This is a genomic window from Rhizobium sp. P1_B8, from assembly GCF_056406515.1.
Window position 1 is genome coordinate 112,655 of sequence record NZ_JBFTZZ010000016.1, and the last position, 57,671, is coordinate 170,325.

General features: G+C 62.0%; 47 protein-coding genes, 1 tRNA gene and 1 pseudogene (2 of these 49 running past the window's edge). 22 read left to right on the top strand and 27 right to left on the bottom strand.

Annotated features, from left to right (window positions below; translation table 11 throughout):
- The 3 genes in view from AC1D2N_RS19915 to AC1D2N_RS19925 are tightly spaced (at most 6 nt apart) and all read left to right on the top strand, a layout consistent with a single transcriptional unit that may run on beyond the window.
- Positions 1-958, top strand: partial view of a Re/Si-specific NAD(P)(+) transhydrogenase subunit alpha gene (locus AC1D2N_RS19915; protein WP_130759022.1) — the 3' portion only. It extends 191 nt beyond the left edge of the window; 958 of the gene's 1,149 nt are visible here — the last part of the coding sequence; the start codon falls outside the window, past its left edge; the stop codon is at positions 956-958.
- A complete protein-coding gene (locus AC1D2N_RS19920) occupies positions 958-1,356 on the top strand; it encodes a proton-translocating transhydrogenase family protein (RefSeq protein WP_003542949.1) in 399 nt (132 codons plus the stop codon). The genes AC1D2N_RS19915 and AC1D2N_RS19920 overlap by 1 nt, the downstream gene beginning before the upstream one ends.
- A gap of 6 nt (positions 1,357-1,362) precedes the next feature.
- On the top strand, positions 1,363-2,757 hold the full coding sequence (locus AC1D2N_RS19925; protein ID WP_018243584.1) for an NAD(P)(+) transhydrogenase (Re/Si-specific) subunit beta: 1,395 nt from the start codon (positions 1,363-1,365) through the stop codon (positions 2,755-2,757).
- An 88-nt stretch (positions 2,758-2,845) separates the two neighbouring features.
- Here the strand turns inward: AC1D2N_RS19925 and AC1D2N_RS19930 are convergent, their stop codons facing one another.
- The 5 genes from AC1D2N_RS19930 to AC1D2N_RS19950 all read right to left on the bottom strand — a co-directional run bounded on the left by AC1D2N_RS19930 (position 2,846) and on the right by AC1D2N_RS19950 (position 8,527).
- Complete coding sequence (locus tag AC1D2N_RS19930; protein WP_018243583.1) at positions 2,846-3,328, bottom strand: DUF992 domain-containing protein; 483 nt, start codon at positions 3,326-3,328, stop codon at positions 2,846-2,848.
- Between the two features lie 100 nt (positions 3,329-3,428).
- Positions 3,429-5,084, bottom strand: a complete 1,656-nt coding sequence (locus AC1D2N_RS19935) for a sensor histidine kinase (protein WP_018243582.1) — start codon at positions 5,082-5,084, stop codon at positions 3,429-3,431.
- 447 nt (positions 5,085-5,531) lie between these two features.
- Positions 5,532-6,401, bottom strand: a complete 870-nt coding sequence (locus tag AC1D2N_RS19940; RefSeq protein WP_018446048.1) for a tetratricopeptide repeat protein — start codon at positions 6,399-6,401, stop codon at positions 5,532-5,534.
- A 134-nt stretch (positions 6,402-6,535) separates the two neighbouring features.
- Positions 6,536-6,748 carry a 30S ribosomal protein S21 gene (gene rpsU, locus AC1D2N_RS19945; RefSeq protein WP_003585885.1) on the bottom strand — a complete coding sequence of 71 codons (213 nt, stop codon included), beginning with the start codon at positions 6,746-6,748 and terminating at the stop codon, positions 6,536-6,538.
- A 177-nt stretch (positions 6,749-6,925) separates the two neighbouring features.
- Positions 6,926-8,527 (bottom strand): adenylate/guanylate cyclase domain-containing protein, encoded by a 1,602-nt coding sequence (locus AC1D2N_RS19950; RefSeq protein ID WP_018243580.1) that lies wholly within the window; start codon positions 8,525-8,527, stop codon positions 6,926-6,928.
- Positions 8,528-8,802: 275 nt separating this feature from the next.
- Between AC1D2N_RS19950 and AC1D2N_RS19955 the strand changes: the two genes are divergently transcribed.
- Entirely contained in the window at positions 8,803-10,980 is a 2,178-nt protein-coding gene (locus AC1D2N_RS19955) for a CHASE2 domain-containing protein (protein ID WP_130759021.1), read from the top strand.
- Between the two features lie 5 nt (positions 10,981-10,985).
- Here the strand turns inward: AC1D2N_RS19955 and AC1D2N_RS19960 are convergent, their stop codons facing one another.
- Positions 10,986-12,011, bottom strand: a complete 1,026-nt coding sequence (locus tag AC1D2N_RS19960) for a FecR family protein (protein WP_130759020.1) — start codon at positions 12,009-12,011, stop codon at positions 10,986-10,988.
- Positions 12,012-12,263: 252 nt separating this feature from the next.
- Here AC1D2N_RS19960 and AC1D2N_RS19965 point away from each other — a divergent pair, with 252 nt between their 5' ends.
- Genes AC1D2N_RS19965 through AC1D2N_RS19990 form a run of 6 tightly spaced genes read left to right on the top strand, consistent with a single transcriptional unit; the run spans position 12,264 to position 18,246 of the window.
- Entirely contained in the window at positions 12,264-13,517 is a 1,254-nt protein-coding gene (locus tag AC1D2N_RS19965) for a sarcosine oxidase subunit beta family protein (RefSeq protein WP_018243577.1), read from the top strand.
- Positions 13,517-13,918 (top strand): hypothetical protein, encoded by a 402-nt coding sequence (locus tag AC1D2N_RS19970; RefSeq protein WP_018243576.1) that lies wholly within the window; start codon positions 13,517-13,519, stop codon positions 13,916-13,918. The genes AC1D2N_RS19965 and AC1D2N_RS19970 overlap by 1 nt, the downstream gene beginning before the upstream one ends.
- A 12-nt stretch (positions 13,919-13,930) precedes the next feature.
- Positions 13,931-14,272, top strand: a complete 342-nt coding sequence (locus AC1D2N_RS19975; RefSeq protein ID WP_018446052.1) for a sarcosine oxidase subunit delta — start codon at positions 13,931-13,933, stop codon at positions 14,270-14,272.
- The gene (locus AC1D2N_RS19980) at positions 14,269-17,262 is read left to right on the top strand and encodes a sarcosine oxidase subunit alpha (protein WP_130759019.1); all 2,994 of its coding nucleotides are present in this window, start codon (positions 14,269-14,271) and stop codon (positions 17,260-17,262) included. The genes AC1D2N_RS19975 and AC1D2N_RS19980 overlap by 4 nt, the downstream gene beginning before the upstream one ends.
- A complete protein-coding gene (locus tag AC1D2N_RS19985; protein ID WP_130759018.1) occupies positions 17,255-17,803 on the top strand; it encodes a sarcosine oxidase subunit gamma in 549 nt (182 codons plus the stop codon). The genes AC1D2N_RS19980 and AC1D2N_RS19985 overlap by 8 nt, the downstream gene beginning before the upstream one ends.
- Positions 17,804-17,847: 44 nt before the next feature.
- Positions 17,848-18,246, top strand: a complete 399-nt coding sequence (locus AC1D2N_RS19990) for a VOC family protein (protein WP_028733969.1) — start codon at positions 17,848-17,850, stop codon at positions 18,244-18,246.
- 15 nt (positions 18,247-18,261) lie between these two features.
- On the opposite strand, the gene AC1D2N_RS19995 is transcribed toward AC1D2N_RS19990, so the two are convergent.
- From AC1D2N_RS19995 to AC1D2N_RS20060, 14 genes are all read right to left on the bottom strand, one after another.
- Positions 18,262-18,750, bottom strand: coding sequence for a MaoC family dehydratase (locus AC1D2N_RS19995; RefSeq protein WP_018446055.1), 489 nt, complete (start codon positions 18,748-18,750; stop codon positions 18,262-18,264).
- Between the two features lie 90 nt (positions 18,751-18,840).
- Positions 18,841-20,820 carry a glycogen debranching protein GlgX gene (gene glgX, locus AC1D2N_RS20000; protein ID WP_028733970.1) on the bottom strand — a complete coding sequence of 660 codons (1,980 nt, stop codon included), beginning with the start codon at positions 20,818-20,820 and terminating at the stop codon, positions 18,841-18,843.
- A gap of 12 nt (positions 20,821-20,832) precedes the next feature.
- Positions 20,833-22,464, bottom strand: a complete 1,632-nt coding sequence (locus AC1D2N_RS20005) for an alpha-D-glucose phosphate-specific phosphoglucomutase (RefSeq protein ID WP_130759017.1) — start codon at positions 22,462-22,464, stop codon at positions 20,833-20,835.
- 6 nt (positions 22,465-22,470) lie between these two features.
- The gene (glgA, locus tag AC1D2N_RS20010) at positions 22,471-23,913 is read right to left on the bottom strand and encodes a glycogen synthase GlgA (protein WP_130759016.1); all 1,443 of its coding nucleotides are present in this window, start codon (positions 23,911-23,913) and stop codon (positions 22,471-22,473) included.
- A gap of 3 nt (positions 23,914-23,916) precedes the next feature.
- On the bottom strand, positions 23,917-25,179 hold the full coding sequence (gene glgC / locus AC1D2N_RS20015) for a glucose-1-phosphate adenylyltransferase (RefSeq protein WP_018497547.1): 1,263 nt from the start codon (positions 25,177-25,179) through the stop codon (positions 23,917-23,919).
- Between the two features lie 19 nt (positions 25,180-25,198).
- Positions 25,199-27,406: a 1,4-alpha-glucan branching protein GlgB gene (glgB, locus tag AC1D2N_RS20020; RefSeq protein ID WP_446975285.1), complete on the bottom strand. Its 2,208-nt coding sequence runs from the start codon at positions 27,404-27,406 to the stop codon at positions 25,199-25,201.
- Positions 27,403-29,865 carry a glycogen/starch/alpha-glucan phosphorylase gene (locus AC1D2N_RS20025; protein ID WP_018446060.1) on the bottom strand — a complete coding sequence of 821 codons (2,463 nt, stop codon included), beginning with the start codon at positions 29,863-29,865 and terminating at the stop codon, positions 27,403-27,405. The genes glgB and AC1D2N_RS20025 overlap by 4 nt, the downstream gene beginning before the upstream one ends.
- A gap of 277 nt (positions 29,866-30,142) precedes the next feature.
- Positions 30,143-31,369 (bottom strand): TadE/TadG family type IV pilus assembly protein, encoded by a 1,227-nt coding sequence (locus AC1D2N_RS20030; RefSeq protein WP_047622436.1) that lies wholly within the window; start codon positions 31,367-31,369, stop codon positions 30,143-30,145.
- Positions 31,370-31,484: 115 nt separating this feature from the next.
- Positions 31,485-32,363, bottom strand: a complete 879-nt coding sequence (locus tag AC1D2N_RS20035) for a transglutaminase family protein (RefSeq protein WP_047622437.1) — start codon at positions 32,361-32,363, stop codon at positions 31,485-31,487.
- Between the two features lie 5 nt (positions 32,364-32,368).
- Complete coding sequence (locus AC1D2N_RS20040) at positions 32,369-34,786, bottom strand: circularly permuted type 2 ATP-grasp protein (protein WP_047622417.1); 2,418 nt, start codon at positions 34,784-34,786, stop codon at positions 32,369-32,371.
- A 37-nt stretch (positions 34,787-34,823) separates the two neighbouring features.
- Positions 34,824-38,150, bottom strand: a complete 3,327-nt coding sequence (locus AC1D2N_RS20045; RefSeq protein WP_130759014.1) for a transglutaminase family protein — start codon at positions 38,148-38,150, stop codon at positions 34,824-34,826.
- A 103-nt stretch (positions 38,151-38,253) separates the two neighbouring features.
- On the bottom strand, positions 38,254-39,636 hold the full coding sequence (locus AC1D2N_RS20050; protein WP_065278067.1) for a sensor histidine kinase: 1,383 nt from the start codon (positions 39,634-39,636) through the stop codon (positions 38,254-38,256).
- Complete coding sequence (locus AC1D2N_RS20055) at positions 39,633-40,310, bottom strand: response regulator (RefSeq protein WP_003542898.1); 678 nt, start codon at positions 40,308-40,310, stop codon at positions 39,633-39,635. Before AC1D2N_RS20055 ends, AC1D2N_RS20050 begins: the two co-directional genes overlap by 4 nt.
- A gap of 96 nt (positions 40,311-40,406) precedes the next feature.
- Entirely contained in the window at positions 40,407-42,275 is a 1,869-nt protein-coding gene (locus AC1D2N_RS20060) for an adenylate/guanylate cyclase domain-containing protein (RefSeq protein ID WP_018243560.1), read from the bottom strand.
- Between the two features lie 338 nt (positions 42,276-42,613).
- Here AC1D2N_RS20060 and AC1D2N_RS20065 point away from each other — a divergent pair, with 338 nt between their 5' ends.
- The 9 genes and pseudogenes from AC1D2N_RS20065 (at position 42,614) to AC1D2N_RS20105 (ending at position 50,879) form a co-directional block, all read left to right on the top strand.
- Positions 42,614-43,693 (top strand): MerR family transcriptional regulator, encoded by a 1,080-nt coding sequence (locus tag AC1D2N_RS20065; RefSeq protein WP_477981833.1) that lies wholly within the window; start codon positions 42,614-42,616, stop codon positions 43,691-43,693.
- 49 nt (positions 43,694-43,742) lie between these two features.
- The gene (locus tag AC1D2N_RS20070; protein ID WP_130759012.1) at positions 43,743-44,612 is read left to right on the top strand and encodes an ornithine carbamoyltransferase; all 870 of its coding nucleotides are present in this window, start codon (positions 43,743-43,745) and stop codon (positions 44,610-44,612) included.
- Between the two features lie 434 nt (positions 44,613-45,046).
- On the top strand, positions 45,047-45,532 hold the full coding sequence (locus AC1D2N_RS20075; RefSeq protein WP_028733977.1) for a hypothetical protein: 486 nt from the start codon (positions 45,047-45,049) through the stop codon (positions 45,530-45,532).
- 212 nt (positions 45,533-45,744) lie between these two features.
- Positions 45,745-45,969, top strand: a pseudogene (locus AC1D2N_RS20080) (hypothetical protein); the annotation flags it as partial.
- A 14-nt stretch (positions 45,970-45,983) separates the two neighbouring features.
- Positions 45,984-47,030: an ABC transporter substrate-binding protein gene (locus AC1D2N_RS20085; protein WP_047622423.1), complete on the top strand. Its 1,047-nt coding sequence runs from the start codon at positions 45,984-45,986 to the stop codon at positions 47,028-47,030.
- A 379-nt stretch (positions 47,031-47,409) separates the two neighbouring features.
- Entirely contained in the window at positions 47,410-48,354 is a 945-nt protein-coding gene (locus AC1D2N_RS20090; RefSeq protein WP_018243556.1) for a Bug family tripartite tricarboxylate transporter substrate binding protein, read from the top strand.
- Entirely contained in the window at positions 48,351-48,842 is a 492-nt protein-coding gene (locus AC1D2N_RS20095; RefSeq protein WP_018243555.1) for a tripartite tricarboxylate transporter TctB family protein, read from the top strand. Before AC1D2N_RS20090 ends, AC1D2N_RS20095 begins: the two co-directional genes overlap by 4 nt.
- Positions 48,843-48,930: 88 nt before the next feature.
- Positions 48,931-50,448, top strand: a complete 1,518-nt coding sequence (locus tag AC1D2N_RS20100; RefSeq protein ID WP_018243554.1) for a tripartite tricarboxylate transporter permease — start codon at positions 48,931-48,933, stop codon at positions 50,446-50,448.
- 260 nt (positions 50,449-50,708) lie between these two features.
- Positions 50,709-50,879, top strand: a complete 171-nt coding sequence (locus tag AC1D2N_RS20105; protein WP_018243553.1) for a hypothetical protein — start codon at positions 50,709-50,711, stop codon at positions 50,877-50,879.
- A 94-nt stretch (positions 50,880-50,973) separates the two neighbouring features.
- Here AC1D2N_RS20105 and AC1D2N_RS20110 read toward each other — a convergent pair whose 3' ends face one another.
- On the bottom strand, positions 50,974-52,065 hold the full coding sequence (locus AC1D2N_RS20110; RefSeq protein ID WP_018243552.1) for a DUF475 domain-containing protein: 1,092 nt from the start codon (positions 52,063-52,065) through the stop codon (positions 50,974-50,976).
- A gap of 354 nt (positions 52,066-52,419) precedes the next feature.
- Between AC1D2N_RS20110 and AC1D2N_RS20115 the strand changes: the two genes are divergently transcribed.
- Both AC1D2N_RS20115 and AC1D2N_RS20120 read left to right on the top strand, forming a co-directional pair.
- Entirely contained in the window at positions 52,420-52,650 is a 231-nt protein-coding gene (locus AC1D2N_RS20115; RefSeq protein WP_018243551.1) for a hypothetical protein, read from the top strand.
- Positions 52,651-52,709: 59 nt separating this feature from the next.
- On the top strand, positions 52,710-52,892 hold the full coding sequence (locus tag AC1D2N_RS20120; protein ID WP_018243550.1) for a hypothetical protein: 183 nt from the start codon (positions 52,710-52,712) through the stop codon (positions 52,890-52,892).
- A gap of 56 nt (positions 52,893-52,948) precedes the next feature.
- Here AC1D2N_RS20120 and AC1D2N_RS20125 read toward each other — a convergent pair whose 3' ends face one another.
- Complete coding sequence (locus tag AC1D2N_RS20125; RefSeq protein WP_018243549.1) at positions 52,949-53,461, bottom strand: MgtC/SapB family protein; 513 nt, start codon at positions 53,459-53,461, stop codon at positions 52,949-52,951.
- A gap of 234 nt (positions 53,462-53,695) precedes the next feature.
- On the opposite strand from AC1D2N_RS20125, the gene AC1D2N_RS20130 reads away from it, so the two are divergent.
- Positions 53,696-54,421: a hypothetical protein gene (locus tag AC1D2N_RS20130; protein ID WP_026188526.1), complete on the top strand. Its 726-nt coding sequence runs from the start codon at positions 53,696-53,698 to the stop codon at positions 54,419-54,421.
- Between the two features lie 156 nt (positions 54,422-54,577).
- On the opposite strand, the gene AC1D2N_RS20135 is transcribed toward AC1D2N_RS20130, so the two are convergent.
- The 5 genes from AC1D2N_RS20135 to cpdR1 form a co-directional block, all read right to left on the bottom strand.
- Positions 54,578-55,072, bottom strand: coding sequence for a hypothetical protein (locus AC1D2N_RS20135; protein WP_026230610.1), 495 nt, complete (start codon positions 55,070-55,072; stop codon positions 54,578-54,580).
- Positions 55,073-55,515: 443 nt separating this feature from the next.
- Positions 55,516-56,559: a porin gene (locus tag AC1D2N_RS20140; RefSeq protein WP_028733981.1), complete on the bottom strand. Its 1,044-nt coding sequence runs from the start codon at positions 56,557-56,559 to the stop codon at positions 55,516-55,518.
- Between the two features lie 554 nt (positions 56,560-57,113).
- Positions 57,114-57,308, bottom strand: a complete 195-nt coding sequence (locus AC1D2N_RS20145) for a hypothetical protein (RefSeq protein WP_018446075.1) — start codon at positions 57,306-57,308, stop codon at positions 57,114-57,116.
- Between the two features lie 183 nt (positions 57,309-57,491).
- Positions 57,492-57,566, bottom strand: a tRNA-Val gene (locus AC1D2N_RS20150).
- A gap of 84 nt (positions 57,567-57,650) precedes the next feature.
- Positions 57,651-57,671, bottom strand: the 3' end of a protein-coding gene (cpdR1, locus tag AC1D2N_RS20155) for a response regulator CpdR1 (protein ID WP_003542883.1). It continues 342 nt past the right edge of the window; the window shows 21 of its 363 coding nt (coding positions 343-363); the start codon falls outside the window, past its right edge; the stop codon is at positions 57,651-57,653.

Consider the following 57,671-nt stretch of genomic DNA (forward strand, 5'->3'; position numbering starts at 1 on the left):
TGCAGCCTCCGCCGACGTGGTCTTGAAGGTGCGCCGGCCCAGCGGATCGGAAATCTCCGGCTATAAAAGCGGCGCGGTCATCATCGCCATCATGGATCCCTACGGCAATGACGAAGCGATCGCGGCTTTGGCAAGCGCGGGGCTTTCGGCTTTCGCGATGGAACTGATGCCGCGCATTACCCGCGCCCAGTCTATGGATGTGCTTTCGTCCCAGGCCAATCTCGCCGGTTACCAGGCTGTCATCGAGGCGGCGGCGGTTTATGACCGCGCCATGCCGATGATGATGACGGCGGCCGGCACCGTGCCGGCCGCCAAGGTCTTCGTCATGGGCGCCGGCGTCGCGGGTCTTCAGGCGATCGCGACCGCGCGCCGCCTCGGCGCGGCGGTCTCGGCCACTGACGTTCGGCCCGCCGCCAAGGAGCAGGTCGCCTCGCTCGGCGCCAAGTTCATCGCCGTCGAGGACGAGGAGTTCAAGGCGGCGGAAACGGCCGGCGGCTATGCCAAGGAAATGTCCGCCGACTATCAGGCGAAGCAGGCGGCTCTGGTTGCCGAACACATCGCCAAGCAGGATATCGTCATCACCACCGCGCTGATCCCCGGTCGTGCGGCGCCGCGGCTCGTTTCGCACACTATGCTCGCCTCGATGAAATCAGGTGCGGTCGCCGTCGACCTTGCGGTCGAGCGCGGCGGCAATATCGAGGGTGTCGTCCCCGGCGAGATCGCCGATATCGAAGGCGTCAGGGTGATCGGTTTCGCCAACATGCCGGGCCGGGTTGCGGCCAGCGCCTCGGCGCTCTACGCCAAGAACCTCGTCACCTTCCTCGAGACGATGGTCAACAAGGAAACCCGGAGCGTCGTCGTCAATCTCGACGACGAGCTGGTCAAGGCGACGATGCTGACCTATGCCGGCGACGTGGTTCATCCCGCCTTCGGCGGCGCGAAGAAGGGAGACATCTGATGGCCAGTGAAGCAATGGACAGAGCGCTGGAGCAGCTCGACCAGGCGGTGACCGCCGTCATCACGGCGGCGGCCCAGGCACCGGAAGCGGCAAGTGCTGCGACCGGCGGGGCGATCGATCCCTTCGTCTTCCAGCTCGCCATCTTCGTATTGTCGATCTTCGTCGGCTATTACGTCGTGTGGTCGGTGACGCCGGCGCTGCATACGCCGCTGATGGCCGTCACCAATGCGATCTCCTCCGTCATCGTCGTCGGCGCGCTCCTGGCGGTCGGCATCTCGACCAGCGGGCTTGCGACCGGTTTCGGCTTCGTGGCTCTCGTGCTCGTCTCGGTGAACATCTTCGGCGGCTTCCTCGTCACGCAGCGGATGCTTTCGATGTACCGCAAGAAGGACCGGTGAGGACTGATGACCAATATCGCAGCCTTCCTCTACCTCGTCTCCGGCGTGCTCTTCATCCTGGCGCTGCGCGGCCTGTCGCATCCGGCCACCAGCCGCAAGGGCAATCTCTACGGCATGATCGGCATGGGGATCGCGATCCTGACGACGCTGGTGCTGGCGACCCCGAATTTCGGCGGCTTCGTGCTGATCATCCTTGGCCTTGCCATCGGCGGCAGCGTCGGCGCCTATGTCGCCCGCACCATCCCCATGACCTCGATGCCGCAGCTCGTCGCGGGTTTCCATTCGCTGGTCGGCCTTGCCGCCGTGCTGGTCGCGGCCTCCGCGCTCTACACGCCTGCTTCCTTCGGCATCGGCGAGATCGGCCACATCCACACCGAGGCGCGCATCGAGATGGCGCTCGGCGTGGCAATCGGAGCGCTGACCTTCACCGGCTCGATCATCGCCTTCCTGAAGCTTGACGGACGCATGTCCGGCAAGCCGATCCTGCTGCCCTATCGGCATGTGATCAATGCCAGCCTGCTGGTGCTGATCGTGCTCTTCATCATCGGGCTTGCCGTCACTGAAAGCCATTTCGACTTCTGGGCCGTCGTGGCGCTGTCGCTGGCGCTCGGCGTTCTGCTGATCGTGCCGATCGGCGGGGCCGATATGCCGGTCGTCGTCTCGATGCTGAATTCCTATTCGGGCTGGGCCGCGGCCGGCATCGGCTTCACGCTCGGCAATCTGGCGCTGATCATCACGGGCGCGCTCGTCGGTTCTTCCGGCGCGATCCTCTCCTACATCATGTGCAAGGGTATGAACCGTTCCTTCGTCTCCGTCATCCTCGGCGGTTTCGGCGGCGAGACGGCGTCTGGCGGACCTGACACATCAGACAGGACGGTCAAGCTCGGCTCGGCCGAGGATGCGGCTTATCTGATGGCAAACGCATCGAAGGTCATCATCGTGCCGGGATATGGCATGGCGGTCGCCCAGGCCCAGCATGCGCTGCGCGAGCTCGCCGACAATCTCAAGAAGAACGGCGTCGAGGTGAAATATGCGATCCACCCCGTGGCGGGCCGTATGCCCGGCCACATGAACGTGTTGCTCGCCGAAGCGAATGTTCCCTATGACGAGGTTTTCGAGCTCGAGGACATCAACTCGGAATTCGCCCAGGCCGACGTCGCCTATGTCATCGGTGCCAACGACGTCACCAATCCGGCGGCGCGCGACGACAAGACCTCGCCGATCTACGGCATGCCGATCCTCGACGTCGACCGGGCAAAGACCTGCCTCTTCGTCAAGCGCTCGCTCGGCTCGGGTTATGCCGGCATCGACAATACGCTGTTCTACAAGGACGGTACGATGATGCTGCTCGGTGACGCGAAGAAGATGACCGAGGATATCAACAAGGCGATCGCGCACTGATCGACGCAGATACAGCCGCCCTTCGGGCGGCTGTTTGATTCATGCGGCAGGCCACGGCAGTCTGCCTTGGCCGGGCCGGCCGCTTTCGTCAGGTCTCTCCCGGCACGAGTGTCATCTTTTCGACGCCGATCGCCAGGTTCAGGCCTTCCTGAGCCTGGACGTTCAACGGCTGCAGCATGAAGGCCTTGTTGTTGCCGCCGGCGATGACCTTGGCGCCGGCCCCTGCACCGATGCTCGCATCGGCACCGATCCCGTAATATTCGCCGGCAAGGGCGAATTGCGGAATATCCGTCCCGGTCTTTGCCAGCACCTGCCAGATCATGACGCTCTTGCCGGTCTGACCGATATCGAGGCCGAATTTCTCGATTTTGCCGGCATAGACCGCCTTGGCGCCGCCGGCCGCCGGCGTATAGGTGCAGATGAGGTTCTTCTGCGAGGTGACGATCAGACCCTGGCCGCCATCCGATCCGCAGACAAGACGGCCAAGCGTGACATAGTTTTCTGCGCCCGCCGGGCTCCCCCAGGCAGCGGCCGTCAGTGCCGCGGCTGCGATCATCGTTTGCTTGAACATGGTCTTTCTCCTTTGGAACGACCTGTCCGAAACGGGTGGAGGTAGCGAATGTTCCGGGCGCGGATTCAAACTTAGTGCGTCTGAAGAGACGCGCGGCGCTCTATTCCCGCTCCAGCGTGGCGCGCTGCGCCGTCAGCACCCATAACAGGCCTTCGGGCCGGAAATCGATCTCAACCGTGCCGCGAAAGGCGGAGGCGGCATGGGCTTTGATAACGGTCGTGCCGAAGCCCGAGCGCGATGGCTGCTCCGTGACCGGCGGGCCGCCTTGCTCTTCCCAGGTGAAGCGGAGCAGGGCATCCGGCTTGTCTTCCTCCTTGAGGTCGCGCCATGCGAAGCGGACCCGGCCTTGCGGTACGGAGAGCGCGCCGTATTTTACCGAATTGGTGGCGAGTTCATGCAAGGCGAGGCCGAGATTCTGCACGGCATCCGGCTTCAGCACGAAGTCTTTGCCGCTGATGTCGATCTGCTCGCGCGATTGCGGGAAGGCCTGCAGATGGATGTCGACGACCCGCCGCAGCGACACGCCTCCCCATTGTTCGCTGGTCAGGAGCTCGATCGAACGCACCAAACCCTCGAGCCGGTCGGCGACGGCGGCGCGGAAGGACTCGACGCTGTCGGACTGCTTGGCGAGCTGGCGCATCATTGCCTGGGCAAGCGTCAGAAGATTCTTGGTGCGGTGGACGAGCTCGTGCATGACGAAACGCAGCCGGTCCTCGGTCTGGCTACGATCGAAAGAGGCATTCGAAAGGGCAATCGCCACCTGGTTCGCCTCGATGACGCTGGTCTCGACTGGCGAGACGATATGGCCTTCGCCCATGCGGTTCGCCATGTCGGCGATATCGCGGATGGTGGTGCGCACCTGTCTTGCGACGGCATAAGCGCCTAGCACGGCGACGAGCACCAGTGCCACGCCGCCGATGATGAGGAAACGCCAGGTGCTGAGGATCGATGCCTGGGCGATCGGTCCCCAGATCACCGTCTTCCACGACCAACCGGGAATTTGGGCATAACCGAGGAGCATGTGCGGCAGGATTGTCTCGTCTTGGAAGACGCCGCGGGACACGGTGAGCGCCGGCAGAATGCGCGGGTCGAAGGGCGTGCCAGGTTCGAGGTTGGCAGGGCCGGTGGCCGCGACGACGTGGCCGCTCTCATCTATGACGGCGGCCGACCAGCCGGGCGCAAGGCCCTCGGTGGTCACGAGCTTGCCCAGATCCTTGGCGTCCTGCGTGATGATAAGGGCCGCGACCGGATCATTCTTCCGTGGCAGGGTGACGTTATAGACCCATTCGCCGCTGGTCCGGCCGCGAAAGACGTCTGATGCCTCGATGCGACCAGAAGCCATGACCGCTTCGAGGGCTGTCATGTTCGCCGTCTTGCCAAGCGGCGTGCCGAACGCCCGACGCGTGTTCAACAGCTGCTGGCCGGTGCGGTCGACGGCAATGACGAAAAGCGTGTTGTCTCTGAGGGCCGTTTCCGTGCGCTCGTGGAAGGAGGCGAGATTGCCGTTTTCAAGCTCGGGCGAACTCGAAAGCAGCCGCAGGGTCGTCGCCATGTCCTGAAGCTGGCGGTCGATGATGCGTGAAAGGGCAAGCGCATCCTGGGCCGTCTCGCGCTTCAGCGTCGAACGCTGGTTGTCCTCCAGCTGTAGCAGAAGCAGCGCAACGAAGGCGAAGATCGGCAGTGCGATCGCCACCGCCATGGCGACGAGGTAGGTTCCGATCGAGGCTTTCGGAAAGAACAGCGCGACGATCTTCATCTGTCGCAATTCAAAATGTTACAGCGCCCTTTGCGCCTCTGAAAAGACTCGCGGCGCTGTAATGCGCGTGGCCCGCAACGGTTTTCGCTTGCGGCCAGGACAGCAAAGATCCGCATCTCTCGCAAATCGCCCCCAACACGTGTTCGACCGCTCGATAGCGGGCTATCGAAGCAGGTCCATGTTAGGGGGAGCAAGAGCAGGTTGCAACATACTATGACAGGCATCGACGACGACGGACGCTTTTTCGGCGTCTCGTCTTAATGTCGGTGCGCCGCCTTTGCGCCACGTCGCTTCCACTGCCTGGCGTGGCACGATATCACCTCGATGATATCCAGAGCCGGAAGATTCGATTGAATCATCAGGGCCTTTGCCGGCGTCCGATGGGTGGTGCGACCGGCAGGTGGCGGTTGCGGGCCGCCCGATGCTCAGGGCCGCCCAATTATATCTTTAGCCGGCTGGGGCGACGCCGACGCGGGCAAGGCCGTCGCGAGCCGGCTGGTATTTGGGGTCGAGGCCGATCGCGTGGCGATAGGACCGGGCGGCCTTTGCCTTGTCGCCGCGGCGTTCGTAGACGAGCGCCTGGTTGGCCCAGGATTCGGCGATGTTGCCGTTGAGCTCGATCGCATGATTGAAATCGGCAAAGGCGTTGTCGTCGTCGTTCAGCGCAATATAGGAAATGCCGCGGCCATTATAGGGCTCGGGTGAATTCGGCGCGAGCGAGATCGCTTTCGAGAAATCGTCGATTGCCTTATCCTGCTGATTACGCTTCTGATAGATCAGGCCACGGTTATGATAGGCGCGGCCATCGGTGGTGCCGAGCTGGATCGCCTTGTCGAAGTCGTTGAAAGCCTGATCGTCCTGGCCGGCCATCCGGTAGACATTGCCGCGACCGATATATGCGACATCGTAGCTCGGATTGATCTGCAGGGCGGCATTGTAGTCGCCAATCGCCTGGGCCTGCTGGCCCATATTGCGATAGACGAGAGCGCGGTTGGCGTAAGCCTGGAAAAACCGCGGATTGATCTGCAGCGCCGTGTTGAAATCGTTCAGCGCCGGGCGGAACTGGCCGGCGCGGCCATAGGCGGAACCACGGACGTTGTAACCTTCCGGATCCCTCGGATTGGCGTTGATAACCGCCGTCAGGGAAGCGATATTCTCTTCCGAACCCTGCGCCTTATCGATGCGGATCACGGCATCCGAGGTATTGGTCGTCTCGCAGCCGGCGAGGCCGAACATTGCCGCCAGCGCCAAAGCGGGCAGGAATGCCGTTTTCTGCAAGCGCAAAGCGCGGGACGGATTGAAGGTGTTGACAGCCATTCGGGCTCGCTTTCCCCATGCGGCATATCCGGTGCGCGGATATGCGATCTTCAGCGGCAAACTAAAAAAGCGGCGGCGAACCCATCGCCCCCGCCACAATGCATCTGAAAACGTCGAAAAAACGACGGAAACGCTCAGCGTGCGACCAGACCTTCGCGCTGGGCGCGCTTACGGGCCAGCTTGCGAACGCGACGAACGGCTTCGGCCTTCTCGCGAGCACGCTTCTGCGACGGCTTCTCGTAGTAGTCGCGCATCTTCATTTCGCGGAAAATGCCTTCGCGCTGCATCTTCTTCTTGAGAGCGCGGAGAGCCTGATCAACATTGTTATCGCGGACAAGTACCTGCACGAGAATCACGTTCCTTTGGTTGGTTGATGCCGGAGGCGGCGCAGCGGCCAGAGGCAAAACAATAACGTTCGCGCGGCCGGGGCCTTGCGATTGGTGATGCGAAATAGCAGATTGGGTACGGGAAGTCTAGACGGGATATGGGCGGCGGCGGAAAATCACGCTTCGCCTGATATCCGGTCATGATCGGGCCGGTTCGGGCGCAGCTTCATCCAGCGCGGCAATTGCCTCCTTGAGAGCGGTTCTGACCCGGAGGCGGTCGGCAGGCTCCAGCCGGCTCATATCCAGATGCAGGTCAAGGCCCGAGAGATGCTCGCTGAGAACACGGCTCTTGTGGTCCGCACCGAGGGTCAGCCCATCCACTGCATAGGGCACGATCTCGCGCTGTATGCCCTTCATCGTGATCGGCGGCAGCGGATGGGCGTCGACGATTTCGTTCACCAGCGCAAAGGTTTCATAGCTGATGACAATCTCTCCTCCCTGGGCGATCGATTGCAGCCGGGCTGCGAGATTGGCCTCCGCCCCGATGATCGTATAGTCCATGCGGTCGCTGCTGCCGAAATTGCCGACGTTGCAATAACCGCTGTTGATTCCCATGCGGACGACGAAAGGCTCTTCTGTGCCATTTCTGCGCCATCTGTCCTTGAGTTCGCCGAGACGGCGCTGCATGTCGACGGCCATGCGCAAACACGCTTTCGCGTCCTCCTCCGGCCCCTTGGTTTCGGGATCGCCGAAGAAGACCAGCATCGCGTCGCCGATGAACTTGTCCACCGTGCCGCCATGCTCCAGGGCAATGTTCGACATCTCGGTCAGATATTCGTTGAGCATCTCCGTCAGGGCTTCCGGCTGCAGACGCTCGGTGGTCGCCGTGAAATCCTTGATGTCGGAGAAGAAGATCGTCAGACGCTTGCGCTCGGTATGGACGACCACGTCCTTCTGCCCGGAGAAGATGCTCTTGTAGATCTGCGGTGAGAGATAGCGCGAGATCTTCAGGGAAACGCTGGCGAGGAATTCGTTCGCCGCTTCCAGATCCCGGTTGGCGCTGTGGATGGTGCGCGTCTGCTGCCGCTGGAGCACAATGAAGCTGATGCCGATGAAGGCGACGAAAAGGAAATAGCAGAGCAGGTATTTGAAGGCGAAAACGTTGCTCGCATAGGGCTGCCGGATGATGACTTCCTGAATGCCGCGCACATCGCCCACCTTCCAATCGGTCTTCGGGCTTTCGGGATGGCCATTGTGGCAGGCAACGCAGGCCTGGCCCATGACGACAGGGGTGATGAGCCGCAAGGTATCGGTCAATCCGACACGGGTGAGGTCGTTCAGCGTCTGCTGCGGATTGGCGCGCAAGGCAGCGAGCGCATTCTTTTCGAAGTCGTCGAGCTCGTGGGATGCGCGGCTTTTGAACGGCAGGTCGGAGACGAAACGGTAGGTGATATTGGCCTGCTGCTCCTTGATGACGTCGCCGAGCTCCAGGGAAAGCGTGGCCGGCAGCGGGATGGCGCCTGGAATATTCGCATAATTGTGAGAGACGACCGTGCCCTCAGTCGTGCCGTTGGCGTGAGCGGCCAGAACGCGCCCCACGACATTCGTGGAATAATAGGAGCGGATGCTCGATATCAGCGAGCTCATATCGCGGGCCTGGCGGCGCAGGGTATTTCCCGAGAGATCGCTGATATCAAGCCAGACGGCGAGCGGCAGCCCTGCGAGCATTGCCAGCACGACGACAATCAGCCAATAGCCGCTGCGACGCGCGGCGGTTTCGGAAATCACGGCGACCTTCATTCTTCTCTCGAAAAAGCATCCGATTTTCGATCGTTACAAGAACATTTCGCCGCGCACCGGGCAAGGTCGAAGCCTCGTCGTCCAGGCAAAAGCCGGGTGAAAACTGGAGGCGTAGCCGTATTCATGGCGCTTCTCCGCCGCACGGCGGAGGTGACCGAAAGGAGAGTGCCCCGGAACGCAGGTGCGAATGGCATTTGGATGGAAAGCGGCGTAGCCTGTCCGCCTGCAGGTGCGGGTCGCCCTGCCGGCCGTGGGAGGGGACACCCGGTGAGATCATGACGCGCGCGCAGCAAATCGGTGTCGTTCTCGGTCTGGCGATCGTGACTGCGCTTACGATCCTTCGAGCAAGTGATCCCGGGATCTTCAAGTTGATCCGCGGCGTGACCTTCGACGAGTATCAGCGGCTGGTTCCCAGGACCTTCGAGCCGATGCCGGTCCGCGTGATCGACATCGACGAGACTTCGCTGCACGAATTCGGCCAATGGCCATGGCCGCGGGACCGGATGGCGCTGCTGGTGGACCGGCTTTCGGAAATGGGCGCCTCGGCCATCGCCTTCGATATTCTCTTCGCCGAGCCGGACCGGCTGTCGCCGCGCAATGTCATTCGCGAGGTCGCCGGGGTCGATCCTTCCCTTGCCGCGAAACTGCCTGATAACGACGAGATATTCGCCCGTGCAATTGCCGAAAAGCCCGTCGTGCTCGGCTTCGGACTTTCCAACGAGGGCAATTACCGGCCGCCGGTCAAGGCGGGTTTCGCCTTCACCGGCGAAAGCCCCGTCTCAGCCCCCCCCTATCTCGGTGCTTCGACGCCGTTGCGGCCGCAGTTGGAAGCCAATGCGGCGGGGCTCGGTCATATCAGCCTCAATCCCGGCAATCCCTCGCCGGTGGTACGGGCGGTCCCACTGTTCCTGACCGACGGCGAGCAGCTCTATCCGAATCTCGCGATCGAAGCGCTGCGTGTCGCACAGGGGGCATCGACCTACGTGCTATCAGGCGCACCCGATCGCGCCGGCATCATGACATCGGTAAAGATCGGGGATTTTGTCGTGCCGCTGACGGCGGCGGGTGAGCTTTGGCTCTATGTCACCCCCGACCGGGCGGAGCGTTATATATCCGCCCGGCAGGTGCTTGCGGCCGAAGGGGCCTCTCCAGATGTCGCCGCCGCCGTCGCCGGCAGCATCGTCTTCGTCGGGACATCGGCGGCCGGCCTGCAGGACATCCGCGTCACCGCGCTCGGCGAGAACGTTCCCGGCGTTTCGCTGCATGCGCAGGCCGTCGAGCAGATCCTCTCGGGCCGCTTTCTCTCGCGGCCCGACTGGGCGGACGGGCTGGAAATCCTGATGATCGCCGTGCTCGGATGCCTGCTCGTCGGGGTGACGACCTTCGTCAGTCCGGCCGTCGCGCTGGCCTGCGGCCTGCTGATCACAGCCATGGCGCTGGTGGCGTCCTGGCTCTCGTTTCTTTATGCGGGGCTTCTCCTCGATCCCCTGGCTCCGATCATCAGCGGATCGATCACCCATTTCGCCTCGACCTCGTTCCGGATCCTGGTGATCGACCGGGAGCGGCGCGAGGTGCGGCGCGCCTTCGGGCATTATCTTTCCCCGTCGCTGCTCCATCGCATCGAGCATTCCCGCGACGCGTTGCGCCTCGGCGGAGACGATCGCGAGCTGACGGTCATGTTCGTCGATGTCAGAAGCTTTACCGAGATCAGCGAGCGGCTGGCGCCCACTGCCGTGGTCGCGTTCCTGAATACCTTGCTCGATGCGCTGAGCCGCCATGTGGTGGCCAATGAAGGCACGCTCGACAAGTTCATCGGCGATTCGATCATGGCGTTCTGGAATGCACCCGTCGATGTGGCGGATCATGAAATCAAGGCCGTTCGCGCAGCGCTTGCCATGCGTGAAACGCTGGCCGAACTGAACGCCGGCGACGCCTTCGGCTTCGGGCCTGGACAGCAAGTCGGCATCGGCATCGGCATCCATACCGGTCTCGCCTGTGTCGGTAACATGGGCGCCAAGACCCGCTTCAACTATTCGGCGGTCGGCGATGCCGTCAATGTCGCGGCGCGCCTGGAGTCGTGCTGCAAGGAGGTGGGCTTCGATATCCTCATATCAGACAGCACGGCGAGATCGGTGCAGGGAATGGCGCTGATCGAGGCCGGCGCCATCCCGCTCAAGGGAAAGAGTAGCCGAACGCAGATTCTCGCCGTTGTCGGCGACGAGCGCGTCGCAGCCTCCGCGGAGTTCGCCGCGCTTACGGTCGTTCACGAGCAGCTGACGCAGGCGCTGCATTCGCATTCGCATTCGAAAAACACGCGCAAGCTTATCGGCACGGCAAAGCTCAGGGCGGCGCAGGTGATCGGCGGGCTGGCGGAATTCTACCAGCGGATATCCGGCAGAAGCGATCACTTCCGCGAGGTGCCGGATGGCTTCGAGAAGAGCGTCGCCGATTGACGGCATCAGCGGTTGCGATTGAAATTCCGGCCCCTATCGTGGTTCCGGTCCCCATCACGATCGCGATCCTTGTCGTGATCGCGGTCCCGGTCACGATCCCGATGATGCCCTTTATCGTGATAGTCGTGATCATCGTGCTGATCGTGATGTTCATGCCGGCCACGGCCATCATGCTTGTCGGGTTTATCCGGTTTGTCGTGATGCGGCTTGTCAGGCTTGTCAGGCTTGTCAGGCGTGGCCGGCCGCTCCTTCTGCGGCTCGGCCTGCCGCTGCGGCGGATCTTGCCTCTGCGGACTGGGTGCCGGCGCCGGATCGCGAGGAGGCAGGGGGCGGTTTCTGTCTTTTCTTTCCGGCGCGACGGAGGCCATATTGCAGCCGCCGAGCATGCCGATGCCGCCGGCAAGCCGCTGATTGCCGGAGAGGAAGGGGAGGGCGCGCTGATTTCCGAGCGTCTCGAGGATGCTGGGATCGACCCGGCGTGCTGCCGACATATCGCCGTTCGGCTTGGCCACCACGCAATCGCAGCGCTGCTGCAACTGCCGGCAGCCGCCCGGACCGCAGAAGCGGGCTGCGCCGTTCAGCAGCACGACGGCGGTCGTGCCATCCGGGCCGACGTAGAAATCGAAAGCGGTGCCGCGTACGCCGATCGTGCCGGCCGGCGTCAGGATCTGGTAGGCCGAAGAATTGGAACTGCCGCTGACCCAGCGGAATGTACCCTTTGCCGCCCTGATGGTGAGTTTCTTGACCGATTGGGAATCATCGAAGACATATTTGTCGATGACGACCGACGAACCCCAGCCGACCGCGAGCTTCGTGCCGTCACGAAACAGGAACTGGCCAAGCCCGGATTGCGATGTCTTGATGCGCTCGTTGCGATGGACGCTGGTGTCGACCTCGATCGGGCCGCTCTGTCCCGTCACTTCCGTCTTAATGACGACAGCCTGGCCGACCGGCTCGGCGGCGGGTGCCGGCGATGCGCTGCTTAACGCGATGCAAAGCGTCGCGACTGATACTGAGCGCCAACCCCACATGATACACGTACCCCGGAACACGCGATTGTTAACATTTTAGCAATTGCTTGTCTTCTAACCCTATTGGGTTAGGTCGCCGGCCGACGGTTAGCGGAAATGCCGCGGCTTCTGCCTTCCGCTTGAAGCGGCATTCTCTTCGGCGTGTCGAAACCAAAGCTCTCGCGCGTCGCAAAAGAACCGTTGTGCCGCATTTGGATTTGCGATTTGTATGAGCGCGGAGAACAAGCCCTTTCCCGAAGGAGAAGAAGGCGGATGCGGAAATATTCGGTTTTTGCCGTGGCACGGGAGGCCCTTCGTGGCCACAAGGGTTGGGAGAAGCAGTGGACTTCGCCTGAGCCACGCGCCGAATACGACGTCGTCATCATCGGTGCCGGCGGCCACGGGCTGGGTGCTGCCTACTATCTCGCCAAGGAGCACGGCATCACCAATGTGGCGGTGATCGAGAAGGGCTGGCTCGGCGGCGGCAATACCGGGCGCAACACCACCATCATCCGCTCGAACTATCTCTACGAAGAGAGCATGCACATCTACGAGCATTCGATGAAGCTCTGGGAGGGGCTTTCCCAGGAGCTCAACTACAATGTGATGTATTCGCCGCGCGGCGTGATGATGCTCTCGCACAATATTCACGACCAGCAATCCTTCAAGCGGCATATCCATGCCAACCGGCTCTACGGCATCGACAATGAATGGCTGACACCGGAGCAGGCGAAGGCCTATTGTCCGCCGCTCGATATCTCGGCCAGCGCGCGCTACCCGATCAACGGGGCGGCGCTGCAGCGGCGGGGCGGTACGGCGCGGCACGACGCCGTTGCCTGGGGTTATGCGCGGGCGGCTTCAGACCGCGGCGTGCACATCATTCAGAATTGCGAAGTGACCGGTATCCGGCGCGGTCCGGACGGACGGGTGACCGGGGTCGAGACCTCGCGTGGCTTCATCGGCGCCAGGAAGGTGGCGGTGTCGGCGGCCGGCCATACGACCACTGTCATGCAGATGGCTGGCGTGCGCGTGCCGCTGCAATCGAGCCCGCTGCAGGCGCTGGTTTCCGAACCACTGAAGCCAATCTTTCCCTGCGTCGTCATGTCGAACACGGTGCATGCCTATATCTCCCAGTCCGACAAGGGAGAGCTCGTCATCGGCGCCGGCACCGACCAGTATAATTCCTATTCCCAGACCGGCGGGCTGCAGATCATCACGCACACGCTCGACGCCATCTGCGAGCTCTTCCCGATGTTCCGGCGCGTCAAGATGATGCGGCAATGGGGCGGCATCGTCGACAATACGCCGGATCGTTCGGCGATCCAGTCGAAGACGCCGGTTCCCGGGCTCTACGTCAATTGCGGCTGGGGTACAGGCGGCTTCAAGGCGACGCCGGGCTCGGCCAATCTCTTCGCGCATCTGATTGCCCGCGACGAGCCGCACAAATTCAATGCTGGCTTGACGCTGGACCGTTTCCGCAGCGGCCGGCTGATCGACGAGGCGGCGGCGGCGGCGGTGGCGCACTGATGTGGACGGCGGCTCTCCTCGCAATCGGGATCGACGGCGCGGCCATGCCGGCTGGTGACGTCTTTCCCGGCGCCGAGGATTTCCGCCTGCAGAAGATCCACAGGGCTGCCGGCGAAAGCGAGTGGCCCTTCGTCGCCGAGAGCGGCACGCTGCTTTGCGCGATGATCCTGCGCAAACCAGCCGTCTATTTCGTGCCTGAGGTCGGCGGAACGCCGGGACGTGCCTTCGTGATCGACAACGATATCGCCAAGATGGCTTTTGCGAATATCGGCATGACCGATGTGCTGGAGCCCTACGACAATTTTGAACAGCTTCTCAAGCGCCTCATTCCCTACGTGACGATGGGAAAGCGTCTCTGCAATCAACCTCCGGGAACCAATGTTTCCGGATCGGAACTCTAAGACGGGTAACACATGCTGCTGATCTATTGCCCATACTGTCAGGAAGAGCGCTCCGAGCTCGAATTCCGTGGCGCAGGTGACGCGCATATCGCGCGGCCCACCGACATCGCCTCGATCTCGGACGAGGAATTCGAAGCCTATTTCTTTCTGCGCGACAATCCGAAGGGGCTGATCTTCGAACGCTGGCGGCACATTCACGGCTGCGGGCGCTTCTTCAATGCAGCGCGCGATACAGTAACCGACAAGTTCATCATGACCTACAAGGCGGGTGAACCGAAGCCTGAGATCGGCGCGGCGGCCCAGCAGCATGGGCCCGTCGAAACATATGAAGCCGTGGAAGGAGAGGCGCAATGAGCGGCGTGAACCGTATCGCCGGCAAGGGGCGCCTGACACCGGCCAGAACCGCGCGCTTCAGCTTCGACGGCAAGAGCTATACGGCGCTCGAAGGCGATACCGTCGCCTCGGCGCTGATTGCCAACGGCGTGCATCTCGTCGGCCGTTCGTTCAAATATCACCGGGCCCGCGGTATTCTGTCTGCAGGGGCCGAAGAGCCGAACGCGCTGATCGACGTTGCCCGCGATACGGCGCGCAAGCAGCCGAACGTGCGCGCCACGGTGCAGGAAGTTTTTGACGGCATGATCGTCAACTCGCAGAACCGCTGGCCCTCGCTTGCCTTCGATGTCGGCGCGGTCAACAATCTGATGTCGCCGTTCTTCGCCGCTGGCTTCTACTACAAGACATTCATGTGGCCGCGCGCCGCCTGGAAACACGTGTACGAACCGCTCATCCGTCGTGCCGCCGGCCTCGGCGTCGCGCCGACGGAGGAGGATCCGGACCATTATGCCAGCCGCTATGCCCATTGCGACGTGCTGGTGGTCGGCGCCGGCGTGGCCGGGCTTTCGGCGGCGCTCGCCGCCGCCGAGACCGGTGCCCGGGTGATGCTTTGCGACGAGCAGGCGGAAGCGGGCGGGGCGTTGCGTTATGATACCGGCGTGACGATCGACGGACAGGACGGCAATAGCTGGGCACAGAAGGCCGTGGCGCGGCTGGAGGCGATGGACAATGTCGAAGTGCTGGTCCGCACGACCGCTTTCGGCTACTACAACCACAATTTCGTTGGTCTTGCCGAGCGCGTCACCGATCATGTCGCCAAGCCTTCCCGTGATCTGCCGCGCGAGCGGCTTTGGCAGGTCCGGGCAAAGCGCGTGATCCTCGCCACCGGCGCGATCGAGCGTCACATGGTGTTTCCGAACAACGATCGGCCGGGCATCATGCTGGCCTCAGCGGGGCGGATGTATCTCAATCATTACGGCGTCGCGGTCGGGGCCAAGGTCGGCATCTACACGGCGCACGACTCGGCCTATGAGGCGGCCTTCGATCTGAAGCGGGCTGGTGTTTCGATCGCCGCCATCGTCGATAGCAGGCAGGCGCCGGGAGCGGCGGTGCTGGCCGAGGCGCGTGCACTCGGTATTGATGTTCTGGCCGGCCAATCGGTCGTCAACACGGCCGGGCGGCTGCGCATCTCCTCGATGTCGGTGGCGCGCAACGGCGGCGGTTCGCCGCGCAAGATCACGGTCGATGCGCTGCTGGTTTCGGCCGGCTGGACGCCGTCGGTCCATCTCTTCTCGCAGTCGCGCGGCAAAGTGGCCTTCGATGCCGAAAGCCAGCGATTCCTGCCCGGCTCCTATGCCCAGGACTGCCTCTCGGTCGGCGCCTGCAACGGCACCGACGACCTGCAGCGGACGATCGAGGAGTCGCTTGCCGCCGGCGAGCTGATGGCGCAGGCCACCGGCAAAGGCAGCGACGCGAAGATCGCAATTTCGGCCGAGCAAGCCTATGACTGGACGGGCGGCATGATTGGTGCTGCCGAAGGCGCCGGGCCGAAGACCAACGCCAAGGCCTTCATCGATTTCCAGCATGACGTCTGCGCCAAGGATATCCGCCTTGCCGTGCGCGAGGGCATGCATTCGATCGAGCATATCAAGCGCTTCACGACCAACGGCATGGCCTCGGACCAGGGCAAGCTCTCCAACATGCATGGCCTGGCGATTGCCGCCGAAATGCTCGGCAAGGAAATCCCGCAGGTCGGACTCACCACTTTCCGGGCACCCTATACGCCGGTCACCTACGGTACGCTGATCGGCCATTCGCGCGGAGAACTGTTCGACCCGACACGCAAGACGCCGCTGCACGATTGGGAAGAAGCGCATGGCGCGGTCTTCGAGGATGTCGGCAACTGGAAGCGTGCCTGGTTCTATCCGAGGGCCGGCGAGAGCATGCATCAGGCGGTGGCTCGCGAATGCCGGACAGCACGCGAGGCGGCCGGTATCTTCGACGCCTCGACGCTCGGCAAGATCGAGGTGGTGGGGCCGGATGCGGCGGAATTCCTCAACCTGATCTACACCAATGCCTGGGACACGCTGAAGCCCGGCAAGGCCCGCTACGGCATCATGACTCGCGAGGACGGCTTCGTCTATGACGACGGTGTTGTCGGACGCCTGGCAAACGACCGTTTTCATGTGACGACGACGACCGGCGGCGCGCCGCGCGTTCTGCATCATATGGAAGATTACCTGCAGACGGAATTCCCGCATCTGAAGGTATGGCTGACCTCGGTGACCGAACAATGGGCTGTCATCGCCGTGCAGGGGCCGAAGGCGCGCGAGATCGTCGCGCCGCTGGTCGAAGGGCTCGATCTTTCGAACGAGGCATTCCCGCATATGAGCGTTGCCGAGTGCACGGTCTGCGGCGTGCCGGCGCGGCTCTTCCGCGTCTCCTTCACCGGCGAAACCGGCTTCGAAATCAATGTGCCGGCCGATTACGGCCAGTCGGTACTCGAAGCGGTCTGGGCCAATGCCGAACCGCTCGGCGCCTGCGTCTACGGCACGGAGACGATGCACGTTCTTCGCGCCGAGAAAGGCTACATCATCGTCGGGCAGGATACGGATGGGACCGTAACTCCCGATGATGCCGGACTTTCCTGGGCGGTTTCGAAGAAAAAGACGGATTTCGTCGGTATTCGCGGGTTGAAGCGGCCGGATCTCGTCAAGGACGGGCGCAAGCAGCTCGTCGGCCTCGTCACCACGGATCCGAAGCTGGTGCTCGAAGAAGGCGCGCAGATTGTCGCAAGCCCGAACGAGCCGAAGCCGATGACCATGCTCGGCCACGTCACATCTGCCTATTGGTCGGAAAATTGCGGCAGGTCGATCGCCTTTGCGCTCGTCGCCGGCGGCCGGGCGCGGATGGGCGAGACGCTCTATGTACCGATGCCGGACAGGACGATCGCCGTCGAGGTGACGGATCTGGTATTCTTTGACAAGGAAGGGGGCCGCATCCATGGCTGATGTCGCAATTCGCAAACCGGCGCTTGCCGGACGTCTCGGCGGCTCCGCAACGGTGCGGCTGACGACCGCTCCCACTGCCAGCCGGGTGGCGCTACGCGCGCCGGCGGAATCGCTCTCGGCACTTTCCTCTGCTCTTGGCCTGACATTGCCGGATGCCCCGAAGACATCCGGCCGGGCCGGCGCCCGATCGGCGCTCTGGATTGGGCCGGACGAGTGGCTGGTGATCGACGAGGCCAGTGCCGATCTGATGGCAACACTTTCGGGTGTCGGCACGCTGCATTCGGCGACCGACGTTTCCCACCGCAATCTCGCGATCATCGTCTCGGGACCGGGTGCTGAGGCGACGCTTTCGGCCGGCTGCCCGCAGGATCTGTCGCTTTCTTCCTTTCCGGTCGGGGCTGCATCGCGCACCGTTTTCGGCAAGGCGGAAATTGTGCTTTTCCGCACGGAGGAAGACACGTTCCGGGTGGAATGCTGGCGGTCGTTTTCGGATTATGTCTTCGGGCTGCTGAACGAGGCGGCTGAAGACGTGGGGCACTGAGCCTCAGCGAATCGCCGGCGTGCGCTCATTCAAGAGGTAAACGAATGCTGCACCATGCCTCGCTCGGCGTTTCCGATATCGAGCGGTCGGCGGCATTTTACGATGCTGCCCTTGCCGCGCTCGGTTATATCAGGGTCTGGGACGATATCAGGCCGGGGCAAACAGGGCAGGCAATCGGCTACGGCCTTCCCGGCGGCGGGGACAAACTGGCGATCAAGCATCGTCCGGACGGCCAGCGTGCGCCTGGCCCGGGTTTTCATCTGGCGTTTGCCGCGCCGAGCCGCCAGGCAGTCGATCAGTTTTATGCGGTGGCAATCGCGCAAGGCGGCAGTGACAATGGCCGTCCCGGCCTGCGGCCCCATTACGGTGAGCACTATTATGCGGCGTTCGTCATGGATCCCGACGGACACGCGCTCGAAGCCGTGTTCAATTCGGCCGAGTAACAAAAGCAGTTTTGCTCAAACGTCGTCGGGACGGTCCTTCGGGTCGAATTGGATGATGGTGATCCACTTTGCTGTCAGCGCCGGCTTCTTCTCGTTTTCGATCTCGATCGTGACGTCATAGGTGGTCATCAGCATGCCGGCGCCGCGGAAGCGGGCTTCGGCGAGCAGGAAGCGGCCGCGGACGCGGGCGCCGCTTTTCACCGGCGTCATGAAGCGGACGCGGTCGAAGCCGTAATTGATGCCGAGGGTCTGCTCGCGCACTTTCGGCAGACAGTTGTAGTTCATCGTCGACAGCAGAGACAGTGTCAGGAAGCCATGGGCGATGGTTCCTCCGAAGGGACTCTCGGCCGCCGCTCGCTCAGGATCGACGTGGATGAACTGATGGTCGTCAGTCGCCGACGCGAAGGCGTCGATCATCGTCTGGTCGACGGTGACCCAATCCGAAAGGCCCGTTTCCATGCCGATCAATCCCCGCACGTCGGAGAGTGAAATTTCCGTGACCATGAATTCCTCGTGAAACAAGCCGCTGCGGCAAAGCCTTATCGTGCATTTGTGACGATTGCGACAAGGATTTGGGTGAGGGAGGGGAGGCGGTCAATTTTCTACGAAAAAGGCGACGGAGCGTGGCTCGACGGTTACGGGGCCAGTAGTTTTCTTTGCTCCATCCGACGTCAACTGGCGCCAGCCCGGTTCGCCCGTAGAGGGAAGCGTGAAAAATTGGCGGTTCCCCGAGCGGTTGAAAAGCACGCCAAGCCGGGTCTGCCTGCCGCGCGCGGAGCGGTCGCCGGTCGATAGTAACATTCCGAGGGTGGAAAGCGACGGCGTCTTCCATTCGGCAACGGTCATCGGCTCGCCGGAAAGCGAAATCCATTCGACATCGCCATTTCCCGCCAGGAAGCCCATTTCGGAAAAGACGGTGAAGCGGCGACGCAACCCTGCAACGAAGGCAGTATGGGCGATGAGACCCTCGTCCAACGCCTTCCAGTCCAGCCAGGTGATCTCGTTGTCCTGGCAATAGGCGTTGTTGTTGCCGTGCTGACTGCGGCCGCCCTCATCGCCCGCCGTCAGCATGATGCTGCCGCGGGTGGCAAAGAGCGTTGATATCAGCGCCATCACATCGTCCTGGCGACGCTTGCGGATCGTCGGGTAGACGGTTTCTCCCTCGACGCCGGTGTTCCAGGAGTGGTTCTCATTATGGCCGTCACGATTGTGTTCGCCGTTGGCGTCGTTGTGCTTTCCGGCATAGGAGACGAGATCGATCAGCGTGAAGCCGTCATGGGCGGCGAGGAAATTGACGCTGCGCGTTTCCTTGCCGTCGTTGCGGGAGAAGATGTCGGAGGAGCCGGCGAGGGCGGTTGCCAGCGAGCCGGTCTTCCAATCGTCTCCGCGCCAGTAGCAGCGCAGGTCGTCGCGAACCCGGTCGTTCCATTCAAGGAAGGGCAACGGGAAATTGCCGAGCTGGTAACCGCCCGGGCCGATATCCCAGGGTTCGGCGATCATGATCCGGTCGGCCAGCACATCGTCGGCCAGGATCGCGGCAAGTGTTCCGCCGTCGCGCTCGAAGCCTGTCGCGGTGCGTCCGAGCACTGGGGCGAGATCGAAGCGAAAACCGTCGATGCCGGCGTTGAGCACAAAGTGGCGCAGACTGTCGATGACGAGGCGGCGGACCTTAGGATGATCGCAGGCGAGCGTGTTGCCGGTGCCCGTGTCATTGACGAGTTCGCCCGGCCAATTCTGGGCGTGGCGATAATAGTGCAGGTTGTCGAGTCCGCGCAGCGACAGCGTCGCGCCGTAGCGGTCGCTCTCGCCGGTATGGTTGAAGACGAGGTCGAGGATGACGGCGATGCCTTCGGCATGGAGAGCCGCGACCGTCTCGCGCAATTCCGTCATGCCGCCGGGGACGAGCCGCGGATCGAGCGCCATGAAGGCAACGGGATTGTAGCCCCAGCCGTTGGTAAGGCCGAGCGGCGGCAGGTGGCGTTCATCGATCCAGGCGGTTATCGGCATCAGTTCGACGGCATCGACCCCGATCCGCTTCAGATGCGCGACAACGGAGGGATGGGCAAGCGCTGCGACCGTGCCGCGCTGGGCCTCCGGCACGTCGGGATGGAGAATGGTGAAGGGCCGCACCGCCACCTCATAGATAAAGCCGCCCGGTTTGAAGAGCGGCTTGCTGATCGCGGCTGGGGTATCGGTGGTGACGATCGCCTTCGGCATCAGATCCTGGCTGTCCTCGCCATAGATGCCGAGGCGGGGATCATAGCGGAACGGCCTATCGATCTCCTTGGCGTAGGGATCGATCAGCAGTTTGGAAGGATCGTACCAGAGGCCGTTGTCGGGCGCGTAGATACCGTCGGCGCGATAGCCGTAGCGCGCGCCCGCCTTCAGTCCGTCGACAAACAGATGATGGATGTGGTCGCTGTCGCGCGCCATCGGCAGGCGCGCGAATTCCCTGTTGCCGTCATCCTCGAAGAGGCAGAGTTCGATCTGTGCGGCATGATGCGACCACACGGCAAATTCGACGCCGGTCTCGAAGACGATCGCGCCGGCTTGCGCCGAACTGCTTCCCCGCATGTTCCCCCCGGATCAGGTGATCACGGTTGGCGCGTCGCGTCCCGTGCGTTCCCGAATGCTGGCAATGCTTTCGGCGGCCGCGATCAGATCGGCGAGCGCTTCCTGCGTTTCGATGTTGTGGCGAGTCGAATCCGGCTCGTAGCGCTCGATATAAACACGCAAGGTTGCGCCAGACGTGCCGGTGCCGGACAGACGGAAGACGACGCGGGAGCCGCCCTCGAAGAGCACGCGGATACCCTGATGTTCGCTCACCGATTTGTCGATCGGGTCGTGATAGGCGAAGTCGTCGGACTTCTCGACCTTCAGGTTGCCGAAGCTCTTGCCGGGCAGGGTGGAAAGCTGGCTGCGCAGATTGTCCACCAGGCCGTTTGCGGCATCGGTGTCGAGGCCTTCGTAGTCGTGGCGTGAATAATAGTTGCGGCCGTAGGTCTGCCAGTGCTGGGTGACGATATCGGCGACGCTCTCGCCACGCACGGCAAGAATGTTCAGCCATAGCAGCACGGCCCAGAGGCCATCCTTTTCGCGGACGTGACTGGAGCCGGTACCGGAGCTTTCCTCACCACAGATCGTCGCCATGCCGGCGTCGAGCAGGTTGCCGAAGAACTTCCAGCCGGTCGGCGTTTCATACATGCCGATGCCGCGCTTTTCGGCGACACGGTCGGCCGCGCCTGATGTCGGCATGGAGCGGGCGATGCCGGCAAGGCCGCCCGAATAGCCGGGGGCGAGATTGGCATTGGCGGCAAGGATCGCCAGGCTGTCGGAAGGGGTGACAAAGATGCCGCGGCCGATGATGAGGTTGCGGTCGCCGTCGCCGTCGGAGGCGGCGCCAAAATCGGGCGCGTCATCGCCCATCATCTCATCGAAGAGTTCCTTGCAGTGAACCGGGTTCGGATCGGGATGATGACCGCCGAAATCCGGCAGCGGCATGAAGTTGCGCACCGAACCCGAGGGAGCGCCGAGACGATTTTCGAAGATTTCCTTGGCATAGGGGCCGGTGACGGCGCTCATCCCATCGAAGGCAATGCGGAAGCCAAGGCTGATCAGATTGCGGATGGCGCCAAAATCGAACAGTTCTTCCATCAGCGCGGCATAGTCCTCGACCGGGTCGATGACCGAGAGGATCGTGCCGCCGGGAAGCTCGTCCTTGCCGATGCGGTCGAGATTGACGTCTGCGAAATCAGCAATCTTGTAGCTGTCGATCGTCTTGGAGCGCGCATAGATCGCGTCGGTGATCTTTTCCGGCGCCGGGCCGCCATTGTTGATGTTGTATTTGATGCCGAAGTCTTCGGTCGGGCCGCCGGGATTGTGGCTGGCGGAGAGGATGATGCCGCCGAAAGCCTTGTATTTGCGGATGATGTGGGAAGCGGCCGGCGTCGACAGGATGCCGCCCTTGCCGACCATGACCTTGCCGAAGCCGTTGGCCGCGGCCATTTTGACCGCCTTCTGGATGACCTCGCGATTGTAGTAGCGTCCGTCGCCGCCAATGACGAGGCACTTGCCCTGATAGCCTTCCAGCGAATCGAAGATCGACTGGATGAAGTTCTCCGCATAGTTCGGCTGCTGGAAGACCGGGACCTTCTTGCGCAGGCCCGACGTGCCGGGTTTCTGGTCCAGATAGGGCGTGGTGGGGACGGACTTGATCATTTTAGTTCACATGCCTTTCGAGACGAGGCTTGAATAGAGGGCAGCGTAGCGTTCGGCGCTCTTCTCCCAGGAGACATCCGATTTCATGCCCTGCTTTTGCAATTGGGTCCAGAGTTTTCGGTCCTGATAAAAATGCATCGCACGGCGGATTGCCTGTAGCATGCCTGTTTCGGTTACGGGTGCAAATTGTATGCCGGTTGCGACTTTCGCCGCAAGTGCGGCGTGATTGGCGTCGATCACCGTGTCATTCAAACCGCCGGTGCGGGCGACGATCGGCACGCAGCCGTAACGCAGGCCGTAAAGCTGGGTCAGGCCGCAGGGTTCGAAGCGCGAGGGGATGATGATCGCATCGCAGCCGGCCTGCATCAGGTGCGACATCGGCTCGTTATAGCCGATCGAGACGCCGATGCGGCCGGGATGGCGGCTGGCGGAGGCGAGCAGCGCGCCTTCAAGTGCAGCTTCGCCGGAGCCGAGCACGACGAGCTTGCCGCCCATGGCGACGATCTCATCGGCGACATTGGCGACGATATCCATGCCCTTCTGCCAGGTGAGACGGCTGATGACGCAGAAGATCGGGGCGTCGTCATTATCGAGGCCGAAGAATTCGGCGATCGACCGACGGTTCTCCTCGCGGTTCTTCAGCGTCGTCGGGCCGTAATGGGTGTGGACGACAGGATCGGTCGCCGGGTTCCAGATATCGGTGTCGATGCCGTTGACGATGCCGTGCAGATCGTCGATGCGGCTGGCGATGACGCCCTCGAGCCCCATGCCGAATTCCGACGTCAGAATCTCATCGGCATAGGTTGGGCTGACCGTCGTGATCGCATGCGCAGTCTTGAGGCCGCCTTTGAGGAAGCCGATCGTGCCGTAATATTCGATGCTTTCGGTGGCGAAGGCATGGGCAGGCAGGCGTAGGCCGGGAAAGATCTCGGAACCGAACTGGCCCTGGAAGGCGATGTTATGAATGGTCAGTACGCTCGGCAGTTCCCGCGTCGGATAATAGCGCATATAGACCGACGTCAGCGCCGCCTGCCAGTCGTGGGTGTGGACGAGATCCGGCCGCCAGCCGGGCAGCAGGCCGGCGGCGATCTCGGAGGCGGCGAGTGACAGGGCGGCGAACCGACGCCAGTTGTCGGGATAGTCCTTGCCGAGCGGATCGAGATAGGGCCCGCCCGGCCTGTCGTAATAGGCCGGCGCATCGAGGATGAGCAGATCGAGCCCCTCGTGCTGGACCTCGAGCACGGTCGCCCGCTCACCGAGCAGGTCGGGGAATTCGAGCCTGACGACCGGGTCGCGAATGACCTTTATGACGGCGGGATAGCCGGGCAGAAGGGTCTTGGTCTCGACCCCGAAGGCTTTCAGAGCAATCGGCAGGGCGCCGGACACATCGGCCAGACCCCCTGTCTTGATCAAAGGGAAGACTTCGGACGAAACCGAAAGAACTTTCATAAGTTAGATATCCAGCTTGTCGATCATCGGTTGGGTGATCAGGCAGATGCCGCTTTCCGTCCGCCGGAAGCGCTTGGCATCGAGCTCGGGATCCTCGCCGACGACCAGACCTTCCGGAATGACGACGCCATGGTCGATCACCACATTCTTGAGCTGCGCGCGCCGCCCGATCTTCACGTTCGGCAGGATGACCGCCCCTTCCATCTTGGAGAAGGAGTTGGCCCTGACACCCGTGAAGAGCAGGCTGTTGTTGAGCATGGCGCCCGAGATGATACAATCGCCTGACACAACGGAGGAGGTGGCCGAGCCGCGGCGATCCTCGTCGTCATGGACGAATTTCGCCGGCGGGGTGATCTCGGCATAGGTCCAGATCGGCCAGGACTTGTCGTAGATATCAAGCTCCGGAACGATCGCCGTCAGGTCGATATTGGCTTGCCAATAGGCGTCGATCGTGCCGACGTCGCGCCAGTAGGGTTCGTGCTCGAAATCCGAACGGACGCAGGACTTGGCGAAGCGGTGAGCGACCGCCTTACCGTTCTTGACGATATAGGGGATAATGTCCTTGCCGAAGTCGCGGCTCGAGGTCGGGTCGGCGGCGTCGCGACGTAGCGCATCGAGCAGGAACTTGGTGTGGAAGACGTAGATGCCCATCGAGGCGAGAGCGAAATCCGGCTTGTCGGGAATGGGCGGCGGATCGGCCGGTTTCTCGACGAAGGCGATGATCTCGTCCTTGTCGTTGACATGCATGACGCCGAAGCCGACCGCTTCCATGCGCGGCACTTCCAGGCAGCCGATGGTGACGTCGGCGCCGGAATCGACGTGCTGCTGCAGCATCCATTCGTAGTCCATCTTGTAGACGTGGTCGCCCGCAAGGATGACCATGTATTCGACGCCGTAATCCTGGATGATGTCGATGTTCTGATAGACGGCGTCGGCCGTGCCCTCGTACCATTGCGTCTCGGAGACGCGCTGGCTGGCGGGCAGGATATCGAAGCTCTCGTTGCGCTCAGGGCGGAAGAAGTTCCAGCCGCGCTGCATGTGACGGATCAGCGAGTGCGCCTTGTATTGCGTCGCGACGCCAATGCGGCGGATGCCGGAATTCAGGGCGTTCGACAGGGCGAAATCGATGATGCGGGCCTTGCCGCCAAAATAGACGGCCGGCTTGGCACGCCGGTCGGTGAGTTCCTTGAGACGGCTTCCCCTACCGCCCGCCAGGACATAAGCCATTGCATCGCGGGCAAGTGGCTGAACGCGTTTTTCTACCATTTTCTCCTCCCACCAGTCACTAATTTTCAGGTTCAAGCATGATTGTCGCCAAGGGCGGCAAGGTAATCGAGCAGGTGATGTTGCCGCCGGCATCGACGGCCTGCACGCGCCCGCCGTTGCCCTTGCCGCTACCGCCGTAAATGTCGGCATCGGTGTTCAGGATTTCCCGCCAGCGGCCTGCGGACGGCAGGCGGATCGAGTAGTTCTCGCGGTAGACAGGGGTGAAATTGGTGATGACGGCGACCGGCTTCTGGCCCGGCGCCTTGCGCAGCCAGGCAAAGACGGAATTCTGGTGGTCATCGGCGACCAGCCATTCGAAACCTTCGCCCTCGCAGTCACGCTCATGCAGTGCCGGCTTGCTGCGATAGGTGAAATTGAGGTCGCGCACCAGACGCCGCATGCCCTCGTGCATGCGATACTGAAGCAGGTTCCAGTCGAGCGACTTCTCCTCGCTCCACTCGCTCCACTGGGCGAATTCCTGGCCCATGAACAACAGCTTCTTGCCGGGATAGCCCCACATATAAGCGTAGTAGGCGCGCAGATTGGCGAATTTCTGCCAGTCGTCGCCCGGCATTTTGGCGATCAGCGAGCCTTTTCCGTGAACAACCTCGTCATGCGAGAGCGGCAAGACGAAATTTTCCGAATAGGCGTAGAGCAGGCCGAAGGTGAGCTCGTTGTGGTGGTGCCCGCGGTAGATCGGATCGCGGCTCATGTAGCTCAGCGTATCGTGCATGAAGCCCATATTCCACTTGAAGCCGAAGCCGAGGCCGCCTTCATGCACGGGCTGCGAGACCTTCGGCCAGGAGGTCGATTCCTCGGCAATGGTCATGACGTTGGAATGATTGCCGTAGAGGCGGATGTTGAGATCCTGCAGAAAACGGACCGCTTCGAGGTTCTCGTTGCCGCCATATTCGTTCGGGATCCATTCGCCGTGCTTGCGGGAATAATCAAGGTAGAGCATCGAGGCGACGGCATCGACACGCAGACCATCGAGATGGAATTTTTCGGCCCAGTAGAGCGCGTTGTTGACGAGATAGGAAACAACCTCGGTGCGGCCGAAATTGTAGATCGCCGTGCTCCAGTCCGGGTGGAAGCCCTTGCGCGGGTCTTCGTGCTCGTAGAGTGCCGTGCCGTCGAACCAGCCGAGGCCATGCTCGTCGGTCGGAAAATGCGCCGGCACCCAGTCGAGGATGACGCCGATGCCGACCTTGTGGCAGCCATTGACGAAACGGGCGAAACCCTCCGGCTCGCCGAAACGCGCGGTCGGCGCGTAGAGGCCGGTCGTCTGGTAACCCCAGGAGGGGTCGTAGGGGTACTCGGTGATCGGCAGGAATTCGATATGGGTGAAGCCCATGTCGGCGCAATAGGGGATGAGGCTGGAGGCGAGCTCGTCCCAGGACAGCATCGTGCCGTCCTGCCGGCGTTGCCAGGAGGCGGCATGCACCTCGTAGATCGAGATCGGTTGGCGGCGCTTGTCGGTCTCGCGCCAGTGCTTCAGATGGGCCTCGTCTTCCCACTCCTGGACCAGTTCGGCGGCGGCGATGGAGGCGGTCTTCGGTCGGAGCTCGCTGCGCCGCGCGAAGGGATCGGCCTTCAGCGGCAGCAATACGCCGTCCTGGCCGCGGATTTCGAACTTATAGGCGACGCCGATCGGTACGTCAGGGGCAAAGATTTCCCAGATGCCGCTATCGGAGCGGAAGCGCATCACATGGCGACGGCCGTCCCAATTGTTGAAATCGCCGACGACAGAGACGCGCTGCGCATTCGGCGCCCAGACGGCGAAATGGATGCCCTGGGCGCCGTCATGCTTGATGAGATGGGCGCCCATCTTGTCGAATAGGCGCAGGTGCGAACCCTGGCGGGCGAAATAATCGTCCATCGGTCCGAGCACCGGACCGAAACTATAGGGATCGGTGACTGCCCATTCGGCATCGCCGCGCCGGGCGCGGTAACGCACCGGCTGGAGCTTCGTGAGGGAAACCGGGCCGGCAAAGACGCCTTCGGCATGGAGCTGTTTCAGCTCGCCGATGACGCTGCCGTCGAGCGTCATGGCGGTCACCTCCTCCGCGCCCGGGATGAAACACCGGGCAACGAAGGCGTCACCGGCCTGGTGCACACCCAGGACGGCAAAGGGATTGGAATGCGAGCCGGCAAGGATCGCCGTGATTTCATCTGCCGAAATTTCCCAGGAAAGCTTTACTTCAGGGACGGTCTTCGGCGTTTTCATCCGGCTCTCCAGATTTCGTCTGCATATTGCCTGATGGTTCGGTCGGAAGAGAACCAGCCCATTCGCGCCGTATTGTTGATCGTCTTGGTGTACCAGGCGGACTGGTTGGTCCAGATCTGGTCGACTTCCCGCTGGGCCTGGGCATAGGCGTCGAAGTCGGCAGCGACCATGAACCAGTCATGCGAATAGATGCCGTCGATCAGCGCCGTGTAGCGATTGCGGTCATCGGGCGAGAAGACGCCGGAACCGATAGCGGCAAGCGCCTGGGCGAGTTCGCGCGATCCCTCGATGATGGCGCGGGGATTGTGGCCATCACTGCGGACCTTCGACACCTCGTCGGCCTTGAGGCCGAAGATGACGATGTTGTCCTCGCCGACATTGTCGCGCATCTCGACATTGGCGCCATCGAGCGTGCCGATCGTCAGCGCGCCATTGAGGCCGAACTTCATGTTGCCCGTGCCGGACGCTTCCATGCCGGCGGTCGAGATCTGCTCCGAGAGGTCAGCGGCCGGAACCATGACTTCGGCGAGCGAGACATTGTAGTTCGGCACGAAGACGATTTTCAGCAGGCCGCGTACCGACGGATCGTTGTTGATCGTGCGCGAGACGTCGTTGATCAGCTTGATGATGAGCTTGGCATTGTAATAACTTGGCGCCGCCTTGCCGGCGAAGAGTTTCACGCGCGGCACCCAGTCAAGCTCGGGATGCGAGCGGATCTGGTCATAGAGCGCGACGGCCTCGATGATGTTCAGCAGCTGGCGCTTATATTCGTGGATACGCTTGATCTGGATATCGAACATCGCCGACGGATCGAGCTTCACACCCATGCGGCTGGCGACCAGGTTGGAGAGTGCCACCTTGTTGGCGCGCTTTACCGCTGCGAACTTCTGCTGGAAAGCCGGATCGGAGGAATGCACGTCGAGCGCACGCAGCTTCTCGGCATCATCGAGGAATTCGTCGCCGATCGCCTCGCGGATCAGGCCGGTGAGACCGGGATTGCACTGCTGCAACCAGCGGCGCGGCGTGATGCCGTTGGTCTTGTTGTTGATGCGGTCGGGATAGAGCTTGTGCAGGTCGGCGAAGACTGTGACCTTCATCAGGTCGGTGTGCAGGGCCGAGACGCCGTTGATCGAATGCGAGCCGACGAAAGCCAGGTTGCCCATGCGCACGCGGCGATCGCCGCTTTCATCGATCAGCGAGATCGAGCGGATTTCCCCATCGGAGAAGTTCTTGCCCTTGCGGGCATCGATCAGGATCTTGGCATTGATCGCATAGATGATCTGCATATGGCGCGGCAGCAGACGCTCGAACAGCGGTACCGCCCAGCTTTCCAGCGCTTCGGGCAGAAGCGTGTGGTTGGTGTAGGAGAAGGTATTGCGGGTGATTTCCCAGGCTTGATCGAAATCCATCCCGTGTACGTCGCAGAGCAGGCGCACGAGTTCGGCAACCGAGACGGCGGGGTGGGTGTCGTTCAGCTGGATCGCCACCTTGTCCGGCAGCGAGGTGAAATCGTCATATTGCTGCAGATGGCGGCGCAGGATGTCCTGCAGTGAGGCCGACGAGAAGAAGAATTCCTGGCGCAGACGCAGTTCCTGGCCGGCCGGGGTGGCGTCGGCAGGATAGAGAACGCGGGTCAGGCTTTCGGCCTTGTTGCTTTCGCGGAGCGCGCCGATGTGGTCGCCGGCGTTGAAGGCATCGAGCAGGATCGGATCGATCGGTTGCGCCGACCAGAGGCGCAGCGTGTTGACGCGCTTGCCGCGCCAGCCGACGGCCGGCGTGTCGAAGGCGGCGGCAATGACGCGCTCGGCCGGTTTCCAGACGTAGCGCGGCTGGTCGTCATGGGTGGTGATGAATTCGACGGCGCCGCCGAAGCCGATTTCATAGGAGCTTTCTCGGCGCTCGAATTCCCAGGGATTGCCATGGGCGAGCCAGTTTTCCGGCAGTTCCACCTGCCAGCCGTCGGCCAACTGCTGGCGGAAGAGGCCGTGAACGTAGCGGATGCCATAGCCATAGGCCGGAACGTCGACCGTCGCCATGCTCTCCATGAAACAGGCAGCCAGACGGCCGAGGCCGCCGTTGCCGAGTGCGGCATCCGGCTCCAGGCCGGCAATGACGTTGACGTCGACGCCGAGCGAGGCGAGCGCATCGCGCACCTCCTCCATCAGGCCGAGGTTGGAAACGGCGTCGCGCATCAGGCGGCCGATCAGGAATTCAAGAGAAAGATAATAGACGCGCTTGGCGCCGGTTGCATAAACCTCGCGGGTAGACGCCATCCACCTGTCGATGATGCGGTCGCGCACTACCAGGATCGTCGCCGTCAGCCAGTCATGTGGCTTTGCCACCTTGGCGTCCTTGCCGATGCGGTAGGTCAGACGTTCGATGATTTCTTCAGCGAGAATTTCCGGCCTTGAACTGCGAGGGGCGGGGGAGGGGATGATCGGCTTGGAAACAGTGTTCATCGTCAGGTCTCGCCAATTTTAATTTTGTTTCAGGATGTTATGCCTGATTCAATCAATTTGTCGCTTGCGCAGCCGACAGTTTATGCATCGTTACTAAGCACTTGCAACAAGGGATTTGGGCAAACGAAAAATTTGCGAAACCTTCATATTCACACGGGTTGAGGGGGTTGATTTCAATCGCTTTTCTCGATCTGATGGGCCGAACGAGGATAACGAAAAGCCGCTCCGGTTTGTTCCGCAGCGGCTTTTTTGTTCGGCTTTTCGCCGGGACCGATCGTCAGTTCGTCAGGCGCGTCAGCTGTGCGGAGGCCTTCGCTCCGATCGCTTGAAAAGCGGCCAGGAGGTCTTCCATCTTTTCCGCCTGGAAATAATGCGCGTCATCGGAGGCGCAGTAATGCAGCAGCGCCTGCCCGCCCGCGGGTGCCATGAAGGCGATCGTATAGATTTCGATGCCCTTGGACTTGGCGGCGTCGCATGTCTTCTTGGTCGCGGTGTCGTAGGAACGGCCGCCGCTGCTATCATTGTTATTGTCGCCGTCTGTCATAAAAACGATGTACTTCTTGGGCACTTGCCCGGTCTTCTGCTGGTGGGCGGCGTCTTCGGCGTCATTGCCCGCGGCGTTCTTGGCGGTGAGAGACGTGTAAGCCGTATTCACCGCGCCGCTTGAATTCGTGCCACCTCCCGACTGAAGCGCGTTGACATAGCCGGTGACAGCGGTAGTTCCCCAAGCGAGCTTGCTCGCCGTGTACTCAACGAGATCGTAGGATACCGCGCCTGTGCGTACATATTCGGCATTGGGATCCGCGCTATTGAGCTGATCAAAAAGATTGCCGGCGGCGAGCTTCAGTGCTTCTATTTTTGTATAATAACGCGTACGCGTGCCGGTGCAGGTGTCGTAGATTGTCGTCTTACCGTTTTGGTTGAGGTGAGGGTTGCATTTATAGGTGTATGATTCCGTCGTGACGGTGGCGGTAGGATCTCCCATTGACCCCGATTTATCGAGTGCGAGGAACATAGAGATCGAGCCTTGGGTCTGTGAATGCCCGCCGACCGTCGTGCCAGAGGTCGAGAGATGCTGTGTCTTGAAGCCAACCGCCTGCATCAGCGGATTGACCGTGAGGTCGTAACTCGGCGAAACCGTTACTTGGTAGGATGTCGATTTGCCCGATGTCGTTGTTTGGACATTCACGCCCGTTGAGCTCTTGATATCGGTGCCGCTCTGCAGGTAATTCGCCATCTGCCCCGCGACGAAATTCCGTGCAAACGTTTCGGCCTCAGCGGTTGAGATCGTGCCGTTCGCCAGCGCGGTGGCGGTTGCGAGCGCCGCCGAATCGGCTGCTTCCTGCAACTGCTGTTTCGACAGCAGCATATCGCCCACCTGGATCGCCATGCCGGCCGCCCCAAAAAGGACGGGCAGCAGGATCGCCGTCATCATTCCGAAATTACCGCCACGGTCGCCAAGCATGCGACGCAGGCAGGGATTTTGCAAAAAGGAGGTGCTCATCATGTTCACCCAACTGGAGGCCCTGTGAGGTGATATTAGCCACGCCCCTCCTTTCCGCTGTCCTTACGGCGTCAATAGAATTTTAACGAATCGTCGGATTTTTCCAGTTTTGGGATTATTTTAGCGGGATCACGTCGACCGCCTGGACGGCGCGTTGGCCGCCATAGCTTTTCAATACGCCGATGACGGGAACGACGTCGGAATAGTCGCGGCCATAGGCGACGACGATGTGGTCCGTGCCGGCGGGGATGTTGTTGGTCGGATCGAGCTCGATCCAGCCGATCGTCTCACCACACCAGATCCGCACCCAGGCATGCATGGCGTCCGCTCCTTCCAGCCGTTCCTTGCCGGGGGGTGGGATGGTGCGCAGGAAACCGGAGACGTAGCCGGCCGGAATGCCGAGGCTTCGGAGCGCCAGGATCATGATGTGGGTGAAATCCTGGCAGACGCCGCGCTTCAACTTGAACGCCTCGAGCGGCGTCGTGTCCACCGTCGTCGCGTCGGGGTCGTAGGTGAAATCCTTGTTGATGCGGGCACAGAGCGCATGGGCGATCTGCATCGCCGTCAGCTCAGGCATGGCGCAGCTTCGCGCATAGTCCGCGATCTCGCGCGCTTGGGTCAGGCGCGGGCTGTCGCCAAGGAAATGGTGCGGCGAATCCGGCGCCAACGACCAGATGCCTGATATCTCCTCCGGCAAGTCGGCAAGCAACGGCGAGAAATCGGCGGCGATCGGCTGGCTTTCCACCTGCACGCGGGCTTGCATGCGAATGTCGAGCGTCTCGTGCGGCGCGCGCAGCATGAAGGAGGTGGTGGGATGATGGAAGAAATCGACGAAATGTGACTGCTCGTCCGGCGTCGGCGAGATGGTGATCGAGCCGGCGACCAGGCGCTGCCGGTTGGGCAGCGACAGCGGCATCAGGCGCATGACGTGGCGGGCGCCGGAGGCCGGCACGTCGTAGATGTAACCCATGTGGAGGGAGAGATCGTAGAGCATCGCCGTCACCCGAGATAGGTCTGGGCGAGCAGATCGGAAAGCTGCTCCAATTCGCGTTCGAGCCGTTGATAGACCTCGACCCCCATGCCCTCCGGCGTCATCACCGCCAGGCCGGAATGGAGCCGCATCGCCTCGCGGTAGAAGGGCGACATCTGGCCGTTGATCAGGGCATTCGGCAGCTGCTCGACCTCGTGATGGATCTCGTTCACCTGGAAGAGGACCGAGCGGGGGTTAAGGGGGTCGAGCGCCAGCAAGTCGGTGACGGTCAGCCGCGCCGTGTTGACGTTGTAGCGGCGGCGGTGGGTCATGACGCTGTCGCCGATCTCGAGCAGCATGTCGAGGGCGCCGTCAGGCGCTTCCGGGCCGGACATGTGGCCGAGCAGGCGCGTCATGTGCAGGCCGCGCTCGATATAGCGTCCGAGCGAGAGGAAGCGCCAGCCGGTGAAGCGGTACATGTTCTCGTGCACAAGGCCGGCGAAGCCCGCGAGTTTACGCAGAAGGATCGTCATCGCATGGCTGGCATCGTCGCCGGCAGCGACGGTGACGTGAAAGCGGCGGGCGGTCTTGGCGAGATCGTTGAGTGCCAGCCAGCCGTCCGGCGAGAAACGGTCGCGGATGTTGCTCGCCGAATAGACGGCGCTGTCGATGTTGCGCAAAAGCGTTTCCGGCACGGCCTCGGCGGTATCGATATCGACGGCCGTGAGATACTCGGAGACATCGGCGAGCAGCGGCTGGTTCGGATCGGCAGCTTCGGCGTAACGCGCATGCCAGGCGCGCAGGATGCGCAGCGCCCCTTCGGCGCGTTCGATGTAGCGGCCGAGCCAGAACAGATTATCGGCTGCTCGGCTCGGCAGGCTGCCCGGCATGTTGCGGGTGAAGCTGCCCTCGGCCGGCAGCAGCGTGTGGCGCTCGACCGGCTTGTCACTGACGATCCAGACGTCGGCGGCCGCTCCGCCCGACTGCATGGCGATGGCTGCGACATCGGCGCCGGAGCCGATTCGGGCAAACCCGCCGGGCATGATCTGCCAGCCATTTGCGGTGCGGGCGGCGAAGACGCGCAGCGACATCGGCCGCGGCACGAGCTTGCCGTCAACCCAGGCCGGCGTCGTCGACAGCGTGACGACCTCCTGGCCGACCAGTTTCGGGCCATCCGAATTTAGCCAGTCGGTGATGGAATCCCTGGCGGTGGCACGCAGCGAGGAGCCGAGCACGGATTCGCCGTTGTCGTCGAAGAAGGGCGCCCGGGAATAGGCCGGGCCGATGACCATCTTCTCGATGTTCTTTGCGACGTGCTCACGCTCTTCCTTCTGGCCGCACCACCAGGTGGCGATCGAGGGCAGTTGCAGATCCTCCCCCAGCAGACGGTGGCAGATGGTCGGCATGAAGGCCAGAAGCGCCCGGGTTTCGAGAACGCCGGTGCCGAGCGCATTGACGATGGTGACGCTTTCGGCGCGCAGCGCTTCCACCAGGCCGGGCGTGCCGATATGCGAATTCTGGTTCAGCTCCAGCGGATCGGCAAAGGCCGAATCGAGACGGCGCCAGAGTACGCCGATCGGCTTCAGACCGGCGACGGTGCGCACCATGACGCGGCCCTTGACGACGGTCAGGTCCTCGCCCTCGAGCAGCATGAAGCCGAGATAGCGGGCGATGTAGGCGTGCTCGTAATAGGTCTCGTTGGCGGGGCCGGGCGTCAGCACGGCGATCCGGTCGTCGCCCGAATGTTTCATGCCCTGAAGCGCGTCACGGAAGGCGCCGAAGAAGGAAGCGAGGCGATGGACCGGGGTTTCGGCATAGATATCCGAGAAGGCCCGGGTTGTCGCGACGCGGCTTTCCAGCGCGAAACCGGCGCCTGAGGGCGCCTGCGTCCTGTCGGCCAGCACCCACCAGTTGCCGTCAGGTCCGCGGCCGATCTCGAAGGCGCAGAAATGCAGATAATGGCCGGAGCCTGGCCGGATGCCGGCGAGCGGGCGCTGGAATTCGGGATTGGCGGCCATCAGCGCCGGCGGCAGGACGCCTTCCTCCACCAGTCGGTTGTCGCCGTAGATATCGGCAACGATCGCCTCCAGCAGGTCGGCGCGCTGGACGAGGCCCGCCGACAGTGTCTTCCATTCGCGCTCGTCGATCAGCACCGGGATATGCGAGATCGGCCAGGCGCGTTCGCCGGTGCCTTTGCTGCCATAGGCGCGGTAGAAGACTCCCGCATCCCGGAGGTAGCGGTCGGCGCGGGCGAAACGCTCGGCGAGATCCTTTTCCGGCATCGTGCTCAGATGCGAGAGGAAACGCTGCCAGACCGGGCGGACAGCGCCTTTGTTGTCGACCATCTCGTCGGCGGAACCAGGAAGCGGCGCATAGTCGAAGGCCGCATCCTTGACGATACGTTCCTCTGCCTCTCCCCTGCGCTCCGCTGCCGGCCTCTTACCCATCAAAATCCAGCCTTACCCCCGGCCCCAATCCTCGGCCTTAAATTCCGGCGGGCCGCCTCAAATCCAGCGTCAGCGGGAATTCAAGCGAACCTGTCTCGGCGCGCGGGATATAACCGCCCGCCGTATGTCCCCACGGCTCGAAGCGGGCGAGCCGCCTTGCTTCCGCCTCGTTGCCGTTGACCGGGAAGGTGTCATAGGTCCGGCCGCCCGGATGGGCAACATGATAGATGCAGCCGCCGATCGAACGCTTCGACCATGTATCATAAATGTCAAAGGTCAAAGGTGTGTTGATCGGCAGGACAGGATGCAGGCCGGAGGACGGTTGCCATGCCTTGTAGCGGACGCCGGCCACCGACACGCCGGCGGTGCCGGTCGGCGTCAGCGGCAGGGTGCGGCCATTGCAGGTGACGGTATAACGCGCGGTATTGCTGGTTTCGAGCCGCACTTGAAGGCGCTCGACGGAGCTGTCGACGTAGCGGACGGTACCGCCCGGCGCGCCTTCCTCGCCCATGACATGCCAAGGCTCCAGCGCCTGGCGCAGTTCCAGCTTCGAGCCCTCATATTCGACTTCGCCGCAGAAGGGGAAGCGGAATTCGAGCTGGGCCTTGAACCATTCCGGGCTGACGTCGAAGCCATTTTCACGAAGGTCGGCAAGCACGTCGAGGAAATCGGCCCAGACGAAATGCGGCAGCATGAAGCGGTCATGCAGGGTCGTACCCCAGCGGACGAATTTGCCGTCGACCGGGTTGACCCAGAAGCGGGCGATCAGCGCGCGCACCAGCAATTGCTGGGCAAGCGACATGCGTGCGTTCGGCGGCATCTCGAAGCCGCGGAACTCGATGAGGCCGAGCCGTCCGGTCGGGCCGTCGGGTGAGAACAGCTTGTCGATGCAGATCTCGGCACGGTGGGTGTTGCCGGTGACGTCGGTCAACAGATTGCGGAACAGGCGGTCGACGAGCCAGGGCAGCGGCTGCTGGCCGCGGCCGGGAGCGGCGATCTGCGCCATGGCGATTTCCAGCTCGTAGAGGCTGTCGTGACGAGCCTCGTCGATGCGCGGCGCCTGGCTGGTCGGGCCGATGAACATGCCGGAGAAGAGGTAGGAGAGCGAGGGATGGCGCTGCCAGTGGAGGACGACGCTCTTCAAGAGATCGGGACGTCGCAGGAAGGGGCTGTTGTTCGGATTGGCGCTGCCGACGACGACGTGGTTGCCGCCGCCGGTGCCGGTGTGGCGACCATCGATCATGAACTTGTCGGCGCCGAGCCGCGTCGCGCGCGCCTCCTCGTAAATCGCCGTGGTGATGTCGACGCAGTCCTTCCAGTTCGAGGCTGGATGAATATTGACCTCGATGACGCCGGGATCCGGGGCGACACGAATGACGTTGATGCGCTCGTCCTGCGGCGGCGGGTAACCTTCGATATGGACCGGAAGCTTGAGCTCGGCGGCGGCGTTTTCGGCAGCCGCGATCAGCTCGAGATAATCCTCGATGCGCTCGACCGGCGGCATGAAGACGCAGAGCCTGCCGTCGCGCGGCTCGACCGACATGGCGGTGCGCACGGCACCGCGGAGTTCACCGAGCGTCTGTTCGATCCGGCCGCGATTGCTCTCGTCGGCATGGAAAGAGGCTTCCGGCATGGCCCGGCCGGCCGGTACGAAGACATCTGGCAGCGGTCCGCGCGGGATCGTCGGATCGGCGGGGTGGATATAGGGATAACGCGCCGGGGGGACATAGGGCAACGTGCCGAGCGGCAGGCGATAACCGATCGGGCTGTCGCCCGGGACGAGGAAGATCTTGCCGCGGCGGGTGCGCCATTTCTCGCTGATCCAGACTCGGCTTTCCGCTGCCTTGGCGTTCCATGCCTGGACCGGAAGGACGTAACCGGTCGCGACGGTGAGGCCGCGGGCGAAAACGCGGGCGATGCGGTTGCGTTCCTCGGGATCCTTCAGCTTCGAATTTGCCGGATCGACATTTTCGGGAAGGTTGCCTTCCTTGATGATCCAGTCGGCCGGATCCTCATAGGCCGGCTGCACCATCTCAGGTTTGATCGCCAGTTCCTTTGCGATCGCCGTCAGGAGCTTCTCGGCATCCTCGGCGGTGACGCCGGTATCCTTGCCTTCGGCGGCGACCAGATCGAGGTTCTGCCAGACCGGCTTGCCGTCGCGGCGCCAGTAGAGCGAGAAGGTCCAGCGCGGCAGGCTTTCGCCCGGATACCATTTGCCCTGGCCGTAATGCAGGAAACCGCCGGGGGCGAAGCGTTCCTGCAGCTTGCGGATCAGGATGTCGGCCTTTTCGCGCTTGGTCGGGCCGACGGCGGCGGTGTTCCATTCCTCGGACTGGAAATCGTCGATCGAAACGAAGGTCGGCTCGCCGCCCATCGTCAGATGCACGTCCTCGGCTTCGAGGACACGATCGACCTTCTCGCCGAGTTCGTTGAGCTCCTCCCAGCTTTCATCGGAGAAGGGCTTGGTGATGCGCGGGTGTTCGGCGACGCGCGAGACCTTCATGTCGAAGGCGAACTCGGTTTCGGCCTCGCCGAAATAACCGCCGGAAATCGGGGCGGCGTTGCGGTAATGCGGCGTTGCGGCAAGCGGGATATGGCTTTCGCCGGTCAGCAGGCCGGACGTCGGATCGAGGCCAACCCAGCCGGCGCCCGGCAGATAGACCTCCGCCCAAGCGTGCAGATCGGTGAAATCGACTTCGGTGCCGGAGGGGCCGTCGAGCGCCTTCAGGTCCGGCGTCAGCTGAATGAGATAACCGGAGACGAAGCGGGCGGCGAGGCCGAGATGGCGAAGGATCTGGACGAGCAGCCAGCTGGTGTCGCGGCAGGAGCCCTTGGCGCTTTCCAGCGTTTCCTCCGGCGTCTGCACGCCGGTTTCCATGCGGATGACATAGCCGATCTGCCGCTGCAGGCGGGCATTCAGGCCGACGATCATATCGACCGTCGGCTGGTCGGGCGACCAGTCGAGCGTCGGCAGCAGCGCCTTCAAGCGCGGACCGGCCGGCTCCGGCGTCATGTAGATCGACAGATCCTCCTGGATCGTTTCAGGGTATCCGAAGGGCCACTTGGTCGCCTCTTCCTCGACGAAGAAGTCGAAGGGATTGTAGACCGTCATGTCGGCGACGAGATCGACCTCGATCTTGAATTCCGTCACCGGATCCGGAAAGACATAGCGGGCAAGGTAATTGCCGTAAGGGTCCTGCTGCAGGTTGACGAAATGATTGGAGGGCGTGACCTTCAGCGAGTGGCTGAGCACCCGTGTCTTCGAATGCGAGGCAGGTTTCAGCCGGATGATCTGTGGGCCGAGGCGGACCGGCTTGTCATAGGTGTAGTGCGTCAGATGATAGATGCTGGCTTTGATCGACATATTTCTCTTTTTATCCGGCGCGCATCGTCGTGCGGCTTGCTGTTCCCAAAAATCAGTGTGTGCAATGCAGCGAAAGAAAGCAAGGCGGAAAGGTCGACGGCTCTTACGCCGCCTTGGCAAAGGTGACGGCCGCTTTCAGGCCTTTGCCATCTGCGCCCGGCTCCAGCGTCAGGTCGGCGTTGAAAAGATTGGCGATTTCTTCGACGATCGGCAGGCCGAGGCCGGCACCGGGCGCACCGGACTCATTGCCGCGCGAAAAACGTCGGCGCACCGCCTCCAGCTTCTCGCGGGGAATACCGGGGCCATTATCCTCGACTTCGAGGCGGATCGTCTCTGACGCGGCGATAATGCGGACGGTGACCTCAGCTCCCTTGCCGGCATAAGCGATGGCATTGCCGGCAAGGTTGCGCAGCATTTCGCCGATCAGCAGCGGCTCGGCGCGGACCATCGCCGGGCTTTCGCCCTCGAAGCCGAGATCGATGCCGGCGACGGCGGCCGTCGGGATCTGCTCGCCGGTGATTTCCTGGGCGATGGCGGCAAGATCGATGGCGGAAGCGGTCAGTGCCTCCTTGGCGGTGGCGGCGTCGATCTTGGCCATCAGCAGAAGCTGGGCGAGGATGCGTTCGGCATGTGCCACCGCCTGGTCGCCCTTCAGTGCCGCCGCCTGCGCCTCATCAAGCGAGCCGGCGCGGGCGGAAAGGGCAAGTTGGGTGCGGATGATCGCCAGCGGCGTGCGCAGCTGATGGCTGGCATTCCCGGTGAAATGGCGCAGCGCATCGAGCGCCGATTGCAGGCGGACCATGAAGGAATTCACCGTATCGACCAGCGGCTCGACCTCGCTCGGCACGGTCTGCTTAATCGGATGAAGGTCATCAGGGCTGCGTTCGCCGATAGCGTCGCCGAGCTTGTAGAGCGGACGAAGTGCCACCGTGACCGAGATCCAGACGATGACGGCGGCGCCTGCGATCATGAAGGCGAGGCGGAGTGCGGAGCGGACGAGGATCGCCTGCGCCAGCTGCCGGCGGGCAATGGTGGTTTCGGCGACCGTCACCACGAAGGGCACGGAGCGGATGCCTGTCGAGGCGGAGCGTTCGAGTGTGGCGACGCGGATCGGCTCGCCGCGGAAGGTGTCGTCGGCAAAGGCTGCGCCATCGCCGGGCGTCTTCTTCAGAACCGGCAGGGACTGGTAGCCGGTGATGAATTTGCCCGGCGGGCCGTCGACGCGGTAGAAGACGCGATCCTGCGCGGCCGAGGTCAGCATTTCAAGCGCGACATAGGGGATATCGACCTGCAGCGTGCCGTCTTCGGCGACGACGACGCGCTCGGCGATTGCCAGCGCTGAGCCGGCGAGCACGCGGTCGGAGACGATGTTCGAGGTCTGGACCGCCTCGCGATAGGTATCGGCGAGCGCCAGCGTGCCGATGACGGCTGTCGAGACGAGGAGCCAGAAGAGCAGCCGGCGCCTGAGGGAATAGGCGGCTTTCATGAGGCCTCGGGCAGCTTGTCGAGATAATAGCCGATGCCGCGGGCGGTCTTCACGGTCAGGCCGTGCGGCGAGAGGCGCTTTCGCAGGCGGCTGACATATTGCTCGATGGCGTTTGCGGAAATGTCGTCGTCGAAGGCGGTCAGCGATTGAATGATCGCCTCCTTGGCGACGACCTTGCCGGCCCGCATGAAGAGGATTTCGAGCAGGCCGAGCTCGCGGGCGGGAATATCGAGGGGCGTGGCGCCCGATGAAAAGGTGCGGGAATTGAGATCGAAGGAAATGCCGCCGAAGCCGACCGTCGCCGAGCGCAGCCCGGCCTGGCGGCGCAGCAACACGCGCACGCGGGCCTCGAATTCAGCGATGTCGAAGGGCTTGATCAGGTAGTCGTCGGCGCCGAGATCGAGCCCCTTCACCCGTTCTTCCGGCGTGCCGCGCGCGGTCAGGATGAGAACGGCCGCCTGGTTCTGCCGGGCGCGCATGGCGCGCAGCACGTCGAGCCCGTCCATCTCGGGCAGGTTGAGGTCGAGGATCACCAGATCGAAATTTTCCGCGGCGATGACCGCATTGGCAGACGCCCCATCATGGACGACATCGACGGCATGGCCCGTGCCGCGCAAGATCGCCGACAGGCCGTCGGCCAGCGCGATATTGTCTTCGGTGAGCAGGATGCGCACGGATGTCCCCCTGTTTTTCAAAGGAGATTACAGAGGTGGCGGAGCGATGTCACAGCGATTTTAAAGATTCGGTGAACGGCCGGGAAAGGCTCGATTTCAGCTCCCGGTTCTTTCGATCCGCTCGCGCTGTGTCATCGCGGCGGCGAGGAGTTTCCGGAAGCGGGGATCGTCGCGGATGTTGTCGAGGTCGGAATCATTGTTGAACCATTTGATATGGTAGACGGAGCTGTTCGGCAGCAGCCTCTCAAGAAGGTCGATCGACTGGTCGACATCGCCGAGGACGGAATAGACGCAGGCGAGATTGTACTGCGCGACGATGTCATCGGGATCGATGGCGATCGCGCGGGCAGCCCAGTCGCGTGCCCTCGCCGCATCGCCGAGATGGGCAAGCGCCAGCGCGCCGCGATGGGCCGGGCCGGAATTTTCCGGATTGAGGTTCAGGGCGCGTTCGGCGCGCAGCAGGCCGAGGCTCGCCCAGTTTTCCGTGTCCACCATACGGCCGAGCGAGCGGTAGGCGGACATCAGATGGATCGGTGAGACATAGTCATCCGGACGGATTTCGGCAGCGCGGGTGAAATATTGAACGGATTCAGCAAAGTTACCCCGCATGAAGAAGAACCGGGCATAGTGGAAATTCGCCTCGAAGAGGTTCGGGTCGAGCGCCAAGGCACGTTCGAAGGCGGCCGCCGCCCTATCGTCATAGCCGCTCTGATGTAGGGCCAGGCCGTGCGAGGCATGGGCCTCGGGGAGGTCGGGATCAAGCGCCAGGGCACGAGCGCTCATGTCGAGGATGCGCCGCAGCGGCACGTCATCAGGAGCCCAATCGCGGATCGCCGCGTCGCAATCGGCAATGCCGGCATAGGCGCGAGCATAATCCGGGTCGAGCTCGACTGCCTTGCAGAACATGCGCCTTGCGAGCTGGAGATAGGATTTGGTCCAGGTGTGGGAGAGCTGGCGGCCCCTGAGATAATAGGTGTAGGCCTCGACATTGGCGGTTGGCTCCGTCGCGATCGCCTTCTTCTCTTCCGGCAACAGACGCACCTTCAACTGGCCGACGATCGCATGGGTGATCTCGTCCTGGATCGCGAAGATGTCGGTCATGTCGCGGTCGTAACGCTCGGCCCAGAGATGGTCGCCATTGGCGGTATCGATCAGCTGGCCGGAAATGCGCACACGATTGCCGGAGATGCGGACGCTTCCCTCGAGCACGTAGCGCACGCCAAGCTCCTGGGCGAGCCGCTTCACCTTCACCGATATGCCCTTGTAGGTGAAGATGGTATTGCGCGGCACGACGTGCAGGCTGGAGATCTTGGAGAGATCGGTGATGATGTCTTCGGTAATGCCGTCGGAGAAGTAATCCTGATCTGCATCACCGCTCATATTGGTGAAGGGCAGTACCGCGATGAAGCAGGTATTGCGGTTCTGCGCCACCAATCTGGCGGAGGTGGGCGGCGCCAAGCTGACGGTATAGACCTGAACGGGCTGCCTGATGTTCTTCAGCATATGCTCGCCGATGAATTCGAAGCCGAGATTGAGGCGTGAGCCGACCTGATCGCGCACCGAGGCCGACACGGCGATGCCGCCCGGCGCTGCGATACGCTCGAGTCTCGCGGCAAGATTGACGCCATCTCCGAATATGTCGCCGTTCTCAACCACGACGTCGCCGAGATTGATGCCGATGCGGAATTCGACGCGCTCGTCCTTGGGCACGTTCTCGTTGCGGGCGGCCATGCTGCGCTGGATTTCGGCGGCGCAGGCGACCGCGTTCACCACGCTCTGGAATTCGGCAAGAATGCCGTCGCCGGTGAGTTTGACGATCCGGCCCTTGTAGTCTGATATACGAATATCGACCAGCTCGCAGCGATGGCGGTTCAACGCCTGCAACGTGCCGGATTCATCGATGCCCATCAGTCGGCTGTAGCCGACGACATCCGCAGCGAGAATAGCGCTCAGTCGTCGTTCCATGACCCCTCCCATGGATCTTCCCAGATTAGTCTAGCTTTTTATAGAGTTTTTGTCGCGTAGAGTCGTCACCCGAATAAGAAATTCGGGCGGTTTCGACGTTTTTAATACGGCAGCGCGACCATATAACGTCGTCGATCTTCATCAATACTCTAAATGGGTGAAGGATGGAGCCAGCCTCTAATCCTTTGTGATGAAAAGGCGATTCGTATCGGAGAAAAGCGGAGTGTTCTGCTTTGGTCGATACTTTCTGAATCGGCATCATTAAACCTATCGCGGATCGATTTAAGGCTTGAGCCGGACCCAGGGGCATAGCCTAGAAGATGATTCGCGAGGGAATCATGAACGAGCGGATGAACGAGAATCTCTGGTTGACGGCCGCCGAATGCGCCGAGCGAATCGGGCTGACGGTAAAAGCGCTTCGCCTCTACGAGAAACGCGGGCTGATCAACCCCCGACGGACCGGCAAGAACTGGCGGCTCTATGGTGTCGAGGACATCGCACGGCTGAATGAGATCCTGGCACTGAAGCGACTGGGGCTCAGTCTAGCGAGGATCACCGAACTGCTGGCCGGCCACGCGACCGATCTCGACCGGACGCTCGCCATGCAACAAACGCAGTTGCTTTCGCTGCGCAGCCGGATCGAAGACAGTCTCTCGCGGATCAACGCCTCGCGGCAGCGGATCGCCGCCGGCGAACCCATCTCAATCAACGAACTCGTCAGCATAGCGAAGGAGACCAGCATGACCGACCAATCCGCCGTCGCCTGGCGGCGCTACGAGCAGGCGCGGCCGCGCACCGAAGGCACGATCGCGCCTGAGCGCAATGATGATTATCTCGGCGCCTACCTCTTCGATGCAGGCGGCACCATCACGATCGCTCGGCGCGAAGGCGGATTGACGGCGCAGGTGCTCGGGCAGGAGGCCATCGATATTTATCCAGAGAAGGAGGATGAATTCTTCTGTCGCGTGGTGACGGCGCAGATCAGCTTCCGCCGTGGACCGGACGGGCGGGTGGACCGTCTTGTCCTGCATCAGAACGGATATGAGCAAGAGGCGCCCCGGATCCGTGCGGAGGAGGCGGCAAGGTTGGTCGCCGACCTGGAGAACCGGACGAAAAACAAACAGCCAGTCGACAATAGTGACGCACTGCTGCGCAGCCTGATCGCCCAGCATCAGAGCGGCGAGGTCGACTACGACAGGATGGTTCCCGCACTTGCCGATGCAGGGCGGGAGCAGATGCCGATGATCCGCGCGGATCTTGAGCGGGCGGGTGCGCTACGGTCGATTTCGTTCAAGGGCGTGTCGTCCGAGGGGTGGGACGTCTATGATGTCGCTTTCGAAAAAGCCGCGATGGAGTGGCGATTTGTACTTGCTGCGGATGGCAGGTTCAGCGGAATTTTCTTTCGAAGATTGCCGTGAGGCCGGGCCAGGTTATTGTGGCGACGGTTTCAAGCGCAACGAGGTAGCGATGACAGGTTCGGCCCGGAATTTTCTGGAGTTTCATGATATTCCGGAGGCCGGGCTTCGATCGATTGTCGCTCGCGCCGGCGAGCTCGCCGAAGCCTGGGATGAGCGTGCGATGCCGCAGAGCCTTGCGGGAAAACGTGTCGCGCTGATTGTCGACGACGGCGGCTGGCGCAATACGACCGCCTTCGATCTCGGCATCCAGACGATGGGTGGTATCTGCGTGCATGTGCCGATCGGCTTCAATGCCAGGGAGGAAACCGGCGACCTCTCGGGTTATCTCGGTAACTGGTTCGACATGCTGGTGATCCGCACGAAGGAGCTTGCGACATTGAAGGCGGTGGCGGCAGCCTCGCCGGTGCCTGTCATCAATGCGCGCACACGCTCCAACCATCCCTGCGAGACGCTCGGCGACCTTGCCTATATCAAGAGCCGGCGCGGCTCGATCGACGGGTTAAAGGTCGTTGGCGTGGCGGCGGACGCAAATATCCTCCGCTCCTGGGCCGAAGCGTCGATCGTATTGCCGATCGAGGTGGTGCAGGTCTATCCCGAACGCTGGCACATCAGTGACGCCGCGCTGTTCAACAGACGTTTTCGCGTGAGTAGCGATATGGGCGAGCTATCGGATGCCGATGTCGTCATCACCGATTCATGGCCGGGCGATGGCCCCTCGGACGCACTCGTCAGCTATCGGATCGGGACCGATGTGCTCGATCGTTTGCGGGAGGATGCGATCTTCCTGCCGTGCCCGCCGGTGACGCGCGGCCAGGAGGTGACGGCCGCGGCGATGGAGCATCCGCGCTGCCTGAGCCGCGCCGCCAAGACCTTTCTGCTGCATGCGCAGAATGCGCTGATGGAGTGGGTCGCCGCCTAGAGCGGTTCAGCTTTAAGGGAAGCGCAGAACCGCTCTAGCCTTTTGTTTTTACGCAATTCCCGGCAAAAGCGCTTCGCGCTTTGCCCGGGAAAACCGCTACACACTTTTCCTGCCTCGTTGAGCGATGGCGTTGGATATGATTTTGCCATCTTGGCTCTTGCGTGCTGTGTTGAGAACATCCATTGGATGCGATGGCCGCTTTCGGTGCGGCGTCGCAGCCAGGTCCGGACCTCGGTTTCAAGGGTGTCGCGACTGGCGAAGTCCTCATTGGCGCGGCGGTGCCGCCGTCTTCTGGAGCCCGTCGGCAACATTCCACAGCCGAAGCTGAAGAACGATAGTACGCCATGCTGGACGCGCCAGCCATGGCCGCATAACTTAAACCAAACGGTCTTCGGCAAACCCGGGGCGGTTCCCCTTGAACGAGAGAACACACAATGCTTGGTTTCCTACGACGCAAAGCAGAGCCGGACCCATCAACCGAAATCCTGCGGATTCCGTCGAAAAAGTTCAACGCCGCAGTGGGTGCTGCTATGGCGGCCATTCATGAGTTAGAGAAGATCGCGACACGCGCAAAGTCTCGGATGAGGGATCAAAAGAGACCAATCGAGCAAGGAGACCTTGAGGAAGTCCTACGAATGCTGTCCGATGCACAGCGGCGAATTAATAGTGAAGTGGAAGATGAAATAGCAAAATCTGACGATCAAGGTGACACTGAATGGAACAAGGACGGGTATGATCTACTTGTGGCTCCAACTTTTCGAATGGCCAACTCACCTCAGGAAATAATTGATCTTGCGTTGAAAGCTGCAGACGGTGGCGCTAAGAGTGCTCGATTGCTTTATCAGCTATTAGTTGCGGAGATGGATGTTGCTGTTGCGCGTCATTATGTGACGCTAAACACAGGCATCAGAACTGAATAGGAGCAAACCAGCTCAAATGTGGCTTAGATGCGTAGGGGATGCCTAGGCCGCGAAATTGGGTCGCCTACTAGGTAGGGTGCTCCCCGACCCCAAATGCCACTCAGCCCGCCCGCGTTCGCCCAGAGAATGGCTCCCTCCGTCAGCCCAATCCCGCTCCTTGGGCTTCCGGATGGCGATGGACGCCTTGTCGGCCAGTGCAGTGAGTTTGTCGATCAGGATATCTGCTCGATCGTTTGGCGGAGGATGCGATCTTCCTGCTATGCCCTCCGGTCAGGCGTGGCCAGGAGGTGACGGCCGAAGCGATGGAACATCCGCTCTGCCAGAGCCGTGCCGCCAAGGCCTTTCTGCTGCACGCGCAGAATGCGCGGATGGAGTGGGTCACCGTCTGGCCGGCGCCCTTGCTCCTCTCGGCGCGCTCGGGCATTGTTGCTGCATGAGGAGAGTTTTCATCTTGCTGCTGGCGCTCTGGCCGGGCTTTGCCCTGGCCGATCAGGTGTTCTATCCGGCAAAATCCGGCAATGCCGATGCGCCGGTACTGACGGTTTATTCCTCGCTCGACGAGCCGCTGGCGCAGCCGATGATCCGGGGTTTCCTGGAGGCCAATCCCGATGTCGCAGTCAAATACGAGGACATGCTGACCGGCGACATCTACGACCGGATCGTCAAGGAGACGGATGCCGGCAAGAGGACGGCGGATTTTGCCTTTTCCTCGGCGATGGACCTGCAGGTGAAGCTTTCCAACGACGGATATGCGCAGGTCAGCAACCTGCCGATGAGCGCTGCATGGCCGAAATGGGCGAACTGGCGCAACACCGCCTATGCGCTCACCTTCGAGCCGGCGGTGTTCGTCTATCACAAGCCGAGCTTTGCGCATGAGCCGGTGCCGAGCTCGCGGGCTGAATTCGTCGATTATCTGAAACGCAAGGGCAACGAGGTCTATGGGCGGATCGGCACCTACGATATCGAGCGCTCCGGCGTCGGCTTTCTTTTCATGGCGCGCGACCAGGAACAGTTCGGCGACATCTGGTCAGTGATCGGGGCGATGGGGGCTGCCGGCGTCAAGCTTTATTCGACGAGTTCGGCGATTCTCGAACGTGTTGCCGACGGGCGCTTCGTGCTCGGCTACAATATTCTCGGTTCCTATGCGGCCGACTGGGCCTCGCGGAATCCCGATGTCGGCATCGTGCTGCCGAAGGATTATACCGTGGTGATGTCGCGGATCGGGCTGGTGCCGCAGGCGGCCGCCGAGCCGGAGCTCGGGCGACGCTATCTCACCTTCTTCATGTCGAGGGAAGGGCAGACGATCCTGGCGCGCGAGCTGCAGATTCCGGCCGTGAGCCCCGAGGTCGCGGGGGAGAATACCGCCAATACGCTGCAGGAACTGCTCGGCGCCCAACTTCGGCCGGTGCCGGTCAGTCCCGGGCTGATGGTCTATCTCGATCAGGTGAAGCGGGCACGGCTGATCGCGCACTGGAACGAGGTTCTGCGGATGCAGTGAAGGCGTCAGCTTTCGGCGGGCTGGCCCTGCTTAGAGAGCTTTGGGTCGCTGCGCCCGTAGCTCTTATCAGAAAGCCTCGCGGCCATGCTTCGCGGCGGCCAGTGGTGCTGGCCATGCGGCAGCGAAGAACCGGAATGAGACCGCCGTCCGCCAATTACGGCAAAAAAGTGTCCTGTCCTTCTGGATATCTCGCCGATGTCAGCTAAATGACAGCTTGTTGTGGTCGCTTTGGCTACTTCTTCTCCGTGGAGGCGGAGAGCTGAAGCCTTGGGAGGTATTCCGCTCGTCATTCAGGACCCTTGCGTCCGCTGGCCGGCCCATTCCTCCCGATTCCCAGAGAACAACAGGCGGTCTGCTCAGCCGCCACGGAGGACACATCGTGAAGCATACGTTCATCGCAACTCTTCTTGCCGCGACTATCGCGCTGCCGGCCTATGCGGCCGATTACACCATCATCGCGCCGGCCGCTCCGGGCGGCGGCTGGGACCAGACGGCTCGTTCGCTGCAGACCGCGCTGCAGCAGGAGAAGATCTCCGGCAACGTGCAGGTCCAGAACGTCCCCGGCGCCGGCGGCACCATCGGCCTTGCGCAGTTCAGTAGCCAGGCTGCCGGCAACCCGAATTCGCTGATCGTCGGCGGCTATGTCATGGTCGGCGCGATCCTTACCAACAAGTCGCCGGTGACGCTCAAGGATGTCACGCCGATTGCCCGTCTGACCGGCGAGTATGAGGCCGTCGTTGTTCCTGCCGCGTCCGAGATCAAGACGATGGCCGATCTGGTCGCGGCGCTGAAGAAGGATCCGGGTGCGGTTTCCTGGGGTGGCGGTTCTGCCGGCGGCACCGACCACATCACCGTCGGCTTGATCGCCAAGGCTTCCGGCGTCGATCCGACCAAGATCAACTATGTCGCCTTCTCCGGCGGCGGTGAAGCCCTCGCCGCCATTCTCGGTGGCCAGGTCACGGCCGGCGTGTCGAGCTATAGCGAGTTCGAATCGCAGGTGAAGTCGGGCACGCTCCGTCTTCTCGCCGTATCCAGCGATAAGCGTATCGACGGCGTCGATGCCCCGACGCTGAAGGAAGCCGGCACCGACGTCACCATCCAGAACTGGCGCATGGTCGCCGCAGCCCCCGGCCTGTCGGCCGAGCAGGTGGCAAGCGTCACTGCCGATTTCGAGAAGCTGCACAGCTCCGCAACCTGGCAGGAAACCCTGAAGACCAAGGGCTGGGCCGACACCTATCTCTCCGGCGATGCCTTCAAGGCGCAGCTCGAGAAGGATGTCTCCGCCACTGAAGGCATTCTCAAAGATATCGGACTCGTTCAATGAGCGAGGATAACACCTCCTCGGCAACCGAGCGTCGCCCTGATTGGGCGGCGTTCATCATTGCCGTTTTCCTCTTCGTCGTCGCCGGCGTGATAGCCTGGGATGCCTTGCATCTGAAAACGATTGCGCAATACGACCGCATCGGTCCGGCAACAGTACCTCAAGTGGTGGCGTTCGGCCTCTTCTGTCTCGGGATCTGGACTGCCTTCGAAGCCTGGCGCGGCGATTTTCCCGAACGTGACCGGCAGGAAGTGGCGCCCGTCATCTGGATCGTCGCCGGTCTTGCCGGCCAGATGCTGCTTTTGCGCGCCGCCGGCTTCTCGATCGCGACCGGCATCCTCTTCGCGCTGACGGCACGCGGCTTCGGCAAGCGTAAGCTCTGGATCTCGCTGCCGCTGGGCATCGTCCTTAGCTTCGTCGTCTGGGCGATCTTCTCGCAGCTGCTGCAATTGACGCTGCCGGCCGGCCCGCTCGAACATCTGTTCTTCTGACCGCGCGGACGCGCTGTCAGCTCTTTTGATTTTGCGCGGCGCCTGACCCCGAAATCGGACGGTCGGGAACGCCGCTTGGGACACCAAGATGAGCACATTCGAATTCCTATGGCAGGGTATCCTGGTTGCGATGCAGCCGATGAACCTGGTTTATGCGCTGGTCGGCGTGACGCTCGGCACCGCCGTCGGCGTGCTTCCCGGCATCGGCCCGGCACTCACCGTGGCGCTGCTGTTGCCCGTCACCTACAAACTCGATCCCGGCGGCTCGCTGATCATGTTCGCCGGCATCTATTACGGCGGCATGTATGGCGGTTCGACGACCTCGATCCTGCTCAACACGCCGGGTGAAAGCGCCTCGATCGTCACCGCGCTCGAGGGCAACAAGATGGCGCGCGCCGGGCGCGGCGGACCGGCGCTGGCGACGGCGGCGATCGGCTCCTTCGTCGCCGGCCTGATTGCGACGCTCGGGCTTGCCTTCATCGCTCCCTATATCGTCAAGCTGGCGCTGGTCTTCGGGCCGCGCGAATATTTCGCACTGATGGTGCTTGCCTTCGTCACCGTCTCCTCGGCCTTCGGCGACTCCGCCTTGCGGGGCCTGACCTCGCTGTTCATCGGCTTTGCGCTCGCCATGGTCGGCATCGACCAGCAGACAGGGCAGGCGCGACTTTCCTTCGGCATCCCGGACCTGCTCGACGGTGTCGAGGTGACGACGCTTGCCGTGGCGATGTTTGCGATCGGCGAGACGCTTTATATCGCCGCGCAGGGCAACCGGATCGCGGAGAAGGTCGAGGCGGTCAAGGGTTCGCTCTGGATGACCGCTGAGGACTGGGCGCGTTCGTGGAAGCCCTGGCTGCGCGGCACGCTGATCGGTTTCCCGATCGGCGCGATGCCGGCGGGCGGCGCCGAAATCGGCACGTTCCTCTCCTATGCGACCGAAAAGCGGCTGGCGAAAAACCCGGAAGAGTTCGGCCATGGCGCAATCGAAGGCGTGGCCGGTCCCGAGGCGGCGAACAACGCCTCGGCCGCCGGCACGCTGGTGCCGCTTCTGACACTCGGCCTGCCGACGACGGCGACGGCGGCGATCATGCTCGCCGGCTTCCAGCAATACGGCTTGCAGCCGGGGCCGCTGCTGTTTGCCACCAATCCGCAGCTCGTCTGGGGACTGATCGCCAGCCTGCTCATCGCCAATGCGATGCTTTTGGTGCTGAACCTGCCGATGATCGGGCTCTGGGTGCGGTTGCTGACCATTCCAAAGCCGTGGCTCTATGCCGGCATCCTGCTGTTTGCGACGCTTGGGACAATCGGCGCCAATCCATCCGTGTTCGAGCTCGGCATGCTGCTCACTTTTGGCCTGCTCGGCTATGTGATGCGGCTCTTCGGCTATCCGATCGCGCCTACCGTCGTCGGCCTGATCCTCGGGCCGCTTGCCGAACAGCAGCTGCGCCGGGCGCTGGCGATCAGCCAGGGCGATGTGACGACGCTGGTGATGTCGCCGATCGCGGCGGGTCTGCTCATCGTTGCAGCCGCCGCCTTCCTCATCCCGCTGATTCTGCGGCTGCGTGGCAGGGGCCAGGTGCTGTCGCAACTGGCGGCAAACGAAGACTAGCGCATCGGCCCGAAATCGGAATCGATTTTCGGAAAGCACGATGCGCAGATTTCAAAATGAGATCGTCCTTTGTGCGTCCGAAAGGACGCACGGCGCTCTAAGAAGAAAAAGACGACCCACCCCCTCCCTCGAGGCCGGCCATGGAGACATGTGCCGGCCTGCTGTTTTTTGCATGGCTGAGGTGATTTTCTGAGCATTGTGGAGGTCTGTGCGCGATGCCATCTATGAGTGGTCAATCATAGAGCAAAAGGAAAAGGACAATGTCCGCACTCCGCAATTCAATCCGTACGGGTTTCTTTGGCCGCGCATTCGCCGTCCTTGGTGCTGCAAACGCGGTCAGCGCCGCCGTTGAAGCAGGCCGTCGCCCGCGTGCCGGCGACCTCAGGGAGCTCGGTATCGACCCAGCCTCCTTCGGTCAGGTCTCCCGCTAACACCTGCAAGCCATGCATGAATGAATTAGCCCGCAACCGGATGGTCGCGGGCTTTATTTTTATCCCTATGGGTGCCGCCCAGCGGCTTGCATTGTCAGGCGTGAAGTTCCTCCTGCCGGGCGACGTGACCCTCGACCTTTTCGCGCCTGTTGTGGCGGATGGATGACCAGAGGGACAGGCCGATCAGCGCCGCGCCGCCGAGGCCGGTGATGACTTCGGGGATGTGCACCATCGTCTGCGCATACATGATCACCGAGAGGATCAGGATGGCGTAGAAGGCGCCATGTTCGAGATAGCGGTATTCGGCAAGCGTTCCCTTCTCCACCAGCATGATCGTCATCGAGCGCACGTACATGGCGCCGATGCCAAGGCCGATGGCGATGACGAAGAGGTTCTGCGTCAGCGCGAAGGCGCCGATGACGCCATCGAAGGAGAAGCTGGCGTCCAGCACCTCCAGATAGATGAAGGCGCCGAGGCCGCCCTTGGCGGCAGCACTCATCGTCTGCTGCGAGGCATCGAGCAGCCCGCCGACCACCTCGACCGCGAGGAAGGTAAGCAGGCCGTAGATGGCGCAATGGACGAAGACGGTGGCTTCCTCGCCGCCGATCAGCCAGGAGAAAACCAGCATCAGCGCCAACACGAAGGCGATCTCGATACCCTTGATGGTGGCGGAACGTGCCATCATCTTTTCAAGACCGCCAATCCAGTGCACCTGCTTCTCGTGATTGAAGAAGTAGTTGAGCCCGACCATCATCAGGAAGGTGCCGCCGAAGGCTGCGATCGGCAGATGCGCGTCGTTCATGATGCGGGCATATTCGGCCGGCTCGCGGGCGGCAAGCACCAGAGCATCCCAGGGGCCGATCTGTGCCGCGATCGCGACGATCGCCAGCGGGAAGACGATGCGCATGCCGAAGACGGCGATGATGATGCCCCAGGTGAGGAAGCGCTTCTGCCAGACCGGCGTCATCTCCTTCAGCTTGTTGGCGTTGACGATGGCATTGTCGAAGGAAAGCGATATCTCCAGCACTGCAAGCACCGTGCAGATGAAGAAGACGGTTGCCATGCCGCCGATGGTGCCCGTCGTCTGCCAGCCGAGCACGGCGCCGAGAACGAGGCCGAGGGCAGTAACGATGAAAGCCCAGCGGAAATAGCTGAGCGAAGATTTATGGGTCACGGACTGGTTCATGGCCGCACCTCGCGGCCGCAAATCGCATTGAAGAGGGGTGATATATTGGAAAAACGCGACATGCCATAACGGGCATGCGGGTCAGGCATGGTGAGCTTGTTCATCGATGAAAAATCCGCCGGCTAAGCTGCAGGCGGTACCGACATCACGAGAGCGCCGTAAAAACTCTCGCCAGAGGGGCCCGGCACCAAAGTTCCCCCGTCAGCCGATGTCTGGGAGGCTGCAGGATAGGCTCTAGGTAATGAGCTTCCCGGGCCAGTCAAGGCCGACAGGCATATCGAGATTGGGTAATTTTTTTTGGAACCATCCTGATGCCCGTCCGTTAGGCACTGTTGAGCTTAAAAAAGGAGGCCGATGATGCACACTTCGACCCATGTTCCCGACAAGCGCACGGAGGCGTCCGACCGCATGAAGCGGGCGAAGCCAAACCGCATGCAGAAGGCGCAGGTGCTGCCGCCGCATCATGTCGATCTGACCCTGACGCCCGGCGTCTATCACGACATTCACGTGCCCGCCCATGTTACCGGCGCAGACCTTTCCAAGGGTGGTCCCGACATTAAAGGCAATGCTGACACCAAGAAATAACGGATATTCCGGAGGCCTCTTTGGCGCTGACGGTAGATTTGAAACAGGGTGAGAAACATATGACGATCAACTTTGTGCCCCGCGAGATCTTCATCCGGCACGAAAGTGAATGGCAGGCCGTACGCGAGGCGGCGGACGAGCGCATCAATATCGGCATCGGCGAACGCCAGAAGCCGCTTTCGTCCATCGGCGGTACGGCATCGGTTGGGAAAAACGATCCTTCGGCCGCACGCTCCGAATGACCAGCAGACAGTCACGCTGATACGAACGCCCGGCATGATGCCGGGCGTTTTGTTTTCTATTGATGGTCATCCCGATCGATACGCTGTCCGGAGTTAAAGCCGAATCGTTGCTCGAGCTTACCGAAAGCGAAGAGCACACAGATGGCGGCGAGCGTCGTGAAGAAGGCGATCGGCCAATAGCCGAAGCCCATGGCGAGGCCGATCGCGCCGGAGAGCCACATGCCGGCGCCCGTCGTCAGCCCGTGCACCCGACCTCTGGCAAAGACGATCATGCCGGCGGCAAGGAAAGCGACGCCGGCGGTTACGGCTTCGATGACACGCAGCGGATCGATACGCACCTGCTCGTCATCGGCGAAACCCGGCATGTGCACGGCCTCGATCGAGATGATGGCAAAGAGGGCCGCGGCAAGACTGATCAGAATATGGGTGCGGAAGCCTGCCGGGCGGTCGCGTGCCTCGCGCTCGAAGCCGATCAGTGCGCCGAAGACGATGGCGCCGAGCAGACGGGCGAAGATGACCGGATAGTGGATGCGCGACGCCGGTATCATGTCGGCGATGATGAGATCCATGGATTTTTCCCCTAGAATAGATGGAATTTTTCGCTGGCTAACGTGTAAGCGCGGAATTTGTTCAGCTTTTTCCACGTCGTGTGTTTCAGGCGCCGCACAGGCCCCGCCGGTGCGCCCCGGCGCTTTCCTGTCATTGGAGGAAAAGATCGCCGAACCAGGCATCATCCTGTCGCCGCGCCAACCTTTCGGAAAGGATTGGGCAGCGATAATCCCGGCCTCACGGGAATCGGACAGATGGCCAAGACAGCGACACGCGGCCGCCGCAAGGCGCCGGCCAGAGGAAAGAGCAAAGCGCGCAGCAGCGGTGGCGGATTGCTGCCCTGGGCGGTGATCGGCATTGCCGCGATCGGTGGCATCGTCGCTCACGACCATTGGAAGAGCATCCAGCCGATGCTTGCAAGGCAATCGGCGCCGATCACGCGGGAAACGGCGGAGCCGAAACCCCTCGTCAGGAAGGACGTGCCTCCGAAGCAGGTGGCGCTTGCCGCACCCATGCCGAAAGCCGTATCGCCGGTGCCACAGTCGCAGCCGCTGCCGCCGGCCGCGATCCCGACGCCGATGATCCAGCCGATAAAAGCAGTGCCGTCCCCGGCCTCTCCTGCCGTTTCGGAAACCGGGAGGGTCGCTTTCGGCTATTGCGGGCAGGGCGCCCATATCAATTGCGTCGGCGATGGCGGCGTGTTCTGGTACAAGGGCGAGAAGATCGTGATCGCCGACATGGCAAGCCCTGTCGTCGACCAGGCCCGCTGTGACGGCGAACGCAGGGTGGCCTTTGCCGCCAAGTCACGGCTGCTGGCACTTCTGAACGCTGGACCCTTCACGATGAATGCCGCGGGCAAGACCGAGTCCTCAGGCGCACCGCGCGTCGTCTCGCGCGACGGGCGCTCTTTCGGCGCGCAACTGATCAATGAGGGACTGGCACGCAAGCCGGGGGCTGCCGGTAGCGCCTGGTGCGCCTGACGGCAATTCAAAATGCTACAGCGTCCTTTGCGCGTCTGAAAAGACGCGCGGCGCTGTAGAGCATTTCCATTCTCGAATGCACGGAAACGCTCTCGCTTTGTTTTCAGGCGATTCCCGACGCAAAACCGCTGCGCAGTTTTGCTGGAGTTGCTCTGGCTATTTGCCTTTTTTCACCAGCTTGCCGCCGGTGCGGAAGCTGCCGGTGAAGGAGGAATCCTTGCTTTCTGCGGTGCATTCGATCGCAATCGGCTTACCGGCATAGGGATTGCCGAAGGTGCAGAAGCCGGCAACCTTGACCTCCCCGGTCATCTTGTTGCCGACACCCGTGGTGACGAGGCTGAGCGGCAGGCGGGCATTGCCGTTGGAGGCGGGCTTGATGCCGCCGCCGTCGCCCTGGAAGCCGAGCGCCTTGCCATCCGAAGTGAAGATGAAGGTCACCAGGCCATTGACCAGGGTGACGCTGGCAAGCTCGTTCTTGCAGCCCTTGGTGGCGTCGAACTTGGCGACAACAAGCTTGGCGCATTTGCCGGAAAGCGTGATGACGCCAGGCGCGCCGGGAAAAGTCTCGGCGGGTGCGGCTGGCGCGGCAGAGGCCGGCAAGGCGAAGGCAGCGGAAAAAATTGCGGCGGCGGCAAGCGCGGATAACTTCATTTCGATCTCAAAACCCCATGTCCTGTCGAGGCGAATCACCACCTCATGCTCGGTTCGCCATGGCATGGCTCTGTGTCCGAATTTGGCTCCGTTATTCCAGAGGCACAAAAATTTCGTCGGCCGCCGGGCAGGCTCGGCGATCGGCGGCAGGTTAGTCAAAAGGTGGTTGAGCCTGCTGGTTACAGGGTCCAGCAATGACATAGGCTGCCGGACATCGGCAACGAACCGATGTGACGAGACAGTAGCAAGGCGCTCATCGAGCGCCTGCCGTCTTGGACGCACTTCTAGTCAAGGGGAATGGGCCCAGGCAGGGAAGTCCAGGCCCATTCTTTCCCGATCGGAGGTCAGTCAGATCAGGAATTTATAGCTGCCGGTCCAGAGCATGATGCCGAAAAGTGTAAGCGGTTTTCGGACGACATCCTGTTCTAGCCGGCAGCCTTTTATCAGAACGCGCGCTGCAGGCGGAAGTAGCCCGAGGTTACGTCTTCAGCATTGTCCGGATCGAGGTACTGAACCGAAACCTTTGCCGAGAGGTTTTCAACGATCTGGTAGTCGACCGTTACGCCGGCCTTCCAGGCGCTAACGTCGTCGTTGAACTCGCCAGCAGTGATGCCGTAGTTGTCGTAGTACTGAACGGCCGGGGTGATCTTCAGCTTGTCGGTCGCCTTGATGGCGTATTCAGCAGCGATGGCCCATTCAGCCTTGTTGTAATAGGCGTTCGGGTTGGTCGCGTAGACGACTGCGAGGCCGAGCGTGCCCGGACCGACAGCAACCGTACCCATGGCGCGGACGGCACCTTCTTCGTTGTCGGTGTCGTAACCAGCAGTGATCTGGTAGCTGAATGCTCCAGCCTTGCCGCCGAGACCAACTGCAACGCCGAAGTTGTTAGCGGTTTCGCCATCATAGAACGGGCTGTCTTCCAGCTCGTCAACGCTGATGCCAGCGTAGAAGGCGTCGGTTTCGTACTGATAACGGATAGAGTTATGCAGCGTTACCGGAGAACCGATATCGTCCGTTTCGCCGGAGAGACCATCGTCCCACCAGGAGTAAAAGAGACCAGCGCGGAAACCTGCGATGTCGATGTAAGCAGAGTCCAGCTGGGCCTTCTGGGCAGAAGCGTTGTCAGCATTGAACTGCATGACGATGACGCCGGTCAGCGGACCATATTCGGTGTCGCTCTTGGCCGTAAACTGAACCTGACCGCGCGTACGGGCATCCCAGTCCGAGTCGTTGGCAACAGAACCACCGCCGGCGGCGCCGATCGAGCTGGCGTGCGGAGCAACGTCAACCTGGAAACGAACGTAACCGTTGATCTTGAGGCAGGTTTCGGTGCCCGGGATGTAGAAGTAGCCGGTGCCGTAAGCGTCGCAGACGCGAACGTATTCAACCGGTTCCGGTTCGGCAGCAACGATAGCGTCAGCAGCCTGAGCGCCGGATACTGCTGCAAGTGCAGCAGCGGAGCCGAGAAGAAGGCTCTTGATGTTCATGGAATAACCTCCAGTTCAGATGCAAGAGGATGAAGACCGTCTGCGCTCGGCAGTCCCTACGTGTCTTCACCCCGTGTGACCGAAGCGGCACCTTTTTGGCTCGGTGCCTGCCTCGCCGCGGAAGTTACATAGGGTATGTTGCACTGCAACGACATTGTCGATCGTGACAGCAGGCTGCTACTGCTATGTTGCTGAAATCACACGCATTTTGTCATAAACCCGTCATCTGTACGTCACAAAGCTCGCGCTTCCGAATGCTTGAGCAACGAGGGGCTGAACTTCGGCAACGGTATGCAATTGATGATCGCGTGAGCACGTCCTCATATGCGAAAGCGCCATCGCTGCAATCTGCACGAATCGGACAAAGCCGAACAATGCCCCAGGACATACCGATGTCGGGCCACAGCTTCTCACCGGCAGTGATCGGTGACTGGCGAATGTCGCCTCGACGGGAAGCAACGAAGACGCGCTTTTGCTGGAACTGCTCAATTTGCCCTCTTTCACCAGCTTGCCGCCGGTCGCTCGGGCGTCGAACGGGGAGAGCAGTCGTCTCGCTAGGGATTTTTGAAATCGTCCCAGAGGATCGCTACCCCAGCCGCGAAGATCGTGATCGGAATCAGCCAAAACTTGATGCTAATGGGTTCGACGACATGAAACTGCATATAACCGAAACCGAGGAGGCCAGCCGCAACCAGGGCGAGGCCGAGGATTATGGATATCGCTTTACGTGTCCGCGTCCTTTGCGTCATATGTCCCCCTATTTCCCCGTGTGGGGCTATCCCACAGCCATTGAATCCGGCCCGGATCATGGTCGAGGACCAATCACGCGCAAGCCCTCGCTCCGCAAAGCGCTGGATCTGGAGCGCCTGCCAGGCTCAGGAAGCAGAAAATCCCCAAAGCGGGGATTTGTCAACAATGTCAGGGAGATCGGATGGTGGGCGTGACAGGGATTGAACCTGTGACCCCTACGATGTCAACGTAGTGCTCTCCCGCTGAGCTACACGCCCATCCGATGGCGGCGCATAGATCACAAAACCTTCGGAGCCGTCAATAGGCTTTTTTCAGTTTTGTGACGCGCCGCCCGGCAAGCCTTACGCGGCAAGCATCTTGTT

What these genes read in the sequence shown, in the direction of transcription:
- AC1D2N_RS19995 (WP_018446055.1), bottom strand. Translation starts at nt 18,750, where the DNA reads ATGGTCACGGAAATTTCACTCTCCGACGTGCGGGGATTGATCGGCATG.
- AC1D2N_RS19920 (WP_003542949.1), top strand. Translation starts at nt 958, where the DNA reads ATGGCCAGTGAAGCAATGGACAGAGCGCTGGAGCAGCTCGACCAGGCG.
- AC1D2N_RS20005 (WP_130759017.1), bottom strand. Translation starts at nt 22,464, where the DNA reads ATGATCAAGTCCGTCCCCACCACGCCCTATCTGGACCAGAAACCCGGC.
- glgX (WP_028733970.1), bottom strand. Translation starts at nt 20,820, where the DNA reads ATGCGGGGAAGCAGTTCGGCGCAAGCCGGCGCGATCGTCTTCGAGACC.
- AC1D2N_RS20035 (WP_047622437.1), bottom strand. Translation starts at nt 32,363, where the DNA reads ATGCTCTACGATCTCTCCCTCCACATGGGTTACATCTACGACGTGCCG.
- AC1D2N_RS19980 (WP_130759019.1), top strand. Translation starts at nt 14,269, where the DNA reads ATGAGCGGCGTGAACCGTATCGCCGGCAAGGGGCGCCTGACACCGGCC.
- AC1D2N_RS19975 (WP_018446052.1), top strand. Translation starts at nt 13,931, where the DNA reads ATGCTGCTGATCTATTGCCCATACTGTCAGGAAGAGCGCTCCGAGCTC.
- AC1D2N_RS20105 (WP_018243553.1), top strand. Translation starts at nt 50,709, where the DNA reads ATGTCCGCACTCCGCAATTCAATCCGTACGGGTTTCTTTGGCCGCGCA.
- AC1D2N_RS20070 (WP_130759012.1), top strand. Translation starts at nt 43,743, where the DNA reads ATGACAGGTTCGGCCCGGAATTTTCTGGAGTTTCATGATATTCCGGAG.
- AC1D2N_RS19935 (WP_018243582.1), bottom strand. Translation starts at nt 5,084, where the DNA reads ATGAAGATCGTCGCGCTGTTCTTTCCGAAAGCCTCGATCGGAACCTAC.
- AC1D2N_RS19925 (WP_018243584.1), top strand. Translation starts at nt 1,363, where the DNA reads ATGACCAATATCGCAGCCTTCCTCTACCTCGTCTCCGGCGTGCTCTTC.
- AC1D2N_RS20125 (WP_018243549.1), bottom strand. Translation starts at nt 53,461, where the DNA reads ATGGATCTCATCATCGCCGACATGATACCGGCGTCGCGCATCCACTAT.
- AC1D2N_RS19930 (WP_018243583.1), bottom strand. Translation starts at nt 3,328, where the DNA reads ATGTTCAAGCAAACGATGATCGCAGCCGCGGCACTGACGGCCGCTGCC.
- glgA (WP_130759016.1), bottom strand. Translation starts at nt 23,913, where the DNA reads ATGAAAGTTCTTTCGGTTTCGTCCGAAGTCTTCCCTTTGATCAAGACA.
- AC1D2N_RS20095 (WP_018243555.1), top strand. Translation starts at nt 48,351, where the DNA reads ATGAGCGAGGATAACACCTCCTCGGCAACCGAGCGTCGCCCTGATTGG.
- AC1D2N_RS20115 (WP_018243551.1), top strand. Translation starts at nt 52,420, where the DNA reads ATGATGCACACTTCGACCCATGTTCCCGACAAGCGCACGGAGGCGTCC.
- glgB (WP_446975285.1), bottom strand. Translation starts at nt 27,406, where the DNA reads ATGAAAACGCCGAAGACCGTCCCTGAAGTAAAGCTTTCCTGGGAAATT.
- AC1D2N_RS19965 (WP_018243577.1), top strand. Translation starts at nt 12,264, where the DNA reads ATGCGGAAATATTCGGTTTTTGCCGTGGCACGGGAGGCCCTTCGTGGC.
- AC1D2N_RS20135 (WP_026230610.1), bottom strand. Translation starts at nt 55,072, where the DNA reads ATGAAGTTATCCGCGCTTGCCGCCGCCGCAATTTTTTCCGCTGCCTTC.
- AC1D2N_RS20065 (WP_477981833.1), top strand. Translation starts at nt 42,614, where the DNA reads ATGAACGAGCGGATGAACGAGAATCTCTGGTTGACGGCCGCCGAATGC.
- AC1D2N_RS20100 (WP_018243554.1), top strand. Translation starts at nt 48,931, where the DNA reads ATGAGCACATTCGAATTCCTATGGCAGGGTATCCTGGTTGCGATGCAG.
- AC1D2N_RS19940 (WP_018446048.1), bottom strand. Translation starts at nt 6,401, where the DNA reads ATGGCTGTCAACACCTTCAATCCGTCCCGCGCTTTGCGCTTGCAGAAA.
- AC1D2N_RS19985 (WP_130759018.1), top strand. Translation starts at nt 17,255, where the DNA reads ATGGCTGATGTCGCAATTCGCAAACCGGCGCTTGCCGGACGTCTCGGC.
- AC1D2N_RS20130 (WP_026188526.1), top strand. Translation starts at nt 53,696, where the DNA reads ATGGCCAAGACAGCGACACGCGGCCGCCGCAAGGCGCCGGCCAGAGGA.
- AC1D2N_RS20120 (WP_018243550.1), top strand. Translation starts at nt 52,710, where the DNA reads ATGACGATCAACTTTGTGCCCCGCGAGATCTTCATCCGGCACGAAAGT.
- AC1D2N_RS19950 (WP_018243580.1), bottom strand. Translation starts at nt 8,527, where the DNA reads ATGAAGGTCGCCGTGATTTCCGAAACCGCCGCGCGTCGCAGCGGCTAT.
- AC1D2N_RS20050 (WP_065278067.1), bottom strand. Translation starts at nt 39,636, where the DNA reads ATGAAAGCCGCCTATTCCCTCAGGCGCCGGCTGCTCTTCTGGCTCCTC.
- AC1D2N_RS20030 (WP_047622436.1), bottom strand. Translation starts at nt 31,369, where the DNA reads ATGAGCACCTCCTTTTTGCAAAATCCCTGCCTGCGTCGCATGCTTGGC.
- AC1D2N_RS20040 (WP_047622417.1), bottom strand. Translation starts at nt 34,786, where the DNA reads ATGGGTAAGAGGCCGGCAGCGGAGCGCAGGGGAGAGGCAGAGGAACGT.
- AC1D2N_RS20140 (WP_028733981.1), bottom strand. Translation starts at nt 56,559, where the DNA reads ATGAACATCAAGAGCCTTCTTCTCGGCTCCGCTGCTGCACTTGCAGCA.
- AC1D2N_RS20110 (WP_018243552.1), bottom strand. Translation starts at nt 52,065, where the DNA reads ATGAACCAGTCCGTGACCCATAAATCTTCGCTCAGCTATTTCCGCTGG.
- AC1D2N_RS19970 (WP_018243576.1), top strand. Translation starts at nt 13,517, where the DNA reads ATGTGGACGGCGGCTCTCCTCGCAATCGGGATCGACGGCGCGGCCATG.
- AC1D2N_RS20075 (WP_028733977.1), top strand. Translation starts at nt 45,047, where the DNA reads ATGCTTGGTTTCCTACGACGCAAAGCAGAGCCGGACCCATCAACCGAA.
- AC1D2N_RS20145 (WP_018446075.1), bottom strand. Translation starts at nt 57,308, where the DNA reads ATGACGCAAAGGACGCGGACACGTAAAGCGATATCCATAATCCTCGGC.
- AC1D2N_RS20045 (WP_130759014.1), bottom strand. Translation starts at nt 38,150, where the DNA reads ATGTCGATCAAAGCCAGCATCTATCATCTGACGCACTACACCTATGAC.
- AC1D2N_RS20025 (WP_018446060.1), bottom strand. Translation starts at nt 29,865, where the DNA reads ATGAACACTGTTTCCAAGCCGATCATCCCCTCCCCCGCCCCTCGCAGT.
- AC1D2N_RS19990 (WP_028733969.1), top strand. Translation starts at nt 17,848, where the DNA reads ATGCTGCACCATGCCTCGCTCGGCGTTTCCGATATCGAGCGGTCGGCG.
- glgC (WP_018497547.1), bottom strand. Translation starts at nt 25,179, where the DNA reads ATGGTAGAAAAACGCGTTCAGCCACTTGCCCGCGATGCAATGGCTTAT.
- AC1D2N_RS19960 (WP_130759020.1), bottom strand. Translation starts at nt 12,011, where the DNA reads ATGTGGGGTTGGCGCTCAGTATCAGTCGCGACGCTTTGCATCGCGTTA.
- AC1D2N_RS20060 (WP_018243560.1), bottom strand. Translation starts at nt 42,275, where the DNA reads ATGGAACGACGACTGAGCGCTATTCTCGCTGCGGATGTCGTCGGCTAC.
- AC1D2N_RS19955 (WP_130759021.1), top strand. Translation starts at nt 8,803, where the DNA reads ATGACGCGCGCGCAGCAAATCGGTGTCGTTCTCGGTCTGGCGATCGTG.